At 66.9% G+C, this 57,671-nt stretch carries 41 protein-coding genes (1 of these 41 running past the window's edge); 27 read left to right on the top strand and 14 right to left on the bottom strand.

Going from position 1 to position 57,671, the window contains the following annotated elements; genetic code table 11:
- Positions 1–199 carry the 5' portion of a LysR family transcriptional regulator gene (locus WBR68_RS27515; protein WP_050444833.1) on the bottom strand. 710 nt of this gene lie to the left of the window's left edge, so only the first 199 of its 909 coding nucleotides appear in the window; its start codon is at positions 197–199; its stop codon lies beyond the left edge, outside the window.
- A 123-nt stretch (positions 200–322) separates the two neighbouring features.
- On the opposite strand from WBR68_RS27515, the gene WBR68_RS27510 reads away from it, so the two are divergent.
- The 3 genes from WBR68_RS27510 to WBR68_RS27500 are packed head-to-tail and all read left to right on the top strand — an operon-like array spanning position 323 to position 4,241.
- Positions 323–1,723: a D-serine ammonia-lyase gene (locus tag WBR68_RS27510; RefSeq protein ID WP_230695805.1), complete on the top strand. Its 1,401-nt coding sequence runs from the start codon at positions 323–325 to the stop codon at positions 1,721–1,723.
- The gene (locus WBR68_RS27505) at positions 1,720–2,706 is read left to right on the top strand and encodes a Bug family tripartite tricarboxylate transporter substrate binding protein (RefSeq protein WP_230695804.1); all 987 of its coding nucleotides are present in this window, start codon (positions 1,720–1,722) and stop codon (positions 2,704–2,706) included. Before WBR68_RS27510 ends, WBR68_RS27505 begins: the two co-directional genes overlap by 4 nt.
- Positions 2,707–2,717: 11 nt before the next feature.
- A complete protein-coding gene (locus tag WBR68_RS27500; RefSeq protein ID WP_230695803.1) occupies positions 2,718–4,241 on the top strand; it encodes an amidase in 1,524 nt (507 codons plus the stop codon).
- On the opposite strand, the gene WBR68_RS27495 is transcribed toward WBR68_RS27500, so the two are convergent.
- The 3 genes from WBR68_RS27495 to WBR68_RS27485 form a co-directional block, all read right to left on the bottom strand.
- On the bottom strand, positions 4,230–7,337 hold the full coding sequence (locus WBR68_RS27495; RefSeq protein ID WP_230695802.1) for an efflux RND transporter permease subunit: 3,108 nt from the start codon (positions 7,335–7,337) through the stop codon (positions 4,230–4,232). The two genes, WBR68_RS27500 and WBR68_RS27495, sit on opposite strands and share 12 nt — an antisense overlap.
- Positions 7,334–8,464 (bottom strand): efflux RND transporter periplasmic adaptor subunit, encoded by a 1,131-nt coding sequence (locus WBR68_RS27490; RefSeq protein ID WP_230695801.1) that lies wholly within the window; start codon positions 8,462–8,464, stop codon positions 7,334–7,336. The genes WBR68_RS27495 and WBR68_RS27490 overlap by 4 nt, the downstream gene beginning before the upstream one ends.
- A 113-nt stretch (positions 8,465–8,577) precedes the next feature.
- Positions 8,578–9,195 carry a TetR/AcrR family transcriptional regulator gene (locus WBR68_RS27485; protein WP_127184555.1) on the bottom strand — a complete coding sequence of 206 codons (618 nt, stop codon included), beginning with the start codon at positions 9,193–9,195 and terminating at the stop codon, positions 8,578–8,580.
- A 171-nt stretch (positions 9,196–9,366) separates the two neighbouring features.
- Between WBR68_RS27485 and WBR68_RS27480 the strand changes: the two genes are divergently transcribed.
- Entirely contained in the window at positions 9,367–10,806 is a 1,440-nt protein-coding gene (locus WBR68_RS27480; protein ID WP_230695800.1) for an efflux transporter outer membrane subunit, read from the top strand.
- A gap of 69 nt (positions 10,807–10,875) precedes the next feature.
- On the opposite strand, the gene WBR68_RS27475 is transcribed toward WBR68_RS27480, so the two are convergent.
- From WBR68_RS27475 to WBR68_RS27465, 3 genes are read right to left on the bottom strand one after another with little or no spacing between them, the layout of a single operon-like run.
- On the bottom strand, positions 10,876–12,609 hold the full coding sequence (locus WBR68_RS27475; RefSeq protein ID WP_230695799.1) for an acetyl/propionyl/methylcrotonyl-CoA carboxylase subunit alpha: 1,734 nt from the start codon (positions 12,607–12,609) through the stop codon (positions 10,876–10,878).
- 16 nt (positions 12,610–12,625) lie between these two features.
- Positions 12,626–14,263, bottom strand: coding sequence for a 5-oxoprolinase subunit PxpB (pxpB, locus tag WBR68_RS27470; protein WP_230695798.1), 1,638 nt, complete (start codon positions 14,261–14,263; stop codon positions 12,626–12,628).
- 8 nt (positions 14,264–14,271) lie between these two features.
- Positions 14,272–15,054 (bottom strand): LamB/YcsF family protein, encoded by a 783-nt coding sequence (locus WBR68_RS27465; RefSeq protein WP_127184551.1) that lies wholly within the window; start codon positions 15,052–15,054, stop codon positions 14,272–14,274.
- A 155-nt stretch (positions 15,055–15,209) separates the two neighbouring features.
- Between WBR68_RS27465 and WBR68_RS27460 the strand changes: the two genes are divergently transcribed.
- The gene (locus tag WBR68_RS27460) at positions 15,210–15,869 is read left to right on the top strand and encodes a GntR family transcriptional regulator (protein WP_230695797.1); all 660 of its coding nucleotides are present in this window, start codon (positions 15,210–15,212) and stop codon (positions 15,867–15,869) included.
- On the opposite strand, the gene WBR68_RS27455 is transcribed toward WBR68_RS27460, so the two are convergent.
- Both WBR68_RS27455 and WBR68_RS27450 read right to left on the bottom strand, forming a co-directional pair.
- The gene (locus tag WBR68_RS27455; RefSeq protein WP_230695796.1) at positions 15,845–17,374 is read right to left on the bottom strand and encodes a PepSY-associated TM helix domain-containing protein; all 1,530 of its coding nucleotides are present in this window, start codon (positions 17,372–17,374) and stop codon (positions 15,845–15,847) included. The two genes, WBR68_RS27460 and WBR68_RS27455, sit on opposite strands and share 25 nt — an antisense overlap.
- Before the next feature lie 73 nt (positions 17,375–17,447).
- Positions 17,448–17,969 carry a DUF2946 family protein gene (locus WBR68_RS27450; RefSeq protein WP_230695795.1) on the bottom strand — a complete coding sequence of 174 codons (522 nt, stop codon included), beginning with the start codon at positions 17,967–17,969 and terminating at the stop codon, positions 17,448–17,450.
- Between the two features lie 237 nt (positions 17,970–18,206).
- On the opposite strand from WBR68_RS27450, the gene WBR68_RS27445 reads away from it, so the two are divergent.
- Together WBR68_RS27445 and WBR68_RS27440 are read left to right on the top strand one after the other, a co-directional pair.
- Positions 18,207–18,590, top strand: a complete 384-nt coding sequence (locus tag WBR68_RS27445) for a hypothetical protein (protein ID WP_083447197.1) — start codon at positions 18,207–18,209, stop codon at positions 18,588–18,590.
- A gap of 10 nt (positions 18,591–18,600) precedes the next feature.
- Positions 18,601–18,819: a hypothetical protein gene (locus tag WBR68_RS27440; protein WP_050444841.1), complete on the top strand. Its 219-nt coding sequence runs from the start codon at positions 18,601–18,603 to the stop codon at positions 18,817–18,819.
- Between the two features lie 9 nt (positions 18,820–18,828).
- Here WBR68_RS27440 and WBR68_RS27435 read toward each other — a convergent pair whose 3' ends face one another.
- The gene (locus tag WBR68_RS27435; protein WP_050444842.1) at positions 18,829–19,551 is read right to left on the bottom strand and encodes a ribonuclease activity regulator RraA; all 723 of its coding nucleotides are present in this window, start codon (positions 19,549–19,551) and stop codon (positions 18,829–18,831) included.
- Positions 19,552–19,880: 329 nt separating this feature from the next.
- On the opposite strand from WBR68_RS27435, the gene WBR68_RS27430 reads away from it, so the two are divergent.
- The 5 genes from WBR68_RS27430 to WBR68_RS27410 are packed head-to-tail and all read left to right on the top strand — an operon-like array spanning position 19,881 to position 24,756.
- Positions 19,881–20,645, top strand: coding sequence for an endonuclease/exonuclease/phosphatase family protein (locus tag WBR68_RS27430; RefSeq protein WP_127184548.1), 765 nt, complete (start codon positions 19,881–19,883; stop codon positions 20,643–20,645).
- Entirely contained in the window at positions 20,642–21,847 is a 1,206-nt protein-coding gene (clsB, locus tag WBR68_RS27425; RefSeq protein ID WP_127184547.1) for a cardiolipin synthase ClsB, read from the top strand. The genes WBR68_RS27430 and clsB overlap by 4 nt, the downstream gene beginning before the upstream one ends.
- On the top strand, positions 21,844–22,848 hold the full coding sequence (locus tag WBR68_RS27420) for a lysylphosphatidylglycerol synthase domain-containing protein (RefSeq protein WP_050444845.1): 1,005 nt from the start codon (positions 21,844–21,846) through the stop codon (positions 22,846–22,848). The genes clsB and WBR68_RS27420 overlap by 4 nt, the downstream gene beginning before the upstream one ends.
- Positions 22,845–24,014, top strand: a complete 1,170-nt coding sequence (locus WBR68_RS27415) for a DUF3182 family protein (protein WP_230695794.1) — start codon at positions 22,845–22,847, stop codon at positions 24,012–24,014. The genes WBR68_RS27420 and WBR68_RS27415 overlap by 4 nt, the downstream gene beginning before the upstream one ends.
- Complete coding sequence (locus tag WBR68_RS27410) at positions 23,998–24,756, top strand: alpha/beta hydrolase family protein (RefSeq protein ID WP_050444847.1); 759 nt, start codon at positions 23,998–24,000, stop codon at positions 24,754–24,756. The genes WBR68_RS27415 and WBR68_RS27410 overlap by 17 nt, the downstream gene beginning before the upstream one ends.
- Before the next feature lie 10 nt (positions 24,757–24,766).
- Here WBR68_RS27410 and WBR68_RS27405 read toward each other — a convergent pair whose 3' ends face one another.
- Complete coding sequence (locus WBR68_RS27405; protein WP_050444848.1) at positions 24,767–25,165, bottom strand: PRC-barrel domain-containing protein; 399 nt, start codon at positions 25,163–25,165, stop codon at positions 24,767–24,769.
- Positions 25,166–25,280: 115 nt separating this feature from the next.
- Positions 25,281–27,050: a thiamine pyrophosphate-requiring protein gene (locus tag WBR68_RS27400; RefSeq protein WP_230695793.1), complete on the bottom strand. Its 1,770-nt coding sequence runs from the start codon at positions 27,048–27,050 to the stop codon at positions 25,281–25,283.
- A 348-nt stretch (positions 27,051–27,398) separates the two neighbouring features.
- Here WBR68_RS27400 and glgA point away from each other — a divergent pair, with 348 nt between their 5' ends.
- Genes glgA through treY form a run of 8 tightly spaced genes read left to right on the top strand, consistent with a single transcriptional unit; the run spans position 27,399 to position 46,620 of the window.
- Positions 27,399–28,997, top strand: coding sequence for a glycogen synthase GlgA (glgA, locus tag WBR68_RS27395; RefSeq protein WP_050444850.1), 1,599 nt, complete (start codon positions 27,399–27,401; stop codon positions 28,995–28,997).
- 11 nt (positions 28,998–29,008) lie between these two features.
- Positions 29,009–32,272, top strand: coding sequence for an alpha-1,4-glucan--maltose-1-phosphate maltosyltransferase (locus WBR68_RS27390; protein ID WP_230695792.1), 3,264 nt, complete (start codon positions 29,009–29,011; stop codon positions 32,270–32,272).
- A gap of 17 nt (positions 32,273–32,289) precedes the next feature.
- Complete coding sequence (gene treS / locus WBR68_RS27385; protein ID WP_230695791.1) at positions 32,290–35,697, top strand: maltose alpha-D-glucosyltransferase; 3,408 nt, start codon at positions 32,290–32,292, stop codon at positions 35,695–35,697.
- On the top strand, positions 35,694–37,913 hold the full coding sequence (gene glgB / locus WBR68_RS27380) for a 1,4-alpha-glucan branching protein GlgB (RefSeq protein ID WP_230695790.1): 2,220 nt from the start codon (positions 35,694–35,696) through the stop codon (positions 37,911–37,913). Before treS ends, glgB begins: the two co-directional genes overlap by 4 nt.
- A gap of 4 nt (positions 37,914–37,917) precedes the next feature.
- Positions 37,918–40,029 carry a glycogen debranching protein GlgX gene (gene glgX, locus WBR68_RS27375; protein WP_050444853.1) on the top strand — a complete coding sequence of 704 codons (2,112 nt, stop codon included), beginning with the start codon at positions 37,918–37,920 and terminating at the stop codon, positions 40,027–40,029.
- A complete protein-coding gene (gene treZ / locus WBR68_RS27370; protein ID WP_230695789.1) occupies positions 40,026–41,825 on the top strand; it encodes a malto-oligosyltrehalose trehalohydrolase in 1,800 nt (599 codons plus the stop codon). Before glgX ends, treZ begins: the two co-directional genes overlap by 4 nt.
- On the top strand, positions 41,822–43,984 hold the full coding sequence (malQ, locus tag WBR68_RS27365) for a 4-alpha-glucanotransferase (protein ID WP_230695788.1): 2,163 nt from the start codon (positions 41,822–41,824) through the stop codon (positions 43,982–43,984). Before treZ ends, malQ begins: the two co-directional genes overlap by 4 nt.
- Positions 43,981–46,620 (top strand): malto-oligosyltrehalose synthase, encoded by a 2,640-nt coding sequence (gene treY, locus WBR68_RS27360; RefSeq protein WP_230695787.1) that lies wholly within the window; start codon positions 43,981–43,983, stop codon positions 46,618–46,620. The genes malQ and treY overlap by 4 nt, the downstream gene beginning before the upstream one ends.
- Positions 46,621–46,632: 12 nt before the next feature.
- Here the strand turns inward: treY and fhuE are convergent, their stop codons facing one another.
- Positions 46,633–48,840, bottom strand: coding sequence for a ferric-rhodotorulic acid/ferric-coprogen receptor FhuE (gene fhuE / locus WBR68_RS27355; protein ID WP_127184537.1), 2,208 nt, complete (start codon positions 48,838–48,840; stop codon positions 46,633–46,635).
- Positions 48,841–49,110: 270 nt separating this feature from the next.
- On the opposite strand from fhuE, the gene WBR68_RS27350 reads away from it, so the two are divergent.
- From WBR68_RS27350 to WBR68_RS27340, 3 genes are all read left to right on the top strand, one after another.
- The gene (locus WBR68_RS27350) at positions 49,111–50,253 is read left to right on the top strand and encodes a metallophosphoesterase (RefSeq protein WP_127184536.1); all 1,143 of its coding nucleotides are present in this window, start codon (positions 49,111–49,113) and stop codon (positions 50,251–50,253) included.
- A 16-nt stretch (positions 50,254–50,269) separates the two neighbouring features.
- Positions 50,270–51,736, top strand: coding sequence for a hypothetical protein (locus WBR68_RS27345; protein WP_230695786.1), 1,467 nt, complete (start codon positions 50,270–50,272; stop codon positions 51,734–51,736).
- A gap of 83 nt (positions 51,737–51,819) precedes the next feature.
- A complete protein-coding gene (locus tag WBR68_RS27340; RefSeq protein WP_230695785.1) occupies positions 51,820–52,617 on the top strand; it encodes a ProQ/FinO family protein in 798 nt (265 codons plus the stop codon).
- Positions 52,618–52,730: 113 nt separating this feature from the next.
- Here WBR68_RS27340 and WBR68_RS27335 read toward each other — a convergent pair whose 3' ends face one another.
- Positions 52,731–53,312 (bottom strand): DUF4202 domain-containing protein, encoded by a 582-nt coding sequence (locus tag WBR68_RS27335; RefSeq protein ID WP_050444861.1) that lies wholly within the window; start codon positions 53,310–53,312, stop codon positions 52,731–52,733.
- 212 nt (positions 53,313–53,524) lie between these two features.
- On the opposite strand from WBR68_RS27335, the gene WBR68_RS27330 reads away from it, so the two are divergent.
- From WBR68_RS27330 to WBR68_RS27315, 4 genes are all read left to right on the top strand, one after another.
- Entirely contained in the window at positions 53,525–54,493 is a 969-nt protein-coding gene (locus tag WBR68_RS27330) for an alpha/beta hydrolase (protein WP_230695784.1), read from the top strand.
- 153 nt (positions 54,494–54,646) lie between these two features.
- Complete coding sequence (locus WBR68_RS27325; RefSeq protein WP_230695783.1) at positions 54,647–57,148, top strand: type VI secretion system Vgr family protein; 2,502 nt, start codon at positions 54,647–54,649, stop codon at positions 57,146–57,148.
- Positions 57,145–57,396 carry a hypothetical protein gene (locus WBR68_RS27320; RefSeq protein ID WP_230695782.1) on the top strand — a complete coding sequence of 84 codons (252 nt, stop codon included), beginning with the start codon at positions 57,145–57,147 and terminating at the stop codon, positions 57,394–57,396. Before WBR68_RS27325 ends, WBR68_RS27320 begins: the two co-directional genes overlap by 4 nt.
- 78 nt (positions 57,397–57,474) lie before the next feature.
- On the top strand, positions 57,475–57,671 hold a 197-nt coding region (locus WBR68_RS27315), incomplete at its 3' end, for a transposase (RefSeq protein WP_230695817.1).

Genomic DNA, 57,671 nt, shown 5'->3' with positions numbered 1-57,671 from the left:
CGCCGGCGGCGTTCAGGGTCATGCCGCGCGATCGGCGCTCGAACAGCAAGGTGCCCAGCTCGCGTTCCAGCCTTGCAATCTGGCGGCTGACCGCCGATGGCGCCACGTCCAGCTTTTCGGCCGCCACACTGACAGAGCCGCAGCGCGCCACTTCCAGGAAGTAGCGAACGGCCATTTCTTGCAGGACTTGCACGTTCATCGGGTTTCCCCTTGGTTTGCGTTAAGCGCAACGAACAATTCTAACAACGCATATTGCCGCAACGCTAAGGCCCCGCCTAGGATGTGACCGTTCGATGACGTTTTTCATTTTGCAACCGTATTCATGCCCCCGTCCCACGCTGCTGTTTCCTCTTTGTCCTTGCAAGCCCTGCGCGCCGCGCGGCCCACGCTGTGGACCCGTTCCGGCAAGGCCGCGGCGGGCGCCCGCGCTCTGGCCGCCGCGCCGTTCAGCCTGGCCGACGTGCAAGCCGCGCACGACCGCTTTGCGCGGTTTGCTCCGTTGCTGGCGCAGTTGTTCCCGGAACTGGAAGCGTCGGCCGGTGTGATTGAATCGCCGCTGCTGGAAGCCGCCGCGATGCAACAGGCGCTGGGCTTGCCGGCGACATCGGGGCGCTTGTGGTTAAAGGCCGATCACGCGCTGCCCGTGGCCGGTTCGATCAAGGCGCGTGGCGGCATTCATGAAGTGTTGGAGTTCACCGAGAAACTCGCGCTGGAACGCGGCTTGATCGCGCCCGGCGACGACTACAGCAAGCTAGGCACGCCAGAGACGCGCGCTTGCTTTGCGCAATACCAGGTGGCCGTGGGCTCGACCGGCAACCTGGGCCTGTCCATCGGCGTGATCGCCTCGGCATTGGGATTTCGTGCCGCCGTGCACATGTCCTCGGACGCCAAGGAATGGAAGAAGGCGCGCCTGCGTGCCCGGGGTGTCGAAGTGGTCGAACATCAGGGCGATTACGAAAAAGCCGTGGCGGCCGGCCGCCGCCAGGTCGAGGCCGATCCGCACGGTTACTTTGTTGACGACGAACGCTCGGCCTCGCTCTTTCTGGGCTATGCGGCCGCCGCCCTGGCGCTGCGTGACCAGCTTGCGCAGGCCGGCATCGTGGTGGACGCCGAGCATCCGCTGTTTGTGTACCTGCCGTGCGGCGTAGGCGGCGCGCCGGGCGGCATTGCCTTCGGGCTGTCGCTGCTTTTCGGCGCGCATGTGCACTGCTTCTTTGCCGAGCCGGTGCAGTCGCCCTGCTTTCTGCTGCGCATGATGGCCGGCAATGGGGAATTGCCCGGCGTGCCGGTGCCGCCGTCCGTCTACGACATCGGCCTGACCAACCAGACCGAGGCTGATGGCCTGGCCGTGCCGCGCGCCTCTGAACTGGCATACGAGGCCGTCGGCCGGTTGCTGGCAGGCGTCTACACGGTGGCTGACGACACGCTTCATGCCGACCTGGCGCGCTTGCATGACAGCGAAGGCTTGCGCATTGAGCCGTCGGCCGCCGCGGGCTTTTCCGGGCCACGCCTGTTGCTGGGCAGCATCGCGGGCCAGCAATGGCTGCGCCAACGCAAGCTGCTGGCGCACATGCCGCACGCCACGCATCTGGCCTGGACCACCGGCGGGCTGTTCGTGCCGGCCGAAGAGTACGACCGATTTCTGAACCGCGGGCATGGACTCGCGGCAACCCCCCAGGCGCCGACCGACGCGCCCTCCCTCCACCACTCTTGTCGAGCATGATCATGAAGACTTCCTTGATTGCCCTTTCCGTCGCCTTGGCCGGCGCTTTCGCCGTGCCCGCCGTGGCCAGCGCGCAGAACGCCTACCCGACGCGCCCCGTCACCCTGGTGGTGCCCTTCCCGCCCGGAGGCGCCACCGACGTGCTGGGTCGCGTCATCGCACAAAAGCTGGGCCAGGAACTGGGCCAGACCGTCGTGGTGGAAAACCGCGCGGGCGCTGGCACGGCAATTGGCGCCGGCTTCGTGGCCAAGGCCGCACCGGATGGCTACACCCTGCTGGTCAGCTCTGGCACCACCTTCACGGTCAACCCCGCCATTCAGAAAAAGCTGCCCTACGATCCGGTCAAGAGCTTCGAGCCGATCGGTATCGTGGGCCGTACCGGACTGGCGCTGTTGGCCAACCCCGAAGTACCGGTCAAGAACCTGAAGGAACTGGTGGCCTACACCAAGGAACGCAGCAACGAACCGCCCGCCTATGGTTCGTTTGGCGCCGGCACCACCGCGCACTTCGTGGGCGAGGCCTTCCTGTCGGCCGCCAACATCAAAATGATCCACGTGCCTTACAAGGGCAGTGCTCCGGCCATGACCGACCTGATCGGCGGCCAGATTCCGTTCTCGGTCGACACCGTGGCGGCCGCGCTGCCGCAAAGCAAACAAGGCAAGGTGCGCGTGCTGGCCGTGTCGGCCCCCGCCCGGTCCAGCTTCCTGCCCGACGTGCCGACCTTTGCCGAACAGGGCTACCCGTCGGTGGCCATGGACACCTGGCTGATGATCGCCGCCCCGCGCGGTTTGCCTGCTGACGTGAAGACTAAACTTGAAACCGCCTTGCGCACCACGGTGGGTTCGGCGGACGTGCGCAAGAGCCTGGAAGCGCAGGGCTTTGAAGCGGCCTTCTCCAGCGCCGCCGACGGCGAAGCGCTGATCCAGAAGGAACTGCCGCAGATGCGCGACGTTGCGCAGCGCGCCAACATCAAGATCGATTAAAGGAAGCTTTCATGGCACTGGACGATACGCTCGTCACCTTGTCCGCGGTGGAGTTGCGGCGCCTGATCGGGGCGCGCCAACTCTCGCCCGTGGAACTGCTGGAGGCCTGCATTGCGCGCGTCGAGGCAGTCAACCCATTCATCAACGCCGTGACCGCCACCGCGTTCGAGCGGGCGCGCGCCGAAGCGCGCGCCGCCGAACAGGCGGTGATGGCGGGCGACACGCTGGGCCTTTTGCACGGCCTGCCGCTGGGCGTGAAAGACCTGGAACCCACCGCTGGCTTGCTCACGACCTTTGGTTCGCAGATCTACCGTGACCACATGCCGACCGAAGACGTGACGCTGGTGGCGCGCCTGCGCCAAGCCGGCGCCATCGTGGCCGCCAAGACCAACGTGCCCGAAATGGGCGCGGGCGCCAACTCGCGCAACACCGTGTGGGGCGCCACCGGCAACCCGTTCAACCCCAACCTGAATGCGGGCGGTTCCTCGGGCGGCTCGGCTGCGGCCCTGGCCACCGACATGTTCCCGCTGTGTACGGGGTCGGACACCGGCGGCTCGTTACGCATTCCGGCGTCCAAGTGTGGTGTGGTGGGCTTTCGGCCATCGCCGGGTGTGGTGCCCAGCGTGCGCAAGCTGCTGGGCTGGACGCCGATTTCCGTCGTCGGCCCGATGGGCCGCACGGTGGCCGACGCCTGCCTGCAAATGGCGGCCAGCGCCGGCCCCGACGCCGGCGACCCGCTCAGCTATCCGCTGGACCCGCTGCAATTCCTGACCCCGGGCACCGCCGACCTGGGCCGCCTGCGCGTGGCCTATACCGAAGACTTTGGCGTGTGCGATGTGGACGACGGCATCCGCGCCACCTTCCGCGCCAAGATCGCGGCCATGCGCCACCTGTTCGCCGCCTGCGATCCCATCGAGCTGGACTTCGGCGACGCCCACCGCTGCTTTGACGTGCTGCGCGCCGAAGCCTTCGTGGCCGGCATGCGCGACGCCTACGAGAAAGACCCCAACAGCCTCGGCCCCAACAGCCGCGCCAACTTCGAGATGGGCGCGGCCATGAGCCTGAAGGATTGCGCCTGGGCGCAGGCCGAACAGACGCGGTTGATCAAGCGTTTCCAGCGCGCCTTCGATGACTACGACCTGATCCTGTCGCCCACCACGCCGGTGTCGCCGTTCCCGTGGACGCAGCTGTATGCCGAGTCCATCAACGGCCTTCGTCAGGAAAACTACTACCGTTGGCTGGCGCTGACGTATGTGATCACGCTGACCACCCACCCCGCCCTGACCCTGCCTTGCGGCAGCGACCATCTGGGCATGCCGTTCGGCATGCAGATCGTGGGGCGCTTCCGAGGCGACCGCGAAGTGCTGCAGGCGGCGCAAGGCATGGAACAGGCGTTTGCCGGCAATGCCGAACTGCAACGCCCCCGCCCGAACCTGGCGGCGCTGAAGCCGGCTGACCCGTCGTTGACATCCATCGTGACGGTACCGCCGGACGCCGCCAAGGGCGGGTCGGCCGGGAACGTGTCAGCGGTGTAGGCGATGCAAGGCGCCGGCCGCCTGGGATTCTTCCACGGCCGGCGTTTGGCGCGGATTGATGCGAAACCAGATGGCGTACAAGGCCGGCAGGAATACCAGCGTCAAGATCGTGCCACCAATGGTGCCGCCGATCAGGGTGTAAGCCAGCGACCCCCAGAACACCGAGAAAGTCAGGGGAATGAACGCCAGCACGGCTGCCAGCGATGTCAGGATCACCGGACGGGCACGCTGCACCGTGGCTTCCACCACCGCGTGGAAAGGCGTCAGGCCTTCCTCTTCGTTGGTATGGATCTGGCCCATCAGGATCAGGGTGTTGCGCATGATGATGCCGGCCAGCCCAATCATGCCCAGGATGGCGTTGAACCCGAATGGCTGGTTGAACAGCAGCAGCGTCGGCACCACCCCCACCAGCGCCAACGGCGCGGTCAGCACGACCATGATCATCGCTGACATCGACCGCACCTGGAAGATGATCACCACCAGCATCAGGATGAACATCAGCGGAAACACCGCTGCCAGCGCCGCGTTGGCCTTGCCCGCTTCTTCCAGGTCGGCGGCCGCCACGATGCGGTAGCCGGCCGGCAGCGCGGCGATGATGGGTTGCAGCTTGGGCAGGATCTGCTTGGAGACGTCCGGCGGCTGCACGCCTTCGGCGACGTCGCCGCGCACGGTGATCGTGACCTCGCGGTCGCGGCGGCGCTGGATGGGGTTTTCCATCCGCACCTCGGTATGACCGATCTGATCCAGCGGCACTCGTTGGCCCGACGATCCCACCAGCGTGAACGCGCCGATCTCGGCCGGATCCAGGCGTTGCTCCCCGGCGCTGCGCGCCACCACTTCCACCGAGCGGATGTCTTCACGCACCTGCGTCACGGTGATGCCAGTCAGCAGAAATTGCAACTGCTGCGCTGCGTCGGCGGAGCTCAGGCCGATGGCGCGCAGCCGGTCCTGTTCAAGCACGAAATGCAGCGTGGGCGCGCGTTCGCCCCAATCGGTGTTCACCTGCCGCATCGACGGGTTTTCCTGCATCACCTGACGTACCTGTTGCGCGATCTGGCGCACGGTTTCTTCCTGCGGCCCCGCGACGCGAAACGCCACCGGGAACGGGGAATATGGTCCAAACACCAGTTGCGACACCCGCACGCGCGCCTGCGGCGCAAGCTGATCGGCCACCGCCTGGCGCGCGCGCAGCTTGAGCGCGTCGCGATCTTTCTCGCTGCTCGTCAACACCACGATCTTGGCGAACGAGGGGTCCGGCAACTCCGGCGACATCGCCAGATAGAAGCGGGGCGCACCCTGCCCGATATAGCTGGTGACGAGCTTCGCTTCGGGTTGCCGAGCCAGCCATTTTTCTACCGACGTGACCGCCGCGGTGGTGCTTTCGATACTGGAACCCTCTGGCATCTGCACTTCCAGCAGCACCTCGGGCCGATCGGATATCGGAAAGAACTGCTGCTTGACCTGGCCCAGTCCCACAAAGGACAGGATGAACAAGCCGACCACGCTGAGCGCGACCTTCTTCTTGTGCGCCACCGCCCACACCACGCCCCGACGCAGGCGTTGATAAGCGGGGGTGCCGTAGATGGCTTCATGACCGCCCTGCACCGGTTTGATCGTGGGCAAGAGCTTCACGCCGATGTAAGGCGTGAACACCACGGCCACCACCCAGGACGTCAGCAGGGCAAACGCCACGACCCAGAAGATGTTGCCGGCATATTCCCCGGCGGTGGACTTGGCGAAACCCACCGGCATCAGGCCGATGGCGGTGACCAACGTGCCGGCCAGCATGGGAGCCGCCGTGTGGCCCCAGGCATAGGTTGCCGCCGCAATGCGATCCATGCCCTCTTCCATCTTCACCACCATGGTTTCGATCACGATGATGGCGTCGTCCACCAACAGCCCCAGCGCCAGGATCAGCGCGCCTAGCGTGATGCGATCGAAGTCGCGGCCCGTGGCAAGCATGATGACAAAGACCCCCGCAAGCGTCAGCGGCACGGCGGCCGCTACCACCACGCCCACGCGCCAGCCCAGGCTGACCAGGCTCACCACGATCACCACCACCAGCGCCACGAAGAACTTCAGCATGAACTCGTCGTAGGCCTCCTCGATGTTGACGGCCTGATCCGTGACCTTGGTGAAAGTCATGCCCAGCGGCAGATCCTTCGCGATCTCGTCGGCCTCGGCGGCAAGCGACCCACCCAGTTCCAGGCCGTTGTGGCCTTCGCGCATGACCACACCCAGCATCAAGGCGGGCTCACCCTGGCTGCGGATCAGAAACGTGGCGGGGTCTTCATAGCCGCGTTTCACGTCGGCCACATCGCCCACGCGCAAGGTACGGCCGTCGACCACGATGGGCGTTGCGCGAATTTGCTCCAGATCGTCAATGGCGCCATCCAGGCGGATCTGCACCTGTTGGCCCTGTGTCTGCACCGAGCCCGCTGGCGTCACCTGATTGCGGGCGTTGAGGGCGGCGAACAGTTCGCCCGGCGACACGCCCAGCGTGGCCAGCCGCGCGTAGGAGAATTCCACAAAGATGCGCTCGGGGCGCTCACCCAGGATATTGACCTTCTTCACCCCTTGCACCTTGAGCAGGCGCTGGCGCAGTGCTTCGGCTTCGCGCACCAGCTTGCGCTGCGGTTCGCCGTGCGCCTTCAAGGCATAGAGCGCGAAGGTCACATCGCCATACTCATCGTTCACGATCGGGGGCAGCACGCCAGGGGGCAGCTTGGCGGCTTCGTCGCCCAGCTTCTTGCGCGCCTGGTAGAACTCTTCAGGCACCTGCGACGGCGGCGTGCTGTCTTGCAAGGCGACCGTCATGAAGGCAAGACCGGGCCGCGTGAACGTTTCGGTGCGGTCGTACCACTTCAGTTCCTGCATCCGCTTTTCCAGCGGTTCGGACACCAGGTCCTGCATCTCCTGCGCCGTGGCGCCGGGCCAGGCGGTGACCACCGTCAATGTCTTGACCGTGAAACTCGGGTCTTCCGCCCGCCCCAGTTGCAGGAATGCAAAGATGCCGGCCGCCGACATCGCGATGATGAGAAACAGCGTGACGGCGCGCTCGCGCACCGCGATCGCCGAGATATTGAACCCGCTCATTGCGCCGCCCCCGCCTTGGCGGCCAGCGCGCGCTGACCTTGAGGCGCGGCCACGCGCACCGTCTCGCCCTCATGCAACAGGTGCGCGCCCAGGGCCACGAAGCGCTCGCCCGGGGCCAGGCCCGCGCTGACGGCGGCGGTCTCTTCCCCCAGGCCCGCCAGCGTGACGGCACGCCACCGCACTAGCGAGGGGTCGCCCGACAAGACCCAGACACCCGGCCCCCGGCCGTCATCGTGTAGCGCCGCCAAGGGCACCTGGAACACCGGCTTGGCCTGCGCGCCCGCAATCGACACCGAGATGGTCGCGCCCAGCGGGGCTTGGGCAGCCTTGGGGTCAAGCACGTAGCGCGCGGCAAACGTGCGCGTGCGGGGGTCGGCGTAGTCGGACAGTTCTCGCAATTGCGCCGGAATAGGCTGGCTTGTATCGCCATACAGCGTGGCTACGCCGGTGGAACCCAAGGCCGGCCGAACGGTTTCGGGTAGATCAATCAAGGCCTCGCGCTGACCGGACTGCGCCACCCGCACCACCGGCTGCCCCGCCGTCACCACCTGGCCAGGCTCGGCCAGCGTAGCCATGACAACGCCATCGGCATCGGCGTAAAGCGTGGCGTAGTTGGTTTCGTTGCGCGCCACATCGGCCTGCGCCTGCGCCGCGTTGAGATCGGCGCGAGCCGTATCCGCGGCAGCGCGGGCCTGGTCATAGGCTGATGCCGAAACCGCGCCCGCACCCACCAGGACGCGATAGCGCTTTTCGTCGGCCGCCGTTTGCGAGGCACGTGCGCGGGCGGCGTTCACGGCCTGCAAACGCGCCCGCGCCGCCAGCGCCAGGTCGACAGGATCAAGCCGCATCAGCGGCTGGCCGCGTTTGACTTGCTGCCCCGTATCGACCAGGCGTTCGGCCACCTTGCCGTTCACCCGGAAGCCCAGATCGCTCTGCACCCGCGCCACCACCACCCCGGTGTACTCCCGCGTCAAGGGCGCAGGCGCCTGGACCGTGGCCACCCTCACTAGCGGTATGGCGGTACGCGGATCATCGGCCTGGTTTGGGCCACAACCGGACAAGACGCCGGCCAATAAGACGGCCGTGATGGCCGGGATCGCCATGACGGCAGAACGACGGAAAACCATAAGACACCCCTGGGGCAATCGGATTGCCGCGCAGTTTGAGTCTAATGACTAATATTGTCAATAGTCACTAAATGGGGTTTTGCCTTATCCGAATCGAACGGCACTCCTCGCGCTCAGGGCGCCAGGCTGCGCAACACCAGGCTAGCCACTTCACGCGGGGCATCCGGCAAGCGGTCCAGGTTGTACTGAAGCAAAAGCGGGCTGATGAACGGCAGCATCACCAGATGGATCGACCGCGCGGTTTCGTCCAGCGGGGTCTTGCGCTCGAATTCCCCCTGCTCTCTTCCTTCGCGCAGGATGTCGGTCAGGATGGCTCGCATTCGCTGTTCGTAGGCCTGCGCCGATGCCCATTTTTCCAGCGAGGAATGCGCCGCGATTTCATAGAGCTTTCTGTCCTGGAAAAACAACTCCGCCGAAAGCTGAACGGCACTTAGGAAGAAGCGGCGAAAACGGTCGGTGGGCGATTCGGCCTGGGCGATGGCTTGCTCCACGCCAGCCATCAACTGGCCCAGCACGTTGGTGCAGATCGCCTCGCCGATGGCCTGCTTGGAATCGAAGAACTTGTAGATGTAGGCCTTGGAAATACCGATCTCGCGCGCCAGGTCGGACACCGTGGTCTTGTCGTAGCCATAGTGGCTGAAGTGCCCGTTGGCCGCCTGGACGATCTGGTCTCGAACGCTGTGATCGGTCGGTCCGCGATGGCCTTGAGATTGCTGTGACGAGTCGGACATAGGAACGCTACCTTATGGCTATATCGATTGACGACTAATGACCATATCGTACAATAGTCACAATTCGCGATTTAGTCGTGATCTTTTTTCGATGCACGGACGCGTTTCAGCCCTTGGTACGGATGCTAGACGCGCCCACTTTCTCTTTCACCTGTCTTGCAGGACCCCGCCATGCTGCCCCGTAAACATGCTGTGCCGCTGTTTCTTTCAAGCTTGCTTCTGGCTGGTTGCGCTGTCGGCCCCGATTATCAGCAGCCCGACACGGCGTCCGCCCCGCATTTTATGGGAGAGGCCGCGATCCAGGCGCGTCAGGCGCCAGCCGTGGCCGATGCACGGGTCTGGTGGCAAGGGTTTCATGACCCGATACTGACCCAATTGGTGGAGCGCGCACTGGACCAGAACCTGGACATTGCGCAGGCCGTGGCGCGCGTGGCCCAGTCGCGCGCGGGTCTGGGCAATGCCACCGCCGCGTTGTTGCCTTCCGCCATCGTGGCGGGCCAGGCTGCCCGTGCGCGCCAGTCGCTGGAGACGCCGCAAGGCCAGTTGCTGAACGCCACGCCCGACTACAACCGCTACGGCGACTATTACGAATTGGGCTTGAACGCCGGCTGGGAAATCGACCTGTTCGGCGGCCTACGACGCCAACGCGAAGCCGCCGTCGCCAACTACCAGGGCGCCGAGGCCGGCGTTGCCGCGGCTCGGCTGGCCGTGGCGGCCCAGACCGCCGACATCTATGTCTTGATCCGGGGCTTGCAGACCCGCCTGGACATCGCCCGTATACAGGTCAAGACCCGCAGCCAGTTACTTGCCACCGTGCAACTGCAATTCGACAAAGGGCTGGCGGCTGAGCTTCAGGTACATCAATCGAAAGGCGCGCTGGCCGAAGTGCGCGCCACCGTGCCGGTATTGGAAGACGGACTCGCGGCCGCCATGAACGCGCTTGACGTGCTGCTGGGCGAGCCCCCCGGCAGCAATCGCGCCCTGCTGGCCGCCACCGCGCCGATCCCTTTGCCGCCCGCCATCGCCGACACCGGCACCCCCGCCGACCTGCTGCGCCGCCGCCCCGACCTGATCGCGGCCGAACGCCAGCTAGCCGCCACCAACGCCGGTATTGGCGCGGCGATCGCCGAGTACTACCCAACGTTCTCGCTAGGTGCCGTGCTCGGCACCGCCACCACCCTATCCGGCAACCTGTTCAATGACAGCGCCAATCAACGGCAAGGCGTGCTTGGCCTGCGATGGCGCCTGTTCGACTTCGGCCGCATCGAAGCCGATATCGCAAACGCCCGCGGGCGCAACGCCGAAGCGCTGGCGGCCTACCGGCTGGCCGTGCTGCGCGCTTCGGAAGATGTGGAGAACGCCTTCTCGGCCCTGATCAAACGCGAGCAACAATCGCGCTACTTGGCCGAAGGCGTAGAAGCGCTGACACAGGCACGGACAAGTGCTTACCTTGCCTACCAGAACGGCATCGTCAGCCTGATAGAAGTGCTGGACGCGGACAGTGCCGTGCTGCGCACCCGCGACGCCAGCGCGCGCGCCCAAACCGAATCGGCGCGAGCGGCCATTGCGTCTTACCGCGCCTTGGGCGGGGGCTGGGAAGGCCCGCAATAGCGGATGCTTGGGCGTTACAACGCTTGGGTCTTGCCTGGGTCTTGCCTGGGCCTTGTTTTAGTCTCTTGCTTAATCAATCCGCCCGATCGCCGCGCCCGCCGCCACGGCCTGGCCCGGTTGGGCGTCGTGCTTGAGTACACCGCTGCGATGCGCCAGCACCTGCATTTCCATCTTCATGGCTTCCATCGTGGCGATCAGATCACCTTCTTTGACCGTGGCGCCGTCTTCGGCTTTCCAGGCCTGGATGGTGCCGGCGATGGGCGCCGCTACGCTTTGGGCGTTGGCGGCGGCCGCGCTGGCTGGGCCAGCGTCCATCGTGCCCGCCCCGGCTGCATGCAGGCCGCGCAGCAGCTCGGCGGGCAGGCCCAGCAACACGCGGCGGCCGTCGATTTCAACGGCCGTGCGATGCAGCGTCACGGCGCCCAGCGGCTCGGGTCGCACGGCGGCTTCCAGGTCGTTGGCGAAGTCGGTTTCGATCCAGCGCGTGTGCACCTTGAAGCCCGATGCATCGCCCAGGAAGTCGTCGTGCGCCAACACCGCGCGATGAAACGGCAGCACCGACGCCACGCCTTCGATGCGGAACTCGGCCAACGCGCGGCGGGCGCGGGCAATGGCTTGTTCGCGGGTGGCGCCGGTGACGATCAGCTTGGCCATCAGCGAATCGAAGGTGCCCGGAATGGTCGAGCCCGATTCCACGCCGCTGTCCACCCGCACCCCTGGGCCGGACGGCGGGGCAAAGCTGGCGATGCGGCCCGGTGACGGCAGAAAGCCACGGCCCACGTCTTCGGCGTTGATGCGGAATTCAATGGCATGGCAACGCGGCGCGGGCGCCTCATTGAAGCCCAGCGGCAGGCCGTCGGCAATGCGCAATTGCTGCACCACCAGGTCCAGCCCGCAGGTTTCTTCGGTAACGGGGTGCTCGACTTGCAGGCGCGTATTGACCTCCAGGAACGAGATGGCGCCTGACGCGCTCAGCAGGAATTCCACGGTGCCTGCGCCGACATAACCGGCGTGCGCGCAGATGTCGCGCGCGGACGCGTGGATGCGCTGGCGTTGGTCGTCGCTAAGGAACGGCGCGGGCGCTTCTTCCACCAGTTTCTGATTGCGGCGTTGCAACGAGCAATCGCGCGTGCCCAGCACCACCACGTTGCCGTGCTGGTCCGCCAATACCTGCGCTTCGACGTGGCGCGGGCGGTCCAGGAACTGTTCGACATAGCATTCGCCACGGCCGAAGGCGGTGACGGCTTCACGCACGGCCGACTCATAGAGTTCGGCCACGTCTTCCATGCGCCACACCACTTTCAGGCCCCGGCCACCGCCGCCAAACGCCGCCTTGATGGCGATGGGCAAGCCATGTTCGCGCGCGAATTCCAGCACGTCCTCGGCGCCGCTGACGGGGTCGGCCGTGCCGGCCACCAGGGGCGCGCCCACCGCCAGCGCAATCTTGCGCGCCTGGACCTTGTCGCCCAGTTGTTCGATGGTGTCGGGCGAGGGGCCGATCCAGATCAGGCCGGCGTTGATCACGGCGCGCGCGAAGGTGGGGCTTTCCGACAGAAAGCCGTAGCCCGGGTGGACGGCGTCCGCGCCACTGCGGCGCGCCACGTCCAGGAGCTTGTCGATGTTCAGATAGGTATCTGCCGGACGGTCGCCGTCCAGGCCATAGGCTTCGTCGGCCATACGCGCGTGCAGCGCGTCGAAATCGGCGTTGGCGTAGACGGCCACGGATTTGACGCCGTAGTCGGCGCAGGCGCGGATGATGCGGACGGCGATTTCGCCACGGTTGGCAATCAGGACTTTCTTCATGGCAGGCAGGTTCACGTTAGGTCGGGGTGACTTGCACGGCGGGCACGTCAACCGGAACGAAGTCGGAAATGGGGTTCAGGCGCACGCGCGCGCCGATGGGAATTTGCGCGGCGCGGTCCAGATGCCAGGGTGCGACCGAGCCTATGACGGGGTAGCCGCCGGTAAGCGGATGGTCGGCCAGGAACAGCACGGGCTGGCCACTGGCGGGCACCTGGATGGAGCCTTTGCGGGTGCCTTCGCTGGGCAGCTCGGCATGGTTGGCGCGTTGCAGCGGGGCATCGCCCTGCAGGCGGATGCCGACGCGATTGGATTGCGGCGTCACGGTCCAGGCCTGGCGCGACAGCAGCGCCACCGCGTCGGCGTCGCACCAGTCGGTGCGCGGCCCCAGCACCACGTCCAGCACGACCTCGGCGTCGGTACGCGGCAGATCGGCGGGCGGAGTTTCGGCCGCGCCCACGATGGCGCCCTGCCCGGCTGGCTGGATGCCGATGCGATCACCGGCTGCCAGCGGTTCGGGGCCGACGCGGGCCAGGGTGTCGGTAGAGCAACTGCCCAACACGGGGTCGACCGCGAAACCGCCGCGCGCCGCCAGGTAGTAGCGGATGCCGGCGTCGGGTTGGCCCAGGGTCAGCGTGTCGCCATCATTCATGGCAAAGGCTTGGTAGCCCGGGACCGTCCAGCTTGCGCCGGCGGGGTTGCGCAACGTGATGTCGCCGCGCGCACCGGTCACGGCCAGCACGCAGGGGCCGTGAGCGCGCACCTGGAAACCGCCGTAGACAATTTCAATGCCGGCCTGGCCGGGCGCGTTGCCCACCAGCCGGTTCGCGGCGCGCAGCGCGCCTCGGTCCATGGCGCCGGAGGCGGCCACGCCCTGACGTGCCTGGCCCGGGCGGCCCAGGTCTTCGAACACGGCTTGCAAACCCGGCGATACGACTTCCAGCGCGGGGCTGGCGGATGTGGCGCGGGCGGCGCCGGGCGGCGTGGTGGATGTGGACGATGCGGCGGTCGATGCCGATGCGGCGGAGGTCTCCGATACCAGCGCCACGCCCGCGTCGACAAAGCGCACGCGATAGCCCGGTTGCAGCAGCGCCGGCGTGTCGCGGTTCAGGTCCCACATGGCCAACGGGGTCACGCCCAGGATCTGCCAGCCGCCCGGGCTGGCATGCGGGTACACGCCGCTGAAGGTGCCCGCCAACGCCACGGCGCCTGCCGGGATGCGGGTGCGTGGGGTCTTGCGGCGCGGCACGTCCAGCGTGGGGTCGCCGCCGCTCAGGTAGGCGAAGCCGGGCGCAAAGCCGGTGAACGCAACGCTGTAGGTGCCGCCCGTGTGGCGGCGCACGACTTCTTCGCGCGTGATGCCCAGGTGCTGGGCCACGTCGTCCAGGTCTTCGCCGTTGTAATGGACGGGAATCTCGATCAGCTTGCCGTCGCGCGCCACGCGGCTGGAGGTGTCGCGCGCGCCGATATCGGCGATCAGCGCGTCACGTGACACCCGCTCGGGCTGGAACACCACCAGCACGGTGCGCGCGGCGGGCACAAGTTCGGTCACGCCTTCAATGGGGCGGCTTTGCAAGGCGGCGAACAACGCCAGGGTCTGTTCCAGGTCGTCAAGCTCGACGAGCAGCGCGTCGGTATTTACGGGCAGAAAGCGCACGCCGGCTCCTAGGCGGTTTGGCCGGCGGCCGTCGCGGCGAACGAGCGGATGCGAACGCCCGCCTGTTCCAGCTGGCTGCGCAGCGCGCGTGCCATGTCCACCGCGCCGGGGCTATCGCCATGCACGCAGATGGAGTCCGCTTGCACGCGGGTCAGGCTGCCGTCGATGGCTTCCACGACGCCCTCTTGCACCAGACGCAGCATGCGTTGCGCCACGGCCTGCGGGTCATGCAGCACGGCGCCTTTTTCGCGGCGCGACACCAGCGCGCCTTGCGGGGTGTAAGCGCGGTCGGCGAAGGCTTCGGCCACCACACGCAGGCCGCGCTCTTGCGCCAGCGTCAACAGCGGCGCGCCGGCCAGGCCCACCAGGATCAAGCTGGGGTCTATCTCCAGAATGGCCGTGATCACGTCGTTGCCCTGGCGGGCGTCGTGGGCGATGGTGTTGTACAGCGCGCCATGCGGCTTGACGTAGCGCACGTCGGTGCCGGCGGCGGCGGCCAAGCCCTTCAACGCGCCAATCTGGTAGATGACGTCGGCCACCAGGTCGGCGCTGGCCACGTCCATGTTGCGGCGGCCGAAACCGGTCAGGTCGGGGTAGGACACATGCGCGCCCACCGTCACGCCATTGGCGGCGGCGGCCTTCAGGGTGGTCAGGATGCCGGCCGGGTCGCCCGCATGGAAACCGCAGGCCACGTTGGCGCTGGACACCACCGCCAGCATGGCCGCGTCGTCGCCCATGCGCCAGGCGCCAAGGCTTTCACCCAAGTCACTGTTTAAATCGATCTCAGCCATGTCTGATCCTTAGTCCGCCTGCGGCAGCGATGCGGTTGCCGCCGATCGTGGAACGATAGTTACACAATTGTTCTACAAATTGGTTAGTATGGTAGATCAAAGCTAAGCTTTCGCCTATCGGTAATTTCACTACCGGACCACCGCCTTCCCTGCCTATGACAACGCCCGCCGCGCACCAGACCCTGACCGACAAGGTCACCGAGCAGATCCGCCGCCGCCTGATCAACGGGGAATTCATGCCCGGCCAGCGGCTATCGGAAGCCACCCTGACGCAATCGCTGGACGTCTCGCGCAACACACTGCGCGAGGCGTTTCGCAACCTGACCAAGGAAGGCCTGCTGACGCACTCGCCCAACCGCGGGGTGGCCGTGGCCGTGCCCAGCATGGCTTCCATTATTGATATTTATCGGGTGCGGCGCATGATTGAATGCCAGGCGCTGGCGCAGGCGTATCCGCACCATCCGGCGCGCCAGCGCATGCGCCAGGCGGTCGAAGACGCCATGGCCTGCCGCGAACGCCAGGACTGGCCCGGCGTGGGCACGGCCAACATGGCGTTTCACATGGCCATTGTGGAATTGGCCGACAGTGAACGGCTGAACGCCATGTTTTCCTTATTGCTGGCCGAATTGCGGCTGGTCTTCGGGCTGCTGCAAGACCCGGAATTCCTGCATGCGCCCTATGCCGACATGAACCAGCAGATTCTGCAGAATGTCGAAGCCGGCGAATTCGGCAAGGCGGCCGATGCGCTGAAGGACTACCTGGCGCAGTCCGAGCGCATCGTACTGGCCAGTTACGCGCGCCGCGTGGGCAACTGAAGGCGCCACGAACGCAGCACGTCCACCACCAGGAACACCAGCAGGCTCACCCCCATGACCGGCAGGCACCAACCCAGCGCCGCCGCCACGGCCAGGGCCGCGATACGCGCGGGCCAACCCAAGGCGGCCCAGGCTTGGGTCAGGGTTTGGGCGCCCGCTCCCGCTGCCGGACGCCGCAACCACCACATGCGATAACCCAGCACGATCATGGCCGACAGCGCCAAGCCGATCGCGCCCATCAGCAACTGGTTGGGCCAGCCGAACAGGATGCCCATGTGCATGTCCACGCCCCAGCGGATCAGCTTGGCAATCAGCGGGAAGGTATCGAAGTCGGCGCGGCTGGTAATGGCGTAGGTGGCCGGGTCGATGGCGATGGTGTCGACCTGGGTGGGCCAGGAACGATCTACCTCGCGCACCATCCAGGCTTGGTCGGCGCTACGCGGCGGACGGATCTCCAACTGCTTGCTGTCGATGCCGCCCTGGCGCGCGGTTTGCAGAATGCGGTCGAAATCGCGGGCAGGGTCTTGCGAGCTTGCCATGAGGCTTGCCATCCCGCCCCCCATCTGCATGCCGCCGTGATGGTGCGCGTGTTCACCACCGGCCGCCGCGGCACCGGCCGCCGCGGCACCGGCCGCCGCGGCATCGACCGCCGCGGCATCGGCCGCCGCGGCATCGGCCGCCGCGGCATCGGCCGCCGCGCCAGGCAGCTTCAGCGTAATCGCCGGGGTGATCCAGCCCAGTTGCGCGCGCAGTTGGTCCACGCGGCCGCCCGCCCAATTCGACCACGTCAAACCCGTGGCGGACAGGAACAACAACCCCAGCGCCAGCCACAGACCCAACACGGTGTGCCAGCGGCGCGCCCGCAACCGGGGGCTGCGGGCTTGGGCCGCGGCTTGCGCCATTGCCTGATTTGCGTTTGCCTGGCGGCGTCGCCCGGCCCACCACAGCACCAGCCCGCCCAGCGTGGCCAGCCACATCCAGGACGCGGCCAGTTCGCTGTAGTTGCGGCCCAGCGCGCCCAGCATCAGGTTGCGGTGCAGATAGTCCAGCGTAGTGCGAAACGGCAGCGTGCCGCTGGTGCCGTAGACCATCATGTCGCCCTTGATGTCCAGCGTGACGGGGTCAACGAACAGCGCGCGGCTTTCCGAATCGCCCATGCCGGGCTGCGTGAACATCACGCGGGTGGTGTCGCCCGGCGCGGGCGCGGGCCGCACGGCAAACAGGCGCGGGCCTACGCCGATGCGCTCCTGTGCCGCCCGGACCTGGCTGGCCAGGGGCTGCGCCGGCCCGGTGGACGAGGTGTGCAATTGGTCGGCATAGAGCAGGTTTTCGATCTGCGGGGTCAGCACGAACAGGGTGCCGGTGACCGCAGCCACCAGGATGAAGGGGCCGACGAACAGCCCGATGTAGAAATGCAGGCGCGTGATCAGCGCCAGCAAGGCGCTGTGGCCCACGCTTCGCGCGCGTGCGGGCGCGGCGGGGGTATCCAGGGTTTGTGTGGACATGGAAATCTCGAATACGAACAACGCCGCCTCAGCCGGGCGGCAATCATGCGCGCGGGGCGCATGGCGGAAACAGTTATCCGCGTATCGAGGGTGGCGCCCGTTGCCCCAGCGGCGGGCCAGCGGCCGGCATGGGTGGGCGCGCGCCGTCCCGCTTCAGCGGGCGCTGCGCCAACCAGCGCAACAGCACCGGCGCCACGGTCGCCAAGGGGGGCAGGTTCAGGATTTGATGGGCGCTCAGGCCAAACGGGCATTCCTGCCCCGCGCCGCGTTCGTCATCATGCCCGGCGCCGTGATGGCCGTGATGGCTCTTGTTGCCGGAGTAGCCCTCACCGCCGTGCAGCCCGTGATCGCCGTGCATCGTTGGATGATCATCAGCGGGCGCGTGCAGCGCGGGCAGCGATTGCAGCGCCGCCATGACGTTGCCGCCCGCCGTACAAAAGCCCAGCGCCAGCCGGCCTTGCCGCAGCGCGTCGGCATCGGGCATGTAGCCGGTCGGCACCCAGGCCCGCGCCACCAGCAACAGCAGCAGCAACAGCCGCCCGAAATCGGCGGCCGAGGCAAAGCGAGGAAGGCGACGGAACAGTCCGGTACGCATGCGTGCAATCAATCCACGACGCCGGCAAAGGCCGGCATCAAGCGGCGCATTTTACGCGCCATGGCGGCGGCCCGCGACCATCCGTCTCTTGCCTACCATCAAAAGCCTGCTTGCCGAGGCCCGCGTTCAGGCATAAATTCAGTGATACCGTTTTCCGCGCGGGCCATCCTGGCCCGGTCTACGTGGACGGTGTCTAAAGGTTGTTTTTGATCTTTTAAGCCCGCTAGGAGCGATGCGATGAAAGTGAAACACCTGTTAGGACCGGCAGCCTTGGCGCTGTCGCTGCTGTGCACCGCGCCCAGCGTGGCGCAAATGCCAGACCCCGCCCCCATGGTCACCGGCAAGCAGTGGACCGAGTCCGATGCCAATCTCAAGAAAGCCTATCTATTGGGGATTGCCAACCTGCTTGAAGTCGAACGCGCGTACCAGGCACGCCGCGCGCCGCCCGATACGCAGACCCTGGTGCCCAGGTTCTCCAAGGGCCTGCAAACGCACACCCTGGATACCGTGCGCGACAGCCTGGACGGCTGGTATGCCGCGAACCCCTCGCGGCTGGACCGTCCCGTGATCGAGACCCTGTGGTTCGAGGTCGTCGTTCCTGGCATGCAGCGCAAGCCTTGAAGGAGCCGTCATGAAAATCTTTCGATCGTTGGTCATTGGCGTCGCGATAGGGACGCTTGCGGCGTGCACGAACATGACGCCGCAACAGCAAGGGACCATGTCCGGGGCGGCCATTGGGGCGGCCGCGGGCGCGGGAATTGCCGCCATCGCCGGCGGCAGCGCCTGGACGGGCGCCGCGATTGGCGGCGTGGCGGGCGGAGTCGCGGGGAATATCCGAGGGGGGAATTGAGCCCGGGGGTTACGGTTGCTGGTTTCGCCAGGCCTGGTATTTGGCTTGGGTTTCTTCGTTGGGCGGGTAGAGGCCGGGGAGTTTTTCGCCGGCCTCTACTTGCTGCATGATCCAGCCTTCCAGCCGTTCCTGTTCGATGGCGATGGCGACCACCTCGTCCAGCAGTGCGGCGGGAATGAGGACGGCGCCGTCGCGGTCCAACACCATGACGTCGTTCGGAAATACCGCCACGCCGCCGCAGCCCACGGGTTCTTGCCAACCCACGAAGGTCAGCCCCGCCACCGACGGCGGGGCCGCCGCGCCCGCGCACCACACGGGCAGGCCCGTGCCTTCCACGCCTTCCAGGTCACGCACCACGCCGTCGGTCACCAGCGCGGCCACGCCGCGCTTTTGCATGCGGGCGCAAAGAATGTCGCCGAAGATGCCGGCGTCGGTCACGCCCATGGCGTCCACCACGGCGATGCAGCCTTCTGGCATGGCTTCGATGGCGGCGCGCGTGGAAATCGGCGATGCCCATGACGCGGGCGTGGCCAGGTCTTCGCGGGCAGGCACGAAGCGCAGCGTGAACGCGCGCCCGACAATCCGCTTGGCGCCCGGCGCCAGCGGCCGCGCGCCGCGCACCCAGACGTTGCGCAGCCCTTTCTTCAACAACACGGTCGTCAGCGTGGCCGTGGTGATGCGAGACAGGGCCTGGACCACGCTACTGTCCAATGGCTGAGGGGCAATCGTCATGATGCAAATTCTCCTTGGGGCGGGGGCGGGTTGCCACCCGATGGGGACTCCGATTGTGGCCCCGCGCAAAACCCGGCACAACCTTGATTTTGCAGATTCAGAATCTGCTTTTTATGCCTGAAAGGAGGGCTTGCGCCGGGAGCGCCCCGAGTCCGAGGCGGCATGGAGCGCTGTGTCGGCTTGTTCAGGGACTCCACCCTGGGGAAATTTGACCAGTACGGGCAATTCCCACCCTTACCCGGACGCGGATGGCGGCAATTCCGCCCGTCTGCGCCGGCTCAGGCACGAAACTTGCGCAGGGGTGCGGACCCATTTCCCCCGGAGAGTCCATGCCCGTCCCGACCGACGAATCCCACCGGCGCTTGACGGTATTGACCGTCAATACCCACAAGGGATTCACCAGCTTCAATCGGCGCTTCATGCTGCACGACCTGCGCGAGGCGCTGCGCACGGCGGCGCCCGACGTGGTGTTCCTGCAAGAGGTGCTGGGCGAGCACCAGGCCCATGCCGAACGTCACGAGGCCTGGCCGGCGCTGTCGCAATACGAGTTCCTGGCCGACACGCTATGGACGGACTACGCCTACGGGCGCAACGCGGTCTACCCGGCGGGGCACCATGGCAACGCCATCCTGTCGCGCTACCCCATCGAACGCTACGAAAACCACGACGTCAGCGTGGACGGGCACGAAGGCCGTGGCTTGCTGCATTGCGTGCTGCGCGTGCCGGGCGACGCCCCCGTGCATGCCATCTGCGTGCATCTGGGCTTGCTGGAACGCCATCGCGGCGAGCAGCTTGGCCGCCTGTGCGAATTGGTCGCCCGCGAGGTGCCCGACGATGAACCCCTGTTGATTGCGGGCGACTTCAACGACTGGCGCCTGAACGCCAACCGCCTGATGGCCGGCTGCGGCGCGCAGGAGGTATTCACGACGCGCCTGGGCCGCCCTGCCCGCACCTTTCCGGCGCGCTGGCCGCTGCTGCGGCTGGATCGCATCTATGTGCGCAACGTGCGTGACTGGCGCCCCATGCCGCAGGCCTCGCGCGTGTGGTCGCGCCTGTCGGACCACGTACCCCTTGCCGCGGAGATTGCGCTATGACGCCGGTTGACTTGGGATGGCGGACGGGCAACCGCTACACGCTGCTGGAAAACGGCGAAGCCTATTTCCCCGCCGTGAACGAAGCCATTGATTCGGCCAAGCACGAAGTGCTGCTTGAAACCTTCATCCTGTTCGACGACAAGGTCGGGCAGGCCTTGCAGAAAACCCTGATTGCCGCCGCCCGGCGCGGCGTCAGCGTGGACGTGCTGGTGGACGGCTACGGTTCGGACCAGCTCAGCCAGGAATTCATTGGCGCCCTGACCGAAAGCGGCGTGCGCTTTCATATCTTCGACCCCCGCCCGCGCCTGCTGGGCGTGCGCACCAATGTGTTCCGCCGCATGCACCGCAAGATCGTGGCGGTGGACGGTGTGTGCGCGCTGATCGGCGGCATCAATTTTTCGGCGGATCATCTGGCCGACTTCGGCCCCGAGGCCAAGCAGGACTATGCGGTGCGGGTGGACGGCCCCTTGGCGGCCGACCTGGCCGACTATGCCCGGTCTGCCCTGGGCGTTGCGAAGCCCCGACGCCGATGGCGGCGCCCCGCCGCCGCTTCCGTGCCCGAGGGCGATGGCGGCGGGCGCCTGGTGGTGCGCGACAACGATGGCAACACCACCGACATCGAACGCTACTACCGCGCCGGCCTGCGCGCCGCGCGCCACGACGTGCTGATTGCCAATGCCTATTTCTTCCCTGGCTATCACCTGCTGCGCGACCTGACCAAGGCCGCGCGCCGGGGCGTGCGCGTGCGCCTGCTGCTGCAAGGCGAACCCGACATGCTGGTGGCGCGCCTGGCCGCCACCATGCTGTATGACTATCTGAAGAATGCGGGCGTCGAAATCTACGAATACTGCAAGCGGCCGCTGCACGGCAAGGTGGCTTGCGTGGATGACGACTGGTGCACCGTGGGGTCCAGCAACCTGGACCCCTTGAGCCTGGCCCTGAACCTGGAAGCCAACGTGGTGGTGCGCGACCGTTCGCTGAATCAGGCCTTGCGACAAAGCCTGGACCGCCTGATCGAGCAAGACTGCAAGACCGTGCCGTTCAGCCCCAAGTCCACGCGCGCGCTGCGGCGCTTCTGGGTGGGCGTGGTGGTGTTTCACTTTCTGCGGCGCTTTCCGGCCTGGGCAGGCGCCCTGCCGGCGCACAAGCCGCGTCTGCAAACCATCAAGCCGCCTGAACCCGGCGAAAGCGAGGCCGCATGAGGGTTTACCGAACGACGTTCATGCGCTCCTTGCGCCACCGCTGGCCGCGTATCAAGAAGGTGCTGCCCTGGGTGGTGCTGGCGGTCGTGGCCGTGCTGCTGTTCTATTTCGGCCGCTCGGTGGATTGGCCGAAGGTTTGGCAGGCCATGCGCAGCATTCCCGGCGAGTCCATCCTGATGGCGAGCGGCCTGGTGGTGCTGGGCTATCTGAGCTATGGCGCGCTGGACCTGCTGGGCCGCCGCTACACCGGGCACAAGCTGGGCTGGCCCAGTGTGATGGGCATCGCGATGCTGAGCTACGCGCTGAACCTCAGCCTGGGCGTGCTGGTGGGCGGCCTGGGCGCGCGCTTGCGCCTGTACGCCAGGCTGGGCTGCCGTAAATCGGTGGCGACACGCGTGGCCGTCTTTTCGGCCGCGTCGAACTGGATCGGCTATGCCTGGGTGGCGGGCGTGGTGTTCGTCAGTGGCGCGTTGAAGGTGCCGCAAGGCTGGGACGTGGGCAACGGTGTGCTGCGCCTGATTGGCGCCGGTTTGCTGGCGGCGGGCATCGCCTACGTGTGGATGTGCGCCCGCGCGAACCGCCGCTCGGCCACCTTGATGGGCCAGCGCGTCACCTTGCCGCGCGCACGCATGGCGCTGCTGCAAGTTCTGTTCGCCGGACTGTCATGGATGTTCATGGGCGCGGTGGCCTACGTGCTGCTACAGGGCAAGGCGTCGTATCCCCTGGTGATGGGCATTTTGCTGTGCGCGAGTTTCGCGGCCGTGTTGACGCGCGTGCCAGGGGGGCTGGGCACCACCGAGGCCATCTTCGTGGCCGTGCTGGCCCCGCGCATGCCGTATTCCGAAGCGCTGGGCGCCGCCCTGGCCTATCGCGCCTGCTACGCCTTGGCCCCCATGTGCCTGGCCTTGGCCGCCTTTCCGCTGTTCGAAGCCCGCGCCGCGTGGCGCAAGCGTCACGCGCCGGCCCAACAGGAACACAACTTGCTTCACCCGCCCTCATGAAACGCCACCCTGCCCAGCGTGAACCCGATAGCGAATCCGACCTGGTGGTGGCCTACCCCCGGCGCGCCAGTGCCTCTGAACACGAGGTGGCGTCGCAAGAAGCCATGGCGCTGCGCCTGGCGGCCTTGTTGGGGCGCCGCTTTGAACCAGACTTCCGGCCCAGCCGACGGCGCGACGAACCGCCCCCCTACTACGTGCCCGACCGCACCATCATCGGCCCCACTCGCGCGGCCCGCCTGGGCATCACCCGCGCCGCCGACCTGTACGGTGGCGTCGCCCCACATTCCTTCGTGGCCGGCAAGGCCATCACCCATGGGCTCATCGGCCCGCAGGCCAAGGCGCCCAAGGCCTGGGTGGCCGACCTGGCGGACGCGCTGCGCGAGGTGGTGCTGAACGGCTATACCGTCTTCACGCCCGCTGACGCCGAGGCCGCCGGGCTGCAACTGCTGAAAACCGGGCCATTGCGCGTCAAGCCCACCGACGCCACGGCGGGGCGCGGCCAGAAAGTGGCCCGCAATGCCCAGGAACTGCGCGCCGCGCTGCAAGAACAGTCGCCGCTGGCCATGCGCCGGCTGGGGCTGGTGCTGGAAGAGGACCTGGAAGACGTGTCCACCTACAGCGTCGGCTGGGCGCGGGTGGGGAAAATGGAAATCGCGTATGTGGGCACGCAATCGCTCACGCAGGACAACCAGGGCCGATCCGTCTACGGCGGGTCAGAGCTGCGCTTGGCGCGTGGCGGCTTCGATGCCCTGCGCGCGTTGGACCTGACCGACCACGAACGCCAAGCCGTGGCCATGGCCTGCCAATACGACACGGCGGTGTCCACCGCCTACCCGCAGTTGTTCGCCTCGCGCCGCAATTACGACGTGGCGTTTGGCACGAACGGCGCGGGGCAGGCGCGGGCCGGCGTGTTGGAACAGTCCTGGCGGGCGGGCGGCGCCAGTCTGGCGGAGCTGGCCGCCATGCAGGCGTTTGCGCTGTCACCTTCGCTGACCTCGGTGCGCGCCGCCACCCGCGAACGCTACGGGCCGGATCAGGTGCTGCCCATTGCGCAGCATCTGGTCTTTCATGGCGTGGATTCGGCGGTGGGCCACATCAGCAAGTCCGCCGCCGTGCTGGACGGCCCGGAGGGCTGGGAGGAGGTTGGCCATGGCCGCGCACAGTGATCCCATCGCCCTGTCGGTGGACGGCCAGGTGCTGGACGGCACCTTTCTGACACCCGAGAACAAGGTGCCGGGTGTGCTGTTCATCCATGGCTGGGGCGGTAGCCAGGAATTCGACCTGTCGCGCGCCAAGGGCATTGCGGCATTGGGCTGTGTCTGCCTGACTTTCGACCTGCGCGGCCATGCGGCCACGCGCGAGCAGCAATTACAAGTGACGCGCGAAGATAACCTGCGCGACGTCATGGCGGCCTACGACCTGCTGGCCACCCACCCGTCGCTGGATTCCGGATCGGTCGCGGTGGTGGGCAGCAGCTATGGCGGCTACCTGGCCGCCCTGCTTAGCGGGCTGCGCCGCGTGCGCTGGCTGGCGCTGCATGTGCCCGCCCTGTACCGCGACGAAGAATGGCTGCTGCCGAAAAACCAGTTGAACCGGGAAACGCTGCGCGCCTATCGCAACACCTATGTGGCGCCGGAAACCAACCGCGCGCTGAAGGCCTGCGCGGAATTCAGCGGGGATGTGTTGATCGTGGAAGCCGAGCACGACACCTTCATTCCGCATTCCACCATCATGAGCTACCGCTCGGCGTTCCGCCGTTCGCATTCCATGACCCACCGCATCATCGACGGCGCCGACCACGCGCTGACGGAAAAATCCGCGCAGCGTGCCTATACCTCGGTGTTGGTGAATTGGGTGACTGAAATGGTGACCGGCGCGCGGATGGGGGACCCGCGGCCGGTGCCTTGATGCTATTGGCTTACCAATAGATGTCCTGCTTGTAGTACGTGTGCAGGTTACGCGCCCAGGTCTCGTCGGCCATGCTGGGCCAGTTGTCCTTGTCAAAGCCCGGCGCGTTCTTCAGCGTTTCTTCGTCCACGTCCAGCACGAAGCACTTGCGATCAGTGTCCAGCGTGAGCGCCGCCCACGGAATCGCGAAGAGCTTGTCGCCGATGCCCAATACGCCGCCGCGCGACAGCACCGCATAGGCCACGCGGCCCCGGGGCACGTCGATCATGATGTCCTTGATGGACCCCAGCTCTTCGCCCGCCGAGTTGTAGACGTCGTTGCCTTGCAACGTGTCCGCCGCCATGACTTCCGGGCCGGGGCCGCCGGGGCTGCTCTTGGGACCGCCCACGATGTTGGTTTGGGTTTGCATGCTTTATCTCCTTTGCCGAACTTCCGTCCAGCGTGTTGGTGGTAGGACCCACTCTGTCCGCAAACGCCGTGCCCGCCGCGCACCTTGCGTGTTGCACACCAAGCGGACGCCCGAATCAGCTAGCCCACCATTGCTTGATGGTGGCGCGCAACGCCGCCGCCCCGGTGGCCAGGTCTTCCTTGCGCAAGGCCGCCATGTAGGCCGCCACCTGCTTGGCCGGGATGTGCGGCGGCATCGGCGGCACTTCGGGGTCGGTCACCACTTCCAGCACCGTGGGCCGGCCCGCGTTCAGCGCGCGGTCCCAGGCGGGCCCGACCTCGTCGGGTTCGGTCACGCGGATGCCTTCCAGGCCCAGCATGCGCCCGTAGTCCGCGTACGAGAACGGCGGCAACCATTGCGAATCCGCAAAGCGCGGGTCGCCCCCCATCACGCGCTGCTCCCACGTGACCATGTTCAGGTCGCCGTTGTTCAGCACCAGCACCACCAGCGTCGGGTCGGTCCAGTCTTTCCACCGGTGCGCAATGGTGATCAATTCATTGATGCCCAGCATCTGCATCGCGCCGTCGCCCACCAGCGCCACAACCGGTCGCCCGGGGTGGGCCAGCTTGGCCGCCAGGGCATAGGGCACGCCGCAGCCCATGCTGGCCAGGCCGCCCGAGACCGACCCCATCATGCCCTGGCGCAATTGCACGTCGCGCGCGTACCAACTGGCGGCGGACCCGGAATCGCAGGTCACGATGCAGTGTTCCGGCAAGCGGCTGGACAGTTCCAGGAACGGGCGTTGGGGGTTGACGCCCTTGGCCTTGACCATGGCGCGGGCTTCCACGGTTTCGCGCCATCGCGACACCCGCTTTTCAATGCCCTTCAACCAGCGGTCGGACGCTTTGGTTTCCAGTTTGGGCAACAAGGCCTGCAAGGTCAGGCGGGCGTCGCCCACCAGCCCCACTTCCACCGGATAGCGCAGGCTGAGCTTGCGGCCGTCCACATCAATCTGCACCGCGCGCGCCTGCCCTTCCTTGGGCAGGAACTCGGCGTACGGAAACGACGTGCCCACCATCAGCAGCGTGTCGCACTCGTTCATCATTTCCCAACTGGGTTGCGTGCCCAGCAAGCCGATGGCGCCCGTCACGTAGGGCAGCGCGTCGGGCACCACGGCCTTGCCCAGCAAGGCCTTGGCCACGCCCGCGCCCAAGCGCTCGGCCACGGCGCGCACCTCGTCGCCCGCTTCCAGCGCGCCCGCGCCCACCAGCATCGCCACGCGCTCACCCTGGTTCAGGATGGCGGCGGCGTTATCCAGCGCCGCTTCCGGCGGCACCGCGGCGTGGGAGGTCAGGCCGATACCGGTATGCACCGTGCCATGCTCGCGCGGCGGCGCCTCGACGGCTTCCAGGTCTTGCACATCGTTGGGAAAGATCAGGCAGGTGACACCGCGCCGTTCCATGGCGATGCGCATGGCGCGGTCCACCATGTGGCGCGCCTGCAAGGGCGAGGTCACCATGTGCACGAAGTCATGCGCCACGTCCTTGAACAGGCTGACCAGGTCCACCTCCTGCTGGTAATCGCCACCCAGCGCGCTGCGCGCCTGCTGGCCGACGATGGCCACGACCGGCTGGTGGTCCATCTTCGCGTCGTACAGCCCGTTCAACAGATGGATGGCGCCCGGCCCCGACGTGGCCATGCACACGCCGACCTGGCCCGTGAATTTGGCATGGGCGCAGGCCATGAAGGCCGCGCCCTCTTCGTGGCGGGCCTGCACGAATTCCAGTTCCTGGTTTTTGCCAAACGCGCCGATCAGCCCGTTGATGCCGTCGCCGGGATAGCCGAAGACGCGCTGCACGCCCCATTCGCCCAAGCGGGCGAGCACAAAATCGGAAACGGTTTTCAAGTTGGCGCTCCTTGTAAAGGGGTCTGCGAACCGCCTGGCGGTTCTCGGAAATGTTGACAACCGGGGTTGACAACCCCGGTTGACAACCCCGGCGCGCCGCAATCGCCATGCCCGCCCGTAGCTCGCCCTTACCCCGCCTTTTCCCACGCCCTTTCCCAAGCCGCTTCGACGCAATTTGTTGCACTGCTCCCAAATTTACAAACGCCAGCAACAACGACGCGTCACCCCCGCCAAACCCGCGCCCGCCCTCGCTGCATCGGCTTGGGCACGCGACTTGCGCATAAGAAGGCCTTACGGAATCGGGCCCACTTTTTCAGCGGCCCTCCGACCTACTCCGGAGCAACAAGCATGGCGACGACAATACTCATAGTGGCTGCCGAAGCATTCCCCCTGGCCAAGACCGGGGGCTTGGGCGACGCCATCACCGGCATGACGCGGGCGATGGTCCAGCGGGGCGTGCCCGCCACCATCCTGCTGCCCGCCTACCGAGGCGCGGTCAAGCGCCTGGACGGCGTGCACGAAGTGGCGCGGCTGGAAGACCTGCCGGGCGGCGACGCGCGCCTGCTGGCCGGCGTATGCCCTTCGTCTGAACTGTCCTTTCTGCTGCTGGAAAACGATGCGCTCTATGACCGCGCCGGGCTGTATGTGGACGAGGATGGCCAGGAACACCCTGACAATGGCCTGCGCTACGCCGCCCTGTCGCACGCCGCCATGCGGATTGCGCGCGGCGTGCCGGGGCTGCCACGCCCCGATGTGGTGCACGCGCACGACTGGCACGCGGCGCTGACCCCCATGTTGATGCGCCAAGCCGGCATCACCGATGTGAAATCGGTGCTGACCATACACAACATGGCGTTTCAAGGCCAATTCCCGTTAGAGGATGCCGCTGCCTTCGGCATTGCCCCCGCCTTCCGGGGCGAGCACGCCAGCGTGGCCTGGAACAAGCTCAATTTCATGAAGGCCGGCATTGCCCACGCCGACCGCGTCACCACCGTCAGCCACACCTATTCGCGCGAAATCCTGACGCCGGCCTTCGGCTGCGGGCTGGATGGCTTGCTGCGCGAGCGCGCCGCCGATCTCATCGCCATTCCCAACGGCATCGACACGGCGCTGTGGGACCCCGCGCGCGACCCGCACCTGGGGCCCTTGCGCTACACCGCCTCTGATCTGGCCAACAAGCGCCTGTGCAAGACCGTGCTGCAACGTGAATTCGGCCTGGCGGCCGACGCGCAAGCCACGCTGGTGGTGATGGGCAGCCGGCTGACCGACCAGAAGATGGCCGACGTGGCCGCCGAGGCCCTGCCGCGCGCCCTGGACACCTACCCGGAAATGCAGGTGGCTATCCTGGGCCAGGGCGACCGCCGCCTGGAAGCCGCGTTGAAGGCGCTGGCCGACCGCTACCCCCAGCGCTGCGCCACCCGCATTGGCTACAACGAGGCGGGCGCGCATCGCCTGCACGCCGGCGGCGACATCCTGCTGCACGGCAGCCGCTTCGAACCCTTTGGCCTGACGCCGCTGTACGCCATGCGCTACGGCACCCTGCCGATCGGGTCGCGCGTGGGCGGCATGGCCGACACCATCGAAGACCCGGGTACCCACGCGCCCTTGACGGCAATGGCGTTTGCCAACGGCCTGCTGTTTGACGGCGACCACCCCGACGCCATGGCCGATGCGCTGTCGCGCGCCATGCATCTGCGTCGGCATCCGACGCTGTGGCGCGCCATGCAGCGCAACGCCATGAACACCGACTTCAGTTGGCAGCGCGCCGTGGGCGCATACGAAGCACTGCTGCAAGCGCTGACGGGCCGCGCCGACGCCAAGGACAACACGGCGCAACCCGCCCCGGTTCAGGCAGAGGGCGCTCAGGCCGCACAAGCGGGCCAACGGGCCGACGCGCGCCAGCGGCGGTCGCGGCAGGCGCGCGGTTCCCTGCCCATGCCCATCTAAGGCGAACCTATATGGCTGCTGCCCAGACGCCCGTCCCCACCCCGCCCGCCGCGCTGCGCATCTGCCACGCGCCCTTGGGTCTGCCGGACGGCGCGCGGACGGCAGGCGACCCCGCCCTGCAAGCCCGGCTGGCCCGCATCCAACAGGCCGGGTTCAATGCCGTGCTGATACCGCCGCCCTGGCTGCGGCCGGCCGATGCGCGCACGCTAGCCCCCATTGATGCCGACCTGAGTCCGGCGGGTGATGGCACCGAACCCATCACCGAGCGCCTGGCCCGCCTGTCACGCGCCGCCGCGGCGCAAGGCTTGATGCTGATGCTGCGCGTGGTGCTGGACCGCGTATCGGTCGATGCCAGCCCCGCCACGGCGCCTGCCGGCTGGTATCTCCCCCCGCCTGACGATCCGGCCCGCGATCCCCGCCTGCCCCTCAGCACCTGGGGCGTGATGACGCTGCACCGGGCGCCGCCGCCAGCGTTTGCCCAGGCCTGGGCCGAGCGGCTGACGCGCTGGGTCGATGCGGGCGTGGCCGGCTTTGTATTTGAATCCCCCCAGGCGCTGCCCGCCGCCAACTGGCAGGACCTGTTGACGCCACTGCGCCGCCATGCCAGCCCACCGCGCTGTCTGGCCTGGACGCCCGGCCTGACCCAGCCTCAACTGGACGCCCTGCGCGATGCCGGCTTCGACGGGGTGTTTTCGTCCCTGCCGTGGTGGGACTACAAGTCCGCGTGGCTGGCCGACGAGGCCGCGCGCCTGCGGCGGGTGGCGCCCGTGCTGGCCAGCACCCAGCCGCTGGAAGGCCACGCCCCGAATCGGCCCGATGCCGACATGCGCGGCGCCTGGGCCGCCGCCTTCACCGCCAACGGCTGGATGGCGACGGAAAACGAGATCGACGCGCCAGCCGGTATGCAGACGCGCCACGATGACACCCATCACGACACCACCCAGGACATCAATCAGTGGCTCAGCCTGCACGAACCGCCGGCAGACCTGCCCACGGGCTTGCCCCGGGTATTGGGCGGCCGCGATGGCCGCGCCACGCTGATCCTGCGCGACATGGCGGACGGCGCCACGGCCGTGCTGGCCCTGAACCCCGCCAACAACAGCCCCGCGCGCATCGATTGGGACGCGGTGGCCCCCAGCCTGCCGCCCGGCGACATCCTGGCGCAACGCGAGGCAGACGCACCCGTGCTGGCTGGCGACACCCTGGCCCCCGGCGCCTGCGTGCTGATGGCGGTGACGCCGATGCCCCCCGTGCGCGAGGCCTCGCGCCACCCGGGGCCGCGCACCGAAGGCGGAGCCGGCCTGCGCGTGGCCATCGAAAGCGTGGCGCCCGCCGTGGATGATGGCGCGCACCCCGTCAAGTGCACGGTGCACGAACGCGTTACCGTCCAGGCCGACCTGCTGATGGACGGACACGACCGCATCGCGGGCGAGGTGCGATGGCGCGCCGCGGACGAATCCCACTGGAAGCGCACGCCCTTGAAACTGCTGTCCAACGACCGTTGGCAGGCCAGCTTCCGGCCGCGTCGGATCGGGCCGCACGAGTTTCAGGTGGCGGCGTGGTTTGACGTCTGGCAGACCTATCACCATGACCTTGAAGTCAAGCACAACGCGGGTCTGGCGCTATCGCTTGAAGTGGCCGAAGGCATGCAGTTGCTGCGCGAAGCCGAAAAGCGCGCCAGCCAGCACGCCTACCCCGCCGACAGTGTGGCGGTGGTGAAGCAGACGCTGAAAGCCCTGCCCGACCCGAAGTCGGGCACGGAACCCAGCGACGCCCACATCGCGTTGCTGCTCAGCCCCGAACTGGCCCGCGCCATGCGCGAGCTGGACGCCCGCCCCTTTGAAACCGTCACGCCCGCCCCCTACCCGGTCTGGGTCGACCGCCCGCAAGCCTGCCATAGCGCCTGGTATGAACTCTTTCCGCGCTCGCAAGCGCGCGAACCCGGCCGCCACGGCACCTTTGACGACGTCATCGAGCGCCTGCCCGACATCCAGGAAATGGGCTTCGACGTGCTGTACCTGCCCCCCATCCACCCCATCGGCCTGAGCAATCGCAAGGGGCGCAACAACGCGCTGAGCGCCGAGCCGGATGATGTGGGCAGCCCCTACGCCATTGGCTCGCCCGAGGGCGGGCACGACGCCATCGAACCCAAGCTGGGCACCTTGCCCGACTTTCTGCGCCTGGTGCGGGCCGCGCACGACCATGGCATGGAAATGGCGCTGGACTTCGCCATTCAGTGCTCGCCCGACCACCCCTGGCTGAAACAGCATCCCGACTGGTTTTCGTGGCGGCCCGACGGCTCGCTGCGCTATGCCGAGAACCCGCCGAAGAAATACCAGGACATCGTCAACGTGTCGTTCTATGGCAGCCCGCCCCGCCGCGCCCGCAAGCTGGCGCTGTGGCGCGCGCTGCGCGACGTGGTGCTGTTCTGGGTGGAGAACGGGGTGCGCATCTTCCGCGTGGACAACCCCCACACCAAGCCGCTGCCATTCTGGCAATGGCTGATCGCCGAAGTGCATGGGCAGCATCCCGACGTGCTGTTCCTGTCCGAAGCTTTTACCAAGCCCAAGATGATGTACCGGCTGGCCAAGGTGGGCTTCACGCAGTCTTACACGTACTTCACCTGGCGCAACGACCGCGCGGAATTGCAGTCGTACCTGGAAGAAGTCTCGCACCCGCCGCCCGCTGATTTCTTCCGGCCGCACTTCTTCGTGAACACGCCCGACATCAACCCGGTGTTCTTGCAGACTTCGGGCCGCCCCGGTTTCTTGATCCGGGCCGCGCTGGCCGCCATGGGCTCGGGGTTGTGGGGGGTGTATAGCGGCTTTGAACTGTGCGAGGCCGCGCCGGTGCCGGGCAAAGAGGAATACCTGGATTCCGAAAAGTACGAATTGCGCCAGCGCGACTGGCGTGCCCCCGGCAACATCCGCGCCGAGATCGCGCGCCTGAACCAGATCCGCCACGCCAACCCCGCCCTGCAAACGCATCGCGGGCTGACGGCGGTGCCCAGCGGCAATGACCGCGTGCTGGCCTTCGTGAAAGCCACGCCCGGCCTGGGCAACGTGGTGCTCACCGTGGTGAGCCTGGACCCTTTCCACCCACAACCCGCGCACGTGGAGGCGCCCTTCTGGCTCTTCGGCGAGGCCCGGCCCGCGCACCTGGAAGTGGAAGACCTGCTGATGGACAGCCGCGACACCTGGCGCGACGCGACGCGCACCGTGACGCTGTCCCCCGACCAACCCTATCGAATCTGGCGCCTGTCCCTGCATGGTTGACGCGCCCGGAGCCCAATATGATCACTGAAACCCAGCCCCATAAGGATGACGGTCTTTGGTACAAGGACGCCGTCATCTACCAGTTGCATGTGAAGTCGTTCTTCGACTCGAATGACGATGGGGTGGGCGACGTCCCCGGCTTGATCATGAAGCTGGACTACATCGCCAGCCTGGGCGTGAACACCATCTGGCTGCTGCCGTTCTACCCCTCGCCACGGCGCGACGACGGCTACGACATCGCCGACTACCGAGGCGTGCATCCCGACTACGGCACCGTGGCCGACGTACGCAAGCTGATCCGCGAGGCGCATGCGCGCGGCTTGCGCGTCATTACCGAACTGGTGGTCAACCATACGTCGGACCAGCATCGCTGGTTTCAGCGCGCGCGCACCTCGCGCCCCGGTTCGGCGGCGCGCAATTTCTACGTGTGGTCCGACAACGACAAGGCCTATGCCGGCACCCGCATCATTTTTTGCGATACGGAAAAATCCAACTGGACCTGGGACCCCGAAGCCAATGCCTACTTCTGGCACCGCTTCTATTCGCATCAGCCCGATCTGAACTACGACAACCCGCAAGTGCTGAAGGAAGTGCTGTCGGTGATGCGTTACTGGCTGGACATGGGGGTGGACGGGCTGCGCCTGGACGCCGTGCCGTATCTGGTGGAACGCGAAGGCACCAACAACGAGAACCTGCCGGAAACGCACCAGGTGCTAAAGCAGATACGCGCGGTAATCGATCAGGAATATCCGAACCGCCTGCTACTGGCCGAAGCCAACCAATGGCCCGAGGACGCGCAGGAATATTTCGGCACCGGCGACGAATGCCATATGTCGTTCCACTTTCCACTGATGCCGCGCATGTACATGGCGATTGCACAGGAAGACCGCTTTCCCATCACCGACATCATCCGGCAGACGCCCGACATTCCCGAGACCTGCCAATGGGCCATCTTCCTGCGCAACCATGACGAACTGACGCTGGAAATGGTGACCAGCCGCGAACGCGATTATCTGTGGAGCGTGTACGCCGCCGACACGCGCGCGCGCATCAACCTGGGCATCCGCCGCCGCCTGGCCCCCCTGCTGGAACGCGACCGCCGCCGGGTCGAACTGATGAACAGCCTGCTCTTGTCCATGCCCGGCACACCGGTGCTGTACTACGGCGACGAACTGGGCATGGGCGACAACGTGCACCTGGGCGACCGCGACGGCGTGCGCACACCCATGCAATGGTCGCCCGACCGCAATGGCGGCTTCTCGCGCGCCGACCCCGAGCGCCTGCCGCTGCCCGTGTTGATGGGGCCGCTCTACGGTTACGAGGCGGTCAATGTCGAGGCCCAGCAGCGCGACCCGCATTCCCTGCTGAACTGGACACGCCGCATGCTGGCGCAGCGCCGCCAGACCCACGCGTTCGGCCGCGGCACGCTGCGCTTCATCCAGGCCGGCAACCGCAAGATTCTGGCGTACCTGCGGCAATGGAACGACACCATCATCCTGTGCGTGGCCAACCTGTCCAACGCGGCGCAGCCCGTGGAATTGCCGCTGCAGGCGTTCAGCGGCCGCGTGCCGGTGGAAATGCTGGGCGGCACGCCGTTTCCCGCCATTGGCGAACTGCCTTACTTGTTGACGCTGCCGCCCTATGGCTTTTACTGGATGGACCTGAGCGCCGACGCCGCCCCGCCAGGCTGGCACGCCAGCGCGCCCGAGCAGATGCCGGAACTGACCACCCTGGTGTTGAAGTCGCGCGGCGGCGCGGCCTTGACGGATGCCTCCCGCAGCACGCTGGAAACAGAGGTGCTGCCTGAATACCTGGCGCGCCAGCGCTGGTTTCCGGGGTCGAAGGCGCCGTTGCGCGCGCGGCTGGCCTACGCCACGCCCTTCAAGTCCAACGGCGGCGAGTATTACTGGGCCGAAGTCGAACCTGAAGATGGGGATGGCGCCCAAAGTGGGGATGGCGCCCGACGTGATGACCTCAAACCCAAAGCCCACGCCCTGCGCGTCCAGGCTCCCTTCGTGCTGGTATGGGACGAAACCGCCCAGGTGCAGTACCCCATTGCGCGCGTGCGCCGGGGCGCCGAAGTCGGCACCTTGGCCGACGCCTTTCTGCAACCCGGCTTTGTGCTGGGCGTGGTCGACGCCATGCGCGCTGGCCACGCGGTCGATGGACGCGACGGCGGCAAGCCGGGCGACAAACCCGGCGTGATCCGCTGCGTGCCGGAACCGGGTCTGGCCGAACTGGACTTCGGCGAAGAACCCGCGCTGCAATGGATCAGCGCGGAACAGTCCAACAGTTCGGTCATCGTCGGTGGGCAAGCCATCTTGAAGCTGATCCGCAACGTGCAGCCCGGCATCTCGCCCGAGGTTGAAATATCGCGCCACCTGACGCGCGTGGGCTACGCCAATATTCCCGCCTTGCTGGGTGAAGTGTTGCGCGAGGACGCCGACGGCGTGCCCCATACCCTGGCCGTGCTGCACGCCTTCGTCACCAACGAGGGCGATGCCTGGACCTGGACGCTGGACACCCTGAAACGCACGCTGGGCGCGGCGCTGCTGGGCGGCAACAGCCCCGAGGAATTCGAAGCCAGCCTGGAAGGCTACACGGTCATGGCCAGCACCATCGGCCGCCGCCTGGCCGAGCTGCACAACGCGCTGGCCCAGGAATCGGACGACCCCGCCTTTCCCGTGCACACCGCCACGGCGGAAGATGCGCAGGCACACGCCGCGCGCATCATCGCGCAACTGGGCCGCGCCGAACAGGACCTGCGTGCCGCGCAGGACAAGCTGGAAGCGCCATCACACGCCTGCGCGCAATGGCTGTTTGAACATCACGGCCGCCTGGCCAAGCAGGTGGACCGCATGGCGCAGGCGCTGACGGGCGCGCCGCTGATTCGCGTACACGGTGACTTCCACCTGGGTCAGGTGCTGGTGGCGCAGACGGACGCCTACCTGATCGACTTTGAAGGCGAGCCCATCCAGACGCTGGAGACCCGCCGCACGGTCACGACGCCGTACAAGGACGTGGCGGGCATGCTGCGTTCGTTCGACTATGCCGCCGCATCGGTGGCGCGCAGCGACCCGATGGGTGGCGCGCCCACCGACGCCAACGCGGGCCCCGGTGATTCGGCGGCCGCCCACGGGGTGCCGCAGGACTTGCGCGACACCTTGCTGGCGCGCTTTGGCGCGCGCGCGGTCGAGGCGTTTCTGCAAGGCTACCAAGAGGCCGCCTCAACCAGGATTGCGCTGCCTGCCGCGCAAGAGAGCACGCTGCTGAAGTTGGCGCAACTGGAAAAAGCCGCCTACGAAGTCAGCTACGAAGCGGCCCATCGCCCCGACTGGATCTCCATTCCGCTGTGCGCGCTGACCGAGCTGGCACGCGAACTCTTGCAAGAAGCGGCGATCAGCGCCGAGGAACAATCACGATGAATCGTCATGACAACGGCCCCCCCCAGCCGTCTTCTCCAGCGTCTGCGCCACAAGCAGGCCAGCTTGACGCGGCCAGCCTGCAGGCCTTGGTCACCGGCCAGCACGCGGACCCGTTTGCGGTCCTGGGGCCGCACGATGGCGTGGTGCGCGCGCTGGTGCCCGACGCCCGCGCGGTGTCGGTCGTGACCACCGACGGCAGCCGCCTGCCGCTGCAAGAACAAGCCCAAGGTCTCTATACCGGCGCCGCCCCCGACGCCCGCCCCGGCGACCCGGGCTCATACCAATTGGCCATCCAGTGGCCCGAGACCGAACAACTGACGGCCGACGCCTACGCCTTCGGCCCGGTGCTGTCCGACGCCGATCTGGCCGGGCTGGCCAGCGGTGACTGGCGCGCGGCCCTGTCGGTGCTGGGCGCGCGGCTTGATGAGATGCATGGCGTGCCCGGCCTGCGCTGCGCGGTCTGGGCGCCCAACGCGCGCCGCGTCGCCGTGGTGGGCGACTTCAACAGCTGGGACGCGCGCCGCCATCCCATGCGCCTGCGCCACGCGGCCGGCGTGTGGGAACTGTTCATTCCCGGCGTGACGGCGGGCGATTGCTACAAGTTCGCCATTACCGACAACGCGGGCGCCATTGTTTTCAGGGCGGACCCCATGGCGCGCCGCGCCCAGGCAGCGCCTGCCACCGCTTCGGTCGTTGACGACCCCACCCCCTATTCCTGGACGGACGACGCATGGATGCGTTCCCGCGCAGAGCGCCAAGCGCGCCACGCTCCCATTTCCATCTACGAAGTGCACGCCGGCTCATGGCTCGCGCCCGACGCCGAGCGCTGCGTCTGGGACCAGCTCGCCGACAAGCTGCCCGCCTACGCAGAAGCCATGAGTTTCTCGCATGTGGAGCTGATGCCGATCATGGAATACCCCTTCGGCGGCTCCTGGGGGTACCAACCCCTGGGCATGTTCGCGCCGTCCGCGCGCTTTGGTCCGCCGGCCGCCTTCGCCCGCTTCGTCGACCGCTGTCACGCCGCCGGTATCGGCGTCATCCTGGACTGGGTGCCCGCGCACTTTCCGAACGACGCCCACGGGCTGGCGCGCTTTGATGGCACGCCGCTATACGAATACGCCGACCCGCGCGAAGGCTATCACCCCGACTGGAACACGCTGGTCTACAACCTGGGCCGCACCGAAGTCAAAGCCTTCATGATCGCCAGCGCCGTGCACTGGCTGCGGGAATTCCATATTGATGGCCTGCGCGTGGACGCGGTGGCCTCCATGCTCTACCGCGATTACAGCCGCCAGCCCGGCGAATGGATCCCCAACGTACACGGCGGCCGCGAGAACCTGGAAGCCGTGGCCTTCCTGCGCGAACTGAACACCACCGTGCGCGAACAGGCGCCCGACGCCATCGTGGTGGCCGAAGAGTCCACCGCCTGGCCCGGTGTGACCGCGCCGGTGGCTGACGGCGGCCTGGGCTTTCACTACAAATGGAACATGGGCTGGATGCACGACACGCTGCGCTACATGCACGAAGACCCGGTCCACCGCAAATACCATCATCACGACATCACCTTCGGCATGGCCTACGCCTATTCCGAACGCTTCATCCTGCCGCTATCGCATGACGAGGTGGTGCATGGCAAGGGCTCGCTGCTGAACAAGATGCCCGGCGACCCCGCCACCCAACTGGCCAACCTGCGCGCCTACCTGGGCTTCATGTGGGCGCATCCCGGCAAGAAGCTGCTGTTCATGGGCGGTGAACTGGCCCAGCCCGCCGAATGGAACCACGATGCCTGGTTGAACTGGGGCCTGCTGGACGACGCCGGCCACAAGGGTGTGCAGCGCCTGGTGGCCGACCTGAACCGGCTGTATCGCGAATCGCCCGCGCTGCATGAACGCGACACCGAGCCCGACGGCTTTGACTGGCTGGTCATGGACGATGCCGACAACAGCGTGGCCGCCTTCGTGCGCCGAAGCGCGTCGTCGTTGATGCTGGCCGTCTGCAACTTCACCCCCGTCACGCGGCACGACTACCGCGTCGGCGTGCCCTTGGGCGGCCGCTGGGCCGAATCGCTGAACACCGACGCGGGCTGGTATGGCGGCTCGGGCCAAGGCAACCAGGGCGCGGCGCAGTCGTCAGACCAAGCCGCCCATGGCCACGCGCAATCGCTGTCGCTGACCTTGCCGCCGCTTGCCACTCTGTTCTTCACGCACCAAGGCTGAATCCATGGACCCCACTCAGTTCACCCGCCTTACCACCGGCCGGCCGTATCCGCTTGGCGCCGTCAGCGACGGCCTGGGCGTGAATTTCGCCGTGTTCTCGGCCAACGCCACCCGCATCGAACTGTGCATCTTCGACGCGCGCGGCCGCAAGGAACTGCGGCGCTTCGATCTGCCCGAGTGCACCGACGAGGTCTGGCACGGCTACCTGCCAGATGCGCAACCGGGCTTGGTCTACGGCTATCGCGCGCATGGTCCGTATGACCCGCGCAACGGCCACCGCTTCAATCCGCACAAGCTGCTGCTGGACCCCTACGCGCGCCAGATGACCGGGCCGGTCAGTTGGAGCGATGCGCTCTTTGGCTACCGCATGAACCACGCGCGCGCCGACCTGTCGATGGACCGCCGCGACAGCGCGCCGGCCATGGCCAAGGCCGTGGTGACCGAAGACGTGCCGTTCAACTGGGGCAACAGCAAGGCTCCCGACACCCCGTGGACGGACACCACCCTCTACGAAGTGCATCTGCGCGGCGTGTCGATGCAGCGCGAAGACCTGCGCCCGCCACTACGCGGCACCTGCGCCGCGCTGGCCGACCCGCGCTTCATCGAGCACCTGCACCGGCTGGGCGTCACGGCGGTGGAACTGCTGCCCGTGCATGCCTTCCTGCAAGACCGCTTTCTGCTGGAACGTGGCTTGCGTAACTACTGGGGCTACAACACGCTGTCGTTCTTCTCGCCGGAACCGAGCTATCTGCAAAACGGCCCCAACGACCTGCGCCAAGCGGTGCGGCGCCTGCACGCGGCCGGGCTGGAAGTGATTCTGGACGTGGTCTACAACCACACCTGCGAAGGCAGCGAGCTGGGGCCCACGCTGTCCTGGCGCGGGCTGGACAACGCCAGCTACTACCGGCTGATGCCCGGCGAGGAACGCTACTACATCAACGACACCGGCTGCGGCAACACCGTCAACGTGTCCCACCCCCGCGTGCTGCAGATGGTGATGGATTCCCTGCGGTACTGGACGCAGTCGTATGGGGTGGACGGGTTTCGCTTCGATCTGGGCGTCACCCTCGGCCGCGAAGGCACGGGCTTTGACCCCGGTTCGGGCTTCTTCGACGCCTTGCTGCAAGACCCCGTGCTGGCCGGCGTGAAACTCATTTCCGAACCCTGGGACATCGGCCCCGACGGCTACCAGCTCGGCAACCACCAGCCCGGCCTGGGCGAATGGAACGATCGCTATCGCGACACCGTGCGCCGTTACTGGCGCGGCGACGAAGGCATGCGCGGCGACATGGCGGCGCGCCTGTGCGGGTCGCGCGATATCTTCGACCGCCGCCACCGCCGGCCCTGGGCAAGCATCAACTTCGTGTCGTCCCACGACGGCTTTACCCTCCAGGACGTGGTCAGCTACGACGGCAGCCACAACGAGGCCAATGGCGAAAACGGCAACGACGGCCATTCGGAAAACTACAGCCACAACTGGGGCGAGGAAGGGCCGACGGAAGACGCCGCCATTCTTGAACGGCGCGGCCGGGTGCAGCGCGCCTTGCTGGCCACCTTGTTCCTGTCCGATGGCACGCCGATGATGTTGGCGGGCGACGAATTCGGCAACAGCCAGGACGGCAACAACAACGCCTATTGCCAGGACGGCCCGCTATCGTGGCTGGACTGGGGCCAGGCCCAAAGCGACGCGGGCCGAGCGCTCAGCCATTTCGTGGCGCGGGTGGTGGCGCTGCGGCGCGATCATCCCAGCCTGCGCGCGGCGCGCTTCGGCGATGCGGCCCAGGAGATATGCCCGGGCGTCAGCGCCATCAGTTGGCTGGACACCCACGGTGGCCCCATCGACCAGGCCGCTTGGGACGACCCGCAACTGCGCACCATGGCCTTGCGGCGCGCGGCGCTGCGCGAAGACGGCAGCGCCGATATTTCCTTGCTGCTGATGAACCCCAGCGCCGAACCGGCCACCTTCACCTTGCCCGAACCCGGGCAAGCCTGGCTGCGTGAACTGGATTCCGCCACGCAAGTGCCCGCGGCGCCCGTTTCTGAACCCGAGGTTACGGTCGAGGCGCATAGCCTGGTGCTGCTGACCGCCACCTGCATCCCCGGAAATGCCTCATGACCGTGTTGCCCGAACCCTATACCCATGGCGCGCTGCCGCTGCCTGACGGGCGTACGCGCTTTCGCCTGTGGGCGCCGTCGGCCCCACCCGACCTGGCCTTGGTCATCGATGGGCGCGTACCCATCGCGCTGCGACCCGACGCCGACGGCTACGCCCAGGTGGACGTGAATTGCCCGCCCGGCACGCGCTACCGCTATCGCATCGGCCAGGACCTGCTCGTGCCCGACCCCGCCTCGCGCTTGCAAGATGGCGACGTGCATGGCGCCAGCGTTGTCATGGGGCCGGACACCTACCCCTGGCGGCACGCGTCCTGGATGGGCCGCCCCTGGCGCGAAGCCATCATCTACGAAGCCCATCCCGGCCTGGCAGGCGGCTTTGCCGGCCTGACTGAACGCCTGCCCGAGCTGGCCGGGCTGGGCATCACCGTGCTTGAACTGATGCCCATCGCCGACTTCCCTGGCCCCCGCAACTGGGGCTACGACGGCGTCCTGCCCTACGCGCCCGACACCGCCTATGGCACGCCCGACGAACTCAAGCGCCTGATCGACACCGCGCATGGCCTGGGGCTGTGCGTGATGCTGGACGTGGTCTACAACCACTTCGGCCCGGACGGCAATTACCTGTCCCAATACGCCGCGCCCTTCTTTCGCGATGACGTGTCCACACCCTGGGGCGCCGCGATTGATTTCCGCCAGCCCCCCGTGCGCCGCTACTTTGAAGAAAACGCCCTGTACTGGCTGACGGAATACCGCTTTGACGGCTTGCGGCTGGACGCGGTGCACGCCATCCCCGACCCCGACTGGCTGGTGGAATTGGCGCGCTTTGTGCGAGGCCAGGTGCCGGCGCAGCGCCACCTGCACCTGGTGCTGGAAAACGACGACAACCGCGCCAGCCTGCTGACTGAAGGCTATGACGCGCAGTGGAACGACGACGCGCACCACGTGCTGCACCACCTGCTGACCGGGGAGTCCCGCGGCTACTACGCCGACTACTCGGAACAGCCTGCCCAGGCGCTGGCGCGCTGCCTGGCCGAAGGATGGCTGTATCAAGGCCAGCCCTCGCGTTACCGGCAAGGCGCGGCGCGCGGCGAACCCAGCGGCCACCTGCCGCCCACGGCCTTCGTGCTGTTCCTGCAAAACCATGACCAGACCGGCAACCGCGCCTGGGGCGAACGGCTGACCGAGCTGGCCGAGAACGCCGAACGCTTGCGCGCCGCCGTCACGCTGCAACTGCTGGCGCCGCAGATTCCGCTGGTGTTCATGGGAGAGGAAAGCGGCAGCCGCGCGCCTTTCCTGTACTTCACCAGCCACACGGACCCGGCGTTGGCGCAAGCGGTGCGCGAAGGCCGCCAGCGCGAATTCGCCGCGTTCCCGGAGTTTTCGGGCGCCAACGGCGAACCCGTGCCCGACCCGAACGCCGAATCCACCTGGGACCAAAGCGCGCCCTGGCCCCAGGCCGACAGCGCGGAAGCCCAGTCGTGGCGCAGCCTGTACCGCGCGCTGCTGGACCTGCGCCTGCGCGTTATCGCGCCCAGGTTGGAAGGCGCGCGCACCGTGTACGCGCGCGCCGTGGGCGATCACAGCGTGCATGCCCGGTGGCGTCTGGGCAATGGCGCCTTGCTGACGGCGTACGTCAACCTGGGGCCGATGCACGAGGCCCTGCCGCGCAAACAAGCCACCATACCGCCACTGGCCTCGACACTGCTGTTCGAGTCGCGCGCGGGTGCGTTTGACGCCTTGAGCCAAGGCAGCCTTTGCCCGGAAAGCACCGTCTGGCTGTTGGAGGACGCAAGATGAGCGCCGCCACCCACGCGGGGCTATCCGAACTGGCCGACGAGGCCGGCATTGCCGAGTACTGGACCGACGCCGGCCAGCGCCCCCGCCGCGTGTCGCCCGACACCTTGCGCGCGCTGCTGGCCGCCATGGATCTGCCCGCCGATTCCGAGGCAGACATCCGCGACAGCCGCCAGCGTCTGGCCGCCCTGTCCGCGCAGGCGCACCTGCCCGCGATGCTGGTCGCACTGCCGGGCGAGGCCGTGCCGCTGCCGCCCGACTGCGCGGGCACGTATCGCATCGAACCCTCTTCCGGGCCGGCCCTCTCCGGCCGCACCACGGCGGGACAAGACGCCGCCGCGACCTTGCGCGCGCCAACCACCCCCGGCTACTACACCCTGCACACGCAGGCCGGGGTGATGACTCTTGCCGTGTGCCCGCCGCGCGCGCCGTCGCTGGATGAACTGTTGCAAGCGCAGGACGCCCGCGCCTGGGGCCTGGCCGTACAGGTCTACAGCCTACGGCGCCCGGCCCCCGACCCCACGCAGGCCACGCACGGCTTTGGCGATTTCGGCGCCCTGCGTGAGCTGGCAATCGCCACCGGCGCGGCCGGCGCCGATGCGCTGGCCATCAGCCCCGTGCACGCCATGTTCGCGGCGGACCCGGCGCAGTGCAGCCCGTATTCCCCATCCAGCCGTTTGTTCCTGAACACGCTGTACGCCGACCCCGCCGGCATCCTGGGCGCGGATGCCGTGCGCGACGCGCTGGCGGGCATGACCCCGGCACGCCTGCCTGTGCTGGACGCGCAACCCTTGATCAACTGGCCCGCGGCGGCGGGCTTTCGCCAGCAGTTGCTGCGGCGCCTGCACGACCGCTTCACCACCCACGCCAGCGCCGAGCAGCGCCGCGCTTACGACAGCTACCGCGCCGCCGCCGGGCCAGACCTGTTTGAGCACGCGCTATTCGAAGCCCTGCACGCCGAGCACAGTCTGGCGGCGGGCGCGCCCGTGCCCTGGACGCAGTGGCCCACCGAATTGCAAGATCCGCGCTCAGCGGCCGCGCAACGTTACGCGTCCGATCACGCGCACGATGTCGACGCACACATGTTCAGCCAATGGCTGGCGTCCGAAAGCCTGAGGCGCGTACAGCACGCCAGCCGCGATGCCGGCATGCGGGTGGGCGTGGTGGCCGACCTGGCGGTAGGCGGCAGCCCGCTGGGCAGCCACGCCTGGAGTCGGCGGGCCGACCTGATGACACGCGCCAGCGTGGGCGCGCCGCCCGACCTGTACAACCCGCTGGGCCAAGGCTGGGGCCTGACCGCGCTGTCACCCACCGCCTTGCAGGCCTCCGGCTACGCGGCCTTTCTGGCCATGCTGCGCGCCTGCCTGGCCCATGCCGGCGGATTACGCATCGACCACATCCTGGGCATGGCCCGGATGTGGCTGATACCCGATGGCGCCAGCCCGCAAGACGGCGGCTACCTGCGGTATCCCTTGCAGCAGTTGCTGCGCCTGACCGCGCTGGAAGCCCGGCTGCACCGCGCGCTGATCGTCGGTGAAAACCTGGGCACGGTGCCGGAAGGTTTTGACGCGCAGTTGGAAGCGCACGGGGTCCTGGGCATGGACGTGCTGTGGTTCATGCGCGGCGCCGGTTCCGCGCCGGAAGCCGGCGCCGACAGCGCCACGCCGCCAGCCCCCTCTGCCGAGCCTCCCGAATTCCTGCCGCCCTCGCAGTGGCCCGCCAACGCCGTCGCCATGACCACCACCCACGATCTGCCCACGCTGGAAGGCTGGTGGCACGCGCAAGACATCCTGTGGCGTTCCCGGCTGCGCCTGCTGGCGCCCGGTCAGGATCAGGCCGCGCTGCACGCCGAGCGCCTGGAAGACCGCGCCACCTTGTGGCGGTCGGTGCAGTCCTGCTCGCCGGCCGCATCCACCTTGCCGTTGCCGCGCGAGACGCCCAGCGCCGAACTGCTGGGCTTCGTCGCCGCTACGCCTTGCCCCTTGATGCTGGTTCCGCTGGAAGACCTGACCGGCCAGTTGGACCAGCCCAACCTGCCCGGCACCACCACGGATCATCCCAACTGGCGCCAGCGCGTACCGCTGTCCGTGGCGGACTGTTTGAACGCGCCCAACAGCCAGGCGCGGCTGCGGCCGGTGCGCGCCGTGCGGGGGCGATCATGAACCAGACCCTAGTTCCCCGCGCCACCGCGCGCCTGCAACTGCATGCCGGCTTTACGCTGGACGACGCCCGCGCGCAGCTTCCCTATTACGCCGCGCTGGGCGTCAGCCATCTGTACTTGTCGCCCATTACCCAGGCCCGAGCAGGATCCACCCACGGCTATGACGTGATCGACCATCAGCGGGTCAGCACCGAACTGGGCGGGGAAACCGCCCTGCGCCGGTTGGCGGACGCCGCCCGCGCGCGCGGCCTGGGCCTGATTGCCGACATCGTCCCTAACCACATGGCGGCGCACGCCTCGAACCCCTGGTGGGCCGACGTGCTGCGCCACGGACAGGACAGCGCGCACGCCACCACCTTCGATATCGACTGGGATGCGCCCGACCCTGCGTTGCGCGGCAAGGTGCTGCTGCCCGTGCTGCCCGACCTGTACGGCCAGGCCCTGGCGGCAGGCGACATCCGTCTGGAACACGATGCGAAGGCAGGCGCCTGCCATATCAGCGCGGGTGGCCAGCGGCTGCCGCTTGCGCCGGGTTCGCTGGCTGGCGATTCGGCCGCCGACGCGGGCCAGGCGCGGCTGCATGCGCTGCTGGAACGCCAGCACTACCGACTGGCGTGGTGGCGCACCGCGCCCGACCAGATCAACTGGCGCCGCTTCTTCGAGATCAGTGAACTGGTCGGCGTGCGCGTGGAAGACGGCGCAGTCTTCGACGCCGTGCATGGCCTGGTGCTGCGCCTGTATCGCGAAGGCGTGCTGGACGGCTTGCGCATCGATCACATCGACGGCCTGGCCAGCCCCGGCGCTTATCTGCGCCGCCTGCGCCACGCCTTGCGGCAAGCGGAAGGCGAGCGCAAACAAGCCGGCCTGCCCGGCGGCGCCTACCTGATCATTGAAAAAATCCTGGCCGACGACGAATCGTTGGACGCGCGCTGGCCCACCGAGGGCACCACTGGCTATGACTTCATGGACCAGGTGGGCGCGCTGCTGCACGCGCCCGAAGCGCAGGCCCAGCTTGAGCGCTGCTGGGCCGCGCTTAGCGGCGACCCGCGCGACGCCTCTGCCCAGCTCCGCGATGCGCGCCATCGCATGCTGGCGCGGCATTTCCCCGCCGAGCGGCAAGCGCTGGTGCGCGCGCTGACGCGCATCGCCCACTTCGACCCGCGCACGCGCGACTGGACCGCCCCTGCCATCGACCGCGTGCTGACGGCCTTGCTGGCGGCGTTTCCGGTGTACCGCAGCTATGCGGAGGACGGAGGCCGCAGCGCGGCGGACGCGCATTGGTGCCGCGTGGCGCTGGAGCAGGCGCGCGAAGCGCTGGGCGACGGCAATGCCGACGCCCGATTGCTGGAACAGATTGATGAATGGCTGGGCGGCGCGCCGCAAACCGATAACGACCTGGCGCAAGCCCGCGCCGTGGCCTTGCGCCGCTTCCAGCAACTGACCCCGCCGCTGGCGGCCAAGGCCCTGGAAGACACCTTGTTCTACCGCCGTGGCCCGCTGTTGTCGCGCAACGAAGTGGGTTCCAGCCCCACGCGTTTTGCGCTGCCGCTGCAAGCCTTTCATGCGCTGAGCGCGGCGCGCGCGCGCACGCATCCCCACGCCATGCTGGCCACCGCCACGCATGACCATAAACGCGGTGAGGACACGCGCGCGCGGCTGGCCGTGCTGAGCGAAGCGCCCGACGAATGGCTGCGCATGGTCGGCGCATGGATACCGCGCCTGGCCAAGCCGGGCGCGCCCAGCCCCGCCGACCGCTACCTGCTGCTGCAAAGCCTGGTGGGGGCGTGGCCGCTGTCGCTATCGGTCGAGCGCCTGGATGACGGCGGTGACGAGGTCACCGCGCCCGTCTCTGAATTTCTTCTACGCATCGCGCAGTGGCAAGAAAAAGCCCAGCGCGAAGCCAAGCTGCACACCAGTTGGACCGACCCGGACGCCAGCTACGAAGAGGCCGCCCGAGCCTGCATCACGACCTTGCAAGACCCGGGCGACGGCCGGGCGCTGCTGCGCGACATCGCCACGTGGGCGCTGGGCATCGCCCCCGCCGGGCTGGTGAACAGCCTGACCCAGACCTTGTTGCGCAACACGCTACCCGGCGTGCCCGACCTGTACCAAGGCACCGAACTGTGGGACTTCAGCCTGGTTGACCCCGACAACCGCCGCCCCGTCGACTACGCCGAACGGGCCGAGTTGCTGAAGGCAGAGGATGCTGACCTGCCCATGGCCACCGGCGCGGCAGCGTGGCGCAGCGGCGCCATCAAGCAGCAACTTATCCGCCGCGCCCTGGCGCTGCGTGCCCGCCACCCCGCCCTGTTCAGCCACGGGGATTACACGCCGCTTGCCGTCATCGGCCCACGCGCGGCGCACGTGATTGCGTACGTGCGCCGGCACGAGGGGCGCAGCATGGTGGCGGTGGCGCCCCGGCTATGCGCGCGGGCCTTGGTGGCGTATACGACGGACCAAGCGGCGCAGGCCTGCCGCTACTGGGAAGGCACCCGCGTTGTCCTGCCCCCGGATATTGATGCGGGCGCGCTCCGCAACGTGTTGTCCGAGGCTCAGGTCAGCGCGAACGCGACGGGCGAAGTGCCCTTGACCGCGCTCTTGCGTGACTGCCCGGTGGCGCTCTGCGCAAACGCATGAGCGCCACCCACCTTAGTACTGATAGCGCATCGTCAACATGGCGCTGGTGCCCGCGCCCCAGGCCCCTTGGCTATAGAAGCCGACCTGGCTGTAGTACTTGCGGTCAAACACGTTGTTGACGTTCAACTGCGCCGACAGGTTGCGGTTGAAGCGATATCGCGCCATCAGGTTGGTGATGGCGTAGCTGCCCTGACCGACGCGCTCGTCGCCATTGGGGCCGCTGGCGATGGTGTAGACGCCGCTTTGCCAGTTGACGCCGCCGCCCACTGTCAGCCGGTTCCAATCACCCGGCAACTGGTAGGTGGTGAACAGGCGCACCAGCGAGCGCGGCTGGTTGGTCTGGATGGGGGCGCCGTCACCGTCGCGGGCGGTCCAATGCGACCAACCGGCCGCCACGTTCCAGCCCGGCGTCACCTCGCCCGACATCTCAAGGTCAAAGCCGCGGCTGCGCGTACCTTGTGCGGCCCGGTATGCCTGGTTGATCGAACCCGGCACCAGGTAACCCGGGTCGGTCTGGGCGACGTTGTCCTGCTCGACCTGGAAAATGGCGGCGCTGGCGTTCAGGCGGCCTTCCAGGAATTCGCCCTTGATGCCGGCCTCGTAGGACTTGCCTTCCAGCGGGTCCAGCCAACTGCCGTTGCGGTCCTGGTAGCTTTGCGGGTTGAAGATGCCGGTGTAGCTGACGTAGGCGGTGTAGGTCTCGTTGATGTCGTAGAGCAAGCCGGCATAGGGAATGAAGGCGTCTTTGTCGAACGCCGTGCGGCTGCCGCCGCCAAAGCCCACCGAATCCGTCTTCCAGGTGCTGTAGCGCCCACCCACGATCAGCTTCAAGGGGTCGGCCAGGTTCAGGCGCAGCGCGCCGTACCAGCCGCTTTGCTTGGTGGTGTAGCGGCTGGCGGTGACGGCGGTGTCGCTCCATTGCGGCTCGGGATACGAGCCATCCCAGTCGAAAAAGTTGCCCACCGGCGCGGCGTCCAGCGCCGAGCGATAGTCGAAGTCCGCGTATTGCCGGGTGAAGCTGGCGCCCACCACCGCTTCATGGCGGCGACCAAAGGCCGTGAACGGGCCGGAGGCTTTCAGGTCCAGGCTGTTCTGCTTGCGGTCGCCCAGGTACCACGCGGGCGATCCGTTCACGCCCAAGCCGGTTTCGCGGTCGGGCCAGCCATACAGGTACAGCAGCTTGCCATCCATTTCGTGCTTGGAATGTGACGCCACGGCCTGCACGCGCCAGTCGTTGTCAAAGCGGTGTTCCAGGCTGGCGAAGCCGCCGGACGTGGTGCTGGCCCACGAACTCCAGTCCGCGCCCGTGTTCAACGACCGCTTCCAGTCGGTGCGCCCGCCGTCCGCGTACCACAGCGGAAAGCCGCCCCAGCTGCTGCGCTGCGGGTCGTTGTCCTGGTAGTTGAAGCCCGCGCTGAAGGTGGTGCGCGACGTCAGGTCGGCGTCCACCACGCCGTAGAAGATCTTTTTCTTGTTCTGGTAGCCGTCCAGATACGAATGGTTGTCCTGGTAGGCCGACACGATGCGGCCGCGCACGCTGCCGGATTTGTTCAGCGGCGTGGACAGGTCCAGCGTGCCGCGATAGGTGTCCCAATTGCCGGCGCTGACGCTGACGTCGGCCTTGAACTCACGGCTGGTGGCGTGCTTGCGCACCAGGTTGATGGACGCCGACGGATTGCCCGAGCCGGTCAACAGGCCGGTGGCGCCGCGCACAACTTCCACGCGGTCATAGATGATGGGGTCGATGGACGATTCGCCGCCCGCATAGCCCGTGTTGAAGTCGGTGGGTACGCCGTCGTACAGGTAATTGGTAATGGAGAAACCGCGCGAGCTGAACGAATAACGCTCGCTGTCGTAGTTTTGCACCGAGATACCGGGCGTGCTGGCCATGACGTCGGCCAGCGACAACATGTTTTCATCTTCCATGCGCTGGCGCGTCACCACCGTGACGGATTGCGGCGTTTCGCGCAGCGTCAACGGCAGGCCGGTGCTGGCGGCCGTGGCGCGCGGCGTGTAAGACCCCGTCCCTTCTGTCGTGGTCGGGTCGCCATCGCCCACGACCTGCACGGTGGGCAAGGTTGCCACGGCGCTGTCCTGCGCGGCGGCATTGGCGCAAGCCAGCGCCATCAGCACCAAGGCCGAGGTGCGGCATAGCGGAAAACCGGGCTGATGATGAGAACGAACACGGGGTTTGCGGCGCTGCGGCCTGGCGACATGCATGCTGGCTTCCTCTCCCTGAATGGGCTTTTGATGTGGGGACGAAGTGTAATGCGAATACTTCTCATACCTATATTTTGTTGCGAATTTACGACGTGTATTTGCCACATACATTCGCGACGTTTCATTGACTCGCCCACTTGCCGCTGCGGCTTGCCTGGGCCTAGACGGCCTGTCATCAGCACACGCCTCCGCACCGGCATAATGTCGCTGGCTCCGGCCGGCCCCATTTTTTCCAACGGCATCCCGCCCTCTTCCAGTAGGAATCACCGCGTGTTCCACGTCTTCACGGCACTGATCAGTCTCTACGTCATCTGGCGTTTCGTTCTGCCCCTGTCCTGGTCCAAACCCGCCAAGCTGCTGCTGTCCGCCTTGCTGCTTGGGGTTGCTGAGCACCATCTGGTCACGCGCCACTTTTTCGGCTCGATGGCTTCCCCTGAAATTCCCGCCACGCTGATCATGGTGCTGGGCTGGCTCTTCGGCGGGCTGCTGCTGTTGGCCATGCTGCTGCTGGTGCGCGACGTGGCGGGCGTGGCGGTCTACGCCGTGTCACGCGCGCGCGGCCGGCGCGTGTTGGCGGCACGCCGTTGGGGCGCCAGCGCCGCCGTGCTGGCCATGGCGCTGTCGGCCATCGGCGTGTGGCAGGCCGTGCGCGTGCCCGACGTCAAGACGATCGAAGTCGCCCTGCCCAAGCTGCCGCCCGAGCTGGACGGGTACCGGCTGGTGCAGTTGACCGACCTGCACGCCAGCCGGCTGCTGGAAGCCCCATGGATGCAGGCCGTGGTCAACAAAACCAATGCGCTGAAGCCCGACCTGATCGTCATCACCGGTGACCTGGTCGACGGCACCACCAACGCCCGCGCGGCCGATGTGCTGCCGCTGCAAGCACTGCGTGCCCCCGACGGGGTCTATGCCATCCCCGGCAACCACGAGTACTACGCGGAATACCAACGCTGGCTACCCGCGTTCGACAAGCTGGGCCTGCGCCTGCTGTTGAATGAACACGTCACCTTGACACCCAAGGGGCAGCGTTTGGTGCTGGCCGGCGTCACGGACAAGATGGCCGCCGCCTATGGTCAGGACGTGCCGGACGTGGCGCGCGCCATGGACGGCGTGCGGGCTACCGACCCGGTCATCCTGCTGAGCCATCGCCCAATCGGCGCGGCGCAGAATGCGCGCGCGGGCGCCGGGCTGCAATTGTCCGGCCATACTCATGGCGGGCAGATCCTGGGGCCGCACCTCTTGACCCAACTGGCCAACGAAGGCTTTGTGTCGGGCAAGTACGATGTGGACGGCATGCACCTCTACGTCAGCAACGGCGCGGGGCTGTGGCCAGGCTTTCCGATCCGCCTGGGCCGCCCCTCGGAAATCACGCAGGTCGTGCTGCGCTCACCCGCCAAGGCCGCCGTCCAATAAGCGGCGCCGCTCACCCATGACCTATCTGCTGTGGTCCCTGCCCGCCCTGATCGTGATCGGCGCCATCGCCAGCGGGCGCGTCAACACCACGGTGGCCGCGGTGCTGGGCCTGTGCGCCGCCGTCCCCATTGCACTGTCCGCCGCGCCTGCCCCGTTTGCCGGCGAGCCATTGGCGGTGACGCTTGAGCGTGGCGCATGGATCGGCTGGATCATCACGCCTTATATTCTGGGCGGGCTGCTGTTCTGGCAGATGGCCTCGCAGGGCCAGGCGCCTGGGCAGGCGACCGCCGCACACCCCGAACTGAACGACCCGCTGGCCCGGCGGCGGCGGCTGTTCTTCGCCTGTTTCCTGATCGGCCCTTTCGCGGAATCCGCCACGGGTTTTGGCGTGGGCATGCTGGGCACGGTGCTGCTGATCCGCCCGCTGGGCCTGAAGCCGCGCGACATCATGGTGTTCGCCTTGCTGAGCCAGACCCTGATTCCGTGGGGCGCGATGGGCAGCGGCACCTTGCTGGCCTCCGCCTATGCGCGCGTCCCGGCCCCACAGTTGGCGCTGTACAGCATGGTGGCGGTGGCCTTGCTGATGGCGGTGTGGATGGCGCTGTACTGGCGCACCGCGCGCCGCGCCGGTCTGCGCGCCGATGCCGCCGAACACGGGCGCGAAGCCGCCTGGATCACGGCCAGCCTGGTCCTGCTGAGCGCCGCCACCGCCGTGCTGGGACCAGAAACCGCGCTGCTGGTGTCCTTTGGCCCCTTGATCGTGCTGCGCTTTGTGCTGGACCGCCGCCCCGACCGCGCCCAGGCGCTGGCCGCCGCCCGGCGCGCGCTGCCCTACATGCTGGTGATCGCCTGCCTGGCCGTCACACGGCTCGTGCCCGCGTTCAACCACACGCTGGGCGCCTGGGCCGACATCCAACCCTTTGCCGACCTGCCCGCGTGGAAGCCTTTTTTGCACGCGGGCAGTTGGCTGATCGTGGGCGCGCTGGCGCTGGCCGCCTGGCGCCGCCAGCCGCGCGCGTTGATGACCCAGGCGCGCACGGCGTGGCACACGGGCCGCCACGCCGTCATGTCCGTCTTCCTGTTCGCGATGATGGCCGAGGTGCTGGCCGGCGCGGGCATCTCGCAGGCCTATGCCGATGGGCTGTTTGCCACGCTGCATGACTGGACCATTCTGATGACCCCCTTGCTGGCGGGCGCCTTTGGTATCCTCGCCAACAGTGGCAACGCGCCGAACAGCCTGTTCATGCCATCGCAGCTATCATTGGCGCTTAACGCGGGTTTGAACGTGCCGGCAGCGGCTGCGCTGTTACACGTTTCGGGCACGGCAATGGGCATTTTTTCCCCCGTTCGCATGTCGATTGCGGCCGGTTTGGCCCACGGACAGGGGCAAGAACGCGGCGTGTATGTTCTACTACTGCCGTTTGCCCTGGCCGCGTTCGGCATTCTTTTATTCCTGGCACTGCTTGTCGTGCTGTCGGGATAGCGCGCCCGAGCGCTGATGCTCACGGCCTCAACCTTTTTTTTGTGTAGCACATGGGACTAGAACAGTTAGCCGCGATCCGGGCCTTGATCACCAAACAAGCGCCTGAAGAGCCTACCCCCAAGAAAGATGCGCGTTCGCAAGGCGGCGGCAAAGGACCTCGCCCACCCGGTGGCGGCAAGGGCCCGCGCCCGCAAGGCGGCGACAAGAACGCCCGTTCGCAAGGTGGCGACAAGGCTCAGCGCCCGCAGCGCGAACGCCGCGAATCGCCCGTGGACCCGGTCGTGGTCGCGATCTCGCGCCTGCAACGCCAGTTTCCCAAGGCCTTCCCGAAGAATCCCGCCCCGAAGCTGCCGCTCAAGCTGGGCGTGCTGGCTGACCTGGTGCAGCATGCCCAGGCTTTGCAGTTGGACGAGGCGCAGATCAAGGAAGCGGTCAAGACCTGGTGTGATGGCCGCCGCTACTGGGCCTGCATGGTGGAAGACGCACCGCGCGTGGACCTGAACGGCGAACCCTCGGGCGCCGTCACCGCCAACGAAGCCAAGCATGCCAAGCGCATGGCCTCGCGCAGCGCATCCAAGAACGCCGCTGCCCGCAACAAGGCCAGGAAGGAAGCCGCGGCTGCCGCTGCCTCTGGCGAAGCGCCTGCCGCGGATGCGGCTGCAAGCACCGACACCGCCGCTTCGGCCTCAGCCGCCGTCGCTGCTCCGGTCTCCGTTCCTGTCTCGGCTCCGGTCCAGTCGTCGCCGCAAGCGCCGGCTGAGGCTTGCGCTGCAACGCCGACGGAGATCTCCGCTGACTCGGCATCCGCCGACACGCCGGACTCGTCCAACGATGCATCCACCAAGGATGCCGACGATACGTCTACCGACAAGCCTGCGTAGTCATACCGCCTTCGGGCAAGCTCCGTCTTGCACGACGGCAACAAGCCCGGCTCGCGACATCCACGTTGCGGCCGGGCTTGTGTATTTGTGCGCGCAGCGCGTGTGTACCGGCCTTACGCCGCCAGCGCCTGCTCCAGGTACGCCGTTCCCGCCGCGCTATACGGCAAGGTCAGCGCCCACTTGTGACCCGCTGCGTCCATCTTCTGCAAAGACTTGCGCAAAATTTCCACAATCTTCTCGCCGTGGGCGGGGTGGAAGGCTTCGTACTGATATTGCAGAAACACCAGGCACAAGGCGTTTTCCATGGTCTGCACATCCGCGTCCTGCTTGATGCCCTGCTTCATGACGATGGTCTTGACGCGGTCAATCACGTCGTCCTCGTAGCCCGTTTCACGCAAGATGCCTTCCGCGACAGCGGCATGGTGCCGCGCCAAGGCCTTGCGCCACGTCAGATAACCCACGCGCCCGTCCGGGTAGCTCTTGCGGCTGATTTCCCAGCGCCCGATATGCTGGCAACGCGAGGCCAGCACCAGCGGCAAGGGTGCCTCCGGGGCCAGCTTCAACACCCATTCATGCAGCTTCTGCGCCAGGAACAGTTCTTGCGGACAGGTTTCGCCCTGCCAGGTGAACAGATTCGGGTCGGTGCCGTTGTACTGGTCAAACCGAAGCAGCGTCTGGTGTAGGCGGTCGTTCATGCGTGGCGTTTCCAAGAAGGCGATAAGGGTGACAAGGCAAGCGTGACTACCGCAAGCCCGGCAAAAGCGAGCCGGCAACCGCGCAATGGGCAGGCGCGGCCAAAGACGCAACGATGATAGCGCCAAGCGGCGCCGCGCAAGCGGGTTTCAGCAAGGCCGCGCAATCCGCGTCATACTGGCGCGTTCCCGCATCGGCATCCTACGGACACCCCATGAGCGACGCTTCCCACACCCCTACCCTGGCGCCCGACGTGCTGGCCGCGCAAGCACTGGCTCAGCAGCACGGCGTAGCCACGCCCAACGTGCTGACCACCCCCATCGCTGAATTCCGAGAAAAAAACCGCGCCTACCAACAGTGGTTGAGCCAGCCCGCGCCGCCCGTTGGCCGCGTGGTGGAACATCAGCTGGACCATCTGCCCGTGCCCGCCACCCTGCGCCTGTACTACCCCGAAGGCGCGAACGACACGCCGCTGCCCCTGTACCTGCACCTGCACGGCGGCGGCTTCGCACACGGCGACCTGGATTCGCTGGACCGCTGGAAACGCGAGATCGCGGCCGACGCCGGTATCGTGACGGCGGGCCTGTCCTACGCCTTGGCACCCGAAGCCCGCTACCCCGTCGCGCTGGAACAAGTGTTGGGCGCGCTGCGCTGGCTGCGCGACCAAGCGTCCTCGTTGGGCCTGGATGCGTCGCGCTTGTCGGTGGGCGGCGAATCAGCCGGCGGCAACCTAACGCTGGCCGCGCTGCAACGCCTGCGCGACGAGGGCGACGCCTTCATCAAGACCGGCGTCGTCATCTACGGCATGCTCTCCGCCCGCCGCGACACGGCTTCGCACGACGCCTATGGCGACGGACGCTTTGGCCTGTCCACGGAAAAGCTCGATTGGTACTGGCGGCAGTATGTTGGCGACGCCGCGCAATTGAAGGCCCCCGGCGTCACCCCACTGCACGCCGACATGAACGGCCTGCCGCCGCTGATCCTGCAAGCCGCCGCGCTGGACCCGCTGCTGGACGACACGCTGGACTTGGCCAACCAACTCTTCGCCACCGGCGCCGCGCCCATGCTGGTTGTGTACTCCGGCGTGCCGCACAGCTTCATCGGCATGACTCGCCTGCTGCCCCAAGCGCAAGAGGCACGCGCGGACTTGATCCACGCCTTGAAGCGCAACTTGGCGGCTTAGCTTTGCCGATTCGCTTGGCCGATTAGCTTTGCCGATTCGCTTGGCCGCATAGGAAAGCGGGACGCAGTTTCATAGTCGTCCAATAGACAGCGCCTTTTGCCGCTGTGCAAGATGTTCGGTTCCATCTTGCACACCGCCAAAAGGAGCACCGCCGTGCCTCGGCTGTCCGACTTGCGCTTCACCTTCAACCCCGCCAGTGGCACGGCGTTTGACGTCGTTGAATTCACGCTGGACGAGGCCCTGTCCGAGACCTATCGGCTGTGCATCGAACTGTCCAGCATCGACCCCGCCGTTGATTTCGGTACGCTGCTGGACCAGCCCGCGCTCTTCACCATTTGGCGCGGTGACCTGGCGGTGCGCCATGTACACGGCATCGTCACGGAATTCGTCCAAGCCGACACCGGCTTTCGCCGCACGCGCTATCGGCTGGTCGTGGAACCCTCCCTGGCTCGCGCCGCGCTGTGTTCTGACTGGCGCATCTACCAGCACCTGTCAGTACCCGAGATCCTGGCCGACGTAATCAAGCGCCAAGGCATCACCGACTACGAACAGGTCACCACCTTTGAGCACCTGCCCCGCGAATACTGCGTGCAAGCCGGCGACACCAACTTGGCGTTTCTGGACAGGCTGGCGGCCGAAGAAGGCTATTTCTACCGCTACGCGCATTCGGAATACGGGCATCGCCTGATTCATGGTGACCGCATCTACATCCATGGCGAGATCGCGGGCGGGCCGGTGGTCTACAACCCCATGCCGGGTGGAGATCAAGCCGAACCCGCGCTGCATCGCTTCGCCTACGCCGAGCGCATCCGCACCGCCGTGCAAACCCAGCGCGACTACACCTACACCCATCCGCGCTATAGCCAGGAACATTCCCCCGTCGCCGCCGACCTTGACCACCAGGATCATCGCTACGAACGCTACGACTACCCCGGCCGCTACAAACTCGACGAAGCGGGAAAGCCTTTCACACAAACTCGCCTGCTAGGCCGCCGCCGCGATGCCCGCGTGGCGCTTGTCGAAGGCGATGACGCGCGTTTAATTCCCGGTGTCGCCTTCGACCTGACCGGCCACCCGCGCGAAGACTGGAACCAAGGCTGGCGCCCCGTGCGCATGCGCCACCATGGGGTGCAACACACCAGTCAAGAGGAAGACGCGGCAGGTTCCGAACAAGGCACGCGCTACCACTACACCGCCGAGCTCATACCCGACAAAGTCGACTGGAAGCCCGAGCCTGCCCCTAAACCCCGCCTCGATGGCCCACAGATGGCCACCGTGGTCGGCCCGCCAAATGAAGAAATCTATTGCGACGCCTGGGGCCGCGTCAAAGTGCAATTCCCCTGGGACCGGCTGGGTCGAAACGATGAACACAGTTCCTGCTGGATTCGCGTCTCGCAAAACTGGGCTGGGGCTCTGTGGGGGCACATAGCGATCCCCCGCATTGGACAAGAAGTCATCGTGCAATTCGCAAACGGCGATCCAGACCAACCAATAGTTATCGGGAGAACGTTCCGCGCCACCAACCTGCCGCCATATGAACTGCCGCGCCACAACATCCTGAACACGATCAAAAGCAAGGAGCACAAGGGCAACCGCGCCAATGAACTGCGACTGGACGATACCTCGGCACAGATCAGCGCGGCCTTGATGAGCGAGCACGGGGATACGCAGTTGCATCTGGGCTATCTGACGCATCCGCGTCCAGGTGGTGGGGAGCCTCGTGGTGAGGGGTTCGAACTGCGCACGGATGAACACGGGGCATTGCGAGCCGCCAAGGGGCTGTTGTTAAGCACCGAGGCGCAGTTGCAAGCCAAGGGCGGGCAATTGGACCGATCCGATATCGTTGCCGCCTTGGAATCCGCATTGGAATTGGCTCGTAACCTGGGCGACTACGCCAGCACCCACGACGGCGTACCCCACGACGCCCGGCCCCAGCAATCATTGACCGAAGCCGTGCGCGACCTGGGCCACGGCGCCAACAATCAGCCCGAAGGCACCGGCCAAGGCGATGCCGGCGCGATGGGTCTAAGCGCGCCAGCCGGCATCGCCGCCGCCACCCCCGCCAGCATCGTGATGACGGCAGGCGCCCATATCGACAGCATCGCCCAGCAGCACCAGCAGATCAGCGCCGGTGAAAAGGTAGTCATCAACGCAGGCGGCGACCTGGGCCTGTTCTCGCAAAGCGGCGCCATGCGCCACATCGCCCACCAAGGCGAACTGCTGCTGCAAGCCCAACACAACGCCATCCGCATCCAGGCCGACCAAGGCGCCGAAATCACCTCCAGCAAACAGCATGTGCTGATCGCCGCAGATAAGCACATCACGCTGCTCTGCGGCGGGGCGTACATCAAGATGGCCGACGGGAATATTGAACTGGGCATGCCGGGCAAGCTGACGGTGAAGGCGGCACAACACAACTTTGTGGGGCCAAACAGCGCGTCGATGGAATTCAACACCTGGGAGGCTACGCCGTTTGACGACCGATTCCAGGCCACGCTCGCCGACGGCTCCCTCGCTCGCAATGCCGAGTACACCCTATGGCGCAACGACGGCTCCCAAGTGACCGGCCGTACGGATAGCGAGGGTTTTCTGACCATGCAAAAAGACATGCGCATGGACGGCGTTTATATCGAATGGAAAGGCGATAAGAAATGACTGACATCAAACCTGAGAAAGACCCGCCGACCGAGCGCGTGGCGCCGTTTCACTACGACGCCCGGGGTCAACAGTGCTTCACCTGGACGCTGACGGATTGCAAGATCACCGACCCGGTTCAACTACGTATCGGGCCGGATCTGATCCTGCCGGTGATATTTATTCCAGGGGTGATGGGGAGTAACTTGAGGTCGGCTTCACCGCTCCCCGGGAAAAAAACCAAACCGGTGTGTGGAATGGCCCCCTGAATCACCGGACACCATCACTCACCTAGAATACTGACTAGGCATATGACTGTATTTTTGACTAACACCAAGCAAGCAGTGATGGAAGTGTTAACTGGGCCGGAGAGGCGGCGCCGCTGGTCGGCGGAAGAAAAATTGGCGATGGTGCGCGAGAGTTTCGAGCCGGGTAAGACCGTCTCGACGGTCGCGCGCCAGCACGGAATCAACCCGAATCAGTTGTTTGGCTGGCGCAAGCTGTACCAGAACGGCAGCCTGTCTGCGGTCAGTTCGGGAGAGGA

The organism is Achromobacter sp. JD-1, assembly GCF_038594925.1.
GTDB classification, from domain to species: Bacteria; Pseudomonadota; Gammaproteobacteria; order Burkholderiales; family Burkholderiaceae_B; genus Achromobacter; species Achromobacter spanius_C.
This window is presented reverse-complemented; position numbering and strand designations above follow the sequence as displayed.

Excerpts from the sequence above, each read along its gene's own strand:
- WBR68_RS27510 (WP_230695805.1), top strand. The coding sequence starts at position 323 with ATGCCCCCGTCCCACGCTGCTGTTTCCTCTTTGTCCTTGCAAGCCCTG.
- WBR68_RS27505 (WP_230695804.1), top strand. The coding sequence starts at position 1,720 with ATGATCATGAAGACTTCCTTGATTGCCCTTTCCGTCGCCTTGGCCGGC.
- WBR68_RS27500 (WP_230695803.1), top strand. The coding sequence starts at position 2,718 with ATGGCACTGGACGATACGCTCGTCACCTTGTCCGCGGTGGAGTTGCGG.
- WBR68_RS27495 (WP_230695802.1), bottom strand. The coding sequence starts at position 7,337 with ATGAGCGGGTTCAATATCTCGGCGATCGCGGTGCGCGAGCGCGCCGTC.
- WBR68_RS27490 (WP_230695801.1), bottom strand. The coding sequence starts at position 8,464 with ATGGTTTTCCGTCGTTCTGCCGTCATGGCGATCCCGGCCATCACGGCC.
- WBR68_RS27485 (WP_127184555.1), bottom strand. The coding sequence starts at position 9,195 with ATGTCCGACTCGTCACAGCAATCTCAAGGCCATCGCGGACCGACCGAT.
- WBR68_RS27480 (WP_230695800.1), top strand. The coding sequence starts at position 9,367 with ATGCTGCCCCGTAAACATGCTGTGCCGCTGTTTCTTTCAAGCTTGCTT.
- WBR68_RS27475 (WP_230695799.1), bottom strand. The coding sequence starts at position 12,609 with ATGAAGAAAGTCCTGATTGCCAACCGTGGCGAAATCGCCGTCCGCATC.
- WBR68_RS27465 (WP_127184551.1), bottom strand. The coding sequence starts at position 15,054 with ATGGCTGAGATCGATTTAAACAGTGACTTGGGTGAAAGCCTTGGCGCC.
- WBR68_RS27460 (WP_230695797.1), top strand. The coding sequence starts at position 15,210 with ATGACAACGCCCGCCGCGCACCAGACCCTGACCGACAAGGTCACCGAG.
- WBR68_RS27455 (WP_230695796.1), bottom strand. The coding sequence starts at position 17,374 with ATGTCCACACAAACCCTGGATACCCCCGCCGCGCCCGCACGCGCGCGA.
- WBR68_RS27450 (WP_230695795.1), bottom strand. The coding sequence starts at position 17,969 with ATGCGTACCGGACTGTTCCGTCGCCTTCCTCGCTTTGCCTCGGCCGCC.
- WBR68_RS27445 (WP_083447197.1), top strand. The coding sequence starts at position 18,207 with ATGAAAGTGAAACACCTGTTAGGACCGGCAGCCTTGGCGCTGTCGCTG.
- WBR68_RS27440 (WP_050444841.1), top strand. The coding sequence starts at position 18,601 with ATGAAAATCTTTCGATCGTTGGTCATTGGCGTCGCGATAGGGACGCTT.
- WBR68_RS27435 (WP_050444842.1), bottom strand. The coding sequence starts at position 19,551 with ATGACGATTGCCCCTCAGCCATTGGACAGTAGCGTGGTCCAGGCCCTG.
- WBR68_RS27430 (WP_127184548.1), top strand. The coding sequence starts at position 19,881 with ATGCCCGTCCCGACCGACGAATCCCACCGGCGCTTGACGGTATTGACC.
- clsB (WP_127184547.1), top strand. The coding sequence starts at position 20,642 with ATGACGCCGGTTGACTTGGGATGGCGGACGGGCAACCGCTACACGCTG.
- WBR68_RS27420 (WP_050444845.1), top strand. The coding sequence starts at position 21,844 with ATGAGGGTTTACCGAACGACGTTCATGCGCTCCTTGCGCCACCGCTGG.
- WBR68_RS27415 (WP_230695794.1), top strand. The coding sequence starts at position 22,845 with ATGAAACGCCACCCTGCCCAGCGTGAACCCGATAGCGAATCCGACCTG.
- WBR68_RS27410 (WP_050444847.1), top strand. The coding sequence starts at position 23,998 with ATGGCCGCGCACAGTGATCCCATCGCCCTGTCGGTGGACGGCCAGGTG.
- WBR68_RS27405 (WP_050444848.1), bottom strand. The coding sequence starts at position 25,165 with ATGCAAACCCAAACCAACATCGTGGGCGGTCCCAAGAGCAGCCCCGGC.
- glgA (WP_050444850.1), top strand. The coding sequence starts at position 27,399 with ATGGCGACGACAATACTCATAGTGGCTGCCGAAGCATTCCCCCTGGCC.
- WBR68_RS27390 (WP_230695792.1), top strand. The coding sequence starts at position 29,009 with ATGGCTGCTGCCCAGACGCCCGTCCCCACCCCGCCCGCCGCGCTGCGC.
- treS (WP_230695791.1), top strand. The coding sequence starts at position 32,290 with ATGATCACTGAAACCCAGCCCCATAAGGATGACGGTCTTTGGTACAAG.
- glgB (WP_230695790.1), top strand. The coding sequence starts at position 35,694 with ATGAATCGTCATGACAACGGCCCCCCCCAGCCGTCTTCTCCAGCGTCT.
- glgX (WP_050444853.1), top strand. The coding sequence starts at position 37,918 with ATGGACCCCACTCAGTTCACCCGCCTTACCACCGGCCGGCCGTATCCG.
- treZ (WP_230695789.1), top strand. The coding sequence starts at position 40,026 with ATGACCGTGTTGCCCGAACCCTATACCCATGGCGCGCTGCCGCTGCCT.
- malQ (WP_230695788.1), top strand. The coding sequence starts at position 41,822 with ATGAGCGCCGCCACCCACGCGGGGCTATCCGAACTGGCCGACGAGGCC.
- treY (WP_230695787.1), top strand. The coding sequence starts at position 43,981 with ATGAACCAGACCCTAGTTCCCCGCGCCACCGCGCGCCTGCAACTGCAT.
- fhuE (WP_127184537.1), bottom strand. The coding sequence starts at position 48,840 with ATGCATGTCGCCAGGCCGCAGCGCCGCAAACCCCGTGTTCGTTCTCAT.
- WBR68_RS27345 (WP_230695786.1), top strand. The coding sequence starts at position 50,270 with ATGACCTATCTGCTGTGGTCCCTGCCCGCCCTGATCGTGATCGGCGCC.
- WBR68_RS27335 (WP_050444861.1), bottom strand. The coding sequence starts at position 53,312 with ATGAACGACCGCCTACACCAGACGCTGCTTCGGTTTGACCAGTACAAC.
- WBR68_RS27330 (WP_230695784.1), top strand. The coding sequence starts at position 53,525 with ATGAGCGACGCTTCCCACACCCCTACCCTGGCGCCCGACGTGCTGGCC.
- WBR68_RS27320 (WP_230695782.1), top strand. The coding sequence starts at position 57,145 with ATGACTGACATCAAACCTGAGAAAGACCCGCCGACCGAGCGCGTGGCG.